This is a genomic window from Rhizobium sp. 01T437 (assembly GCF_056398505.1).
Genome location: NZ_JBFTPM010000025.1, coordinates 1 through 55,437, shown reverse-complemented (window position 1 = coordinate 55,437; position 55,437 = coordinate 1). Strand labels below are relative to the sequence as shown.

Below are 55,437 nucleotides of genomic sequence, written 5' to 3'. Positions count from 1 at the left end.
GTGCGTTAAAACCCGCCTTGAAATTTCGGCTTCTGCTCCTAAATTTTGCGCCGTCAAACGCGCTTAAGAAAGGAGATGGCGATGGCGAACACCCTGTTTGACGCTCCATTGTTCCTGAAAAAACGGCGATACATTCAGGAACTTGCTAGCCTCGAAGACGTCTTCGATATCCTTGACGACTGGCCGGAAAACGAACGAGATACTACATTCGAGGTGCTTGAAAAGGCTTGTCGCATGGCGGCTCAGGGGATCTTCCCTTTGCCCGCGATACGGGAAAACCTTCGTCGGTTCCTGATAAAGCGGCATATGCTGGCGAACATCGAAGAAGTGCCAATTGTCGCTAAGCGCTCGCATGATAGCAACATAGGCTCGTGAACCCGTTAGCGCGACAGAGCGCAGATTTTCAGCCCGCCCGGTTCCCCGAGGCGGGCTAGGTTTTCATTCTGGCCAATCTGAACCACGGTGTTCAAGGACTGCTTCGGCATGTTTTTTTGCATGGCCGTATGTCTTGGAAGCGTCTTCGGGCAAAAGCCGGATCTGAAGTTCCTTTGATACGTCTATGCTGCCAAGTGTGTAAAAGCGCTCGACTGCATCATTGAAATCCTCAGCCCAGACGGTCCATGGCGCGGTCCATGTTCCTTCCTCATCCCGAAAGCGTGCGAGGAAGAAATGGAGCGGGCGAGCTCCCTTGTGGCGCCCCTGCTGACGGATCAGCCACCCGGCGTATTTGGCTGCCGCCTCATGAACAGGTCGAACGGGACTCTTACCCGCCTCGATATCCTGGTAGCTGCGGAAGGGCATGCCCATCGCCTCAGCCATCTCATGCTGAGTTAGGTCAAGGCTTGCGCGGAAGGCTTTCAGGTCGAACATTGAACGGGCTCCGAAGGTTTGTTATAACCTTGGGGAACCGGAGAGGCTGCAACCCCTCCGGCCCCCAGTTACCGGCTAATGGAGATCGTCAGTCTCCATGCCGAACCGGACTTGGAAGGTGAGCTTGACGCTCATGGTAGCCTCCAGTCCTCCCGAAGCGTGATTGCTTCGGTAAGATTGTTATGCACGAAAACCGTGCTAAACGCAATGGGAAAGCACGGAAACCGTGTTTTATTTAAGCCGTCTGGAGCGATCCGGGCGGCTTTCCGATTTCAGATCACTTCATGTCGGAGTAGAGCAGCCCGGTAGCTCGCCAGCCTCATAAGCTGGAGGTCGCAGGGTCGAATCCTCCCTCCGCAACCAAATCCAGCCCGCCCGTTTCGCCGAGCCGGGTGTAAAGATGAATGCCAAGTTCACATAACGTTCATCCCCATAAGAGCATGGTCGCCCACATTGGAAATCGAAAGGCGTAACCATGAATAGTTTTTCTCGCATCGGTACTGCTGTAGTTGCAGTAGTCATCGCAGCATCGAGTTTTGGCATGGCCTCGGCCGCCCCGTTTGTCGGGCAGCATCCACAGGTGACGTCCGACGTGGAATTGGCCCAGTACCGTGAAGATCGCCGTCCTGACTGGCGTCGCGACCGGCACCACCGGGACCGCTACGAACGTCGTCACGACCGCCGCGGCTACTGGAACGGTCATCGCGGTTACCGGGACTACCGCAAGGGCTACCGTCGCCACAGCGACGGCTACTACTACCCGCGGTCTGTGTTCCAGCTCTACATCCGCTAAGCGGTTTTAGCTTCTTTCGACAACCCCGTCAGAAATGGCGGGGTTTTTTCGTTCCCGAGTCCGGCGGTATCCGGACCAACAAGGAGAAGACGCCATGAGCGTACAGGCAATGTTCTACGCGAAGGAAAATCAACCATTGCTGTTGGTTATGGCTTGGCTCCTTCCCTTCAAGAATACGACATCATACTCGATGTCCTCGGAAGGGCGGGCCATCCCATAACCAACAGCAATGGCCTTATCCGGTATCCGAGACGAAAATAACGGGGCCGGCGGTTCCAATCCCTTCAACTGCAAGGCACACGTCTAGCGACAGGTCTGGGGTTGTGCTCGAGCAGAGGTAGATAGGGCGGATCGGCGTCTTCTTCGAAATAGCAGATCCCTCCAAGCGACATCGGATCAGAGGTATCGGCGATGGCCACATACCCACATATGTGTTAATGTGGGTTTTCTCAGTTCAGGAGCACGTTAGATGAGCCGATTGACGATCGACATAACGGACCAACAACATCAAAGCCTAAAGGCGCTGGCCGCTTTGCAGGGCAAGACAATCAAGCAGTATGCACTTGAGCGCCTCTTTCCCGGTGACACAGATGGAGAACGAGCCTGGGAGGAGTTGAAGACGTTGATGAACACCCGCATCAATGACGGGCTCGCCGGAAAACTGTCGACCAAAACCGTAGGTGAGATCCTCGACGAGGAGATTGCCGAGGGTCGTGCTTGACGGCCTACATTCTTACCGCGGAGGCGGAATCGGATCTACGTTCGGTAATCCACTACACGCGCGCGCAATGGGGTGCTGCCCAGGTACGCCGCTACGTCTCGGGTTTGGAGCGAGGTATCGCAAACCTTGCCGAGGGCAAAGGTCCTTTCAAGGATATGAGCGCGCTTTATCCGGCGTTACGAATGGCGCGATGCCAACACCACTACGTCTTTTGTCTGCCTCGAGAGGATGCGCCCGCCCTCATCGTGGCGATTCTTCATGAACGAATGGATCTCATGAAGCGTTTGGTTGATCGTCTGAACGAATGATGTTTGGACGGAGGCGAGATTACCTGAGCGCAAGACCGACAAATCGTTGTTATCGCGTGGTCAAAAAGGGGGGTCGCCAGTTCTGATCCCTTCAAGATAAAGGTAATTGAACGCTCTCAAGGCAAAGTTAGGGTAACTACGGTCGCGCGAAGCTGCCTGTAGGGCTGGCGGCCAATCCCGGCATCTAACGTAACCGTGCTGGTCAAGAGGCGCCGAGCCCGTCCGGACCATCTATAATGCCACCACGAGAGATTCCATCGTCGCTGATCTTCGCATGGATACGTTTTAAAGCCCTCCGACAGGGCGGACCGATTTCTGCATCCGCTCCGAGTTGGTGTGCGGGGGACCGGGTCTTCGTGGAACGGCATGTCGAAGCGCGGGTCAGATACGTCACTGACTTTCTAGCGGCCTTGCTGCGCGAGCGAGTTTAGACCTCCAGTTGGGGTTCAAGACGGTGATGCGAGTTTCGGCAATTCAAGCACGAGCGCATCAATTGCGGCCCTTATACGAGTGGGCAGGTGCGGTCCATCGGGCCATAAAGCCCAAACCCCCGAAACATGGGACGGTAGGTGACGCAATACCTGCACGAGCTCGCCATTTGCGAGGCGATCTCGAACAAGCCAGTAAGGTAGCCACGCCAGCCCAAGACCTTCAGCTGCTGCGTCTGCAATGACATCGATGTCGTCGAAGCGAAAGCGCGAGACCGGATTGAACGCTTGGATTGTTTCTTCCTGCAGGGTCCAGGCCTGCACAAAGCCGCTGCGCCCGTAGGTGATGGTGTCGTGCGAGACAAGGTCGGACACTGTCTTTGGCTCCCCATGAGCTTCTATATAGGCCGGCGATGCATAAAGCATCGTTTCCTCTTGGCCGATGCGGCGCATCCGGGTCCCCGTTGCGTTTCCTGGTGATCCATTTCGGATCGCCAGATCGAAACCATCTTCCAGAAGATCGACCTTGCGGTCGCTGAAGTTTAGCTCAAGCTCGAGTTCGATGTTTTCCCTTGCGATCTTTCTCAGAACCGGCGCCACGCACATGCGGCCGAACAGGACGGGCATCGACACTCTGAGCTTTCCACGGGGTGCTTTCAGGCCTGAGTCAAACGCCGCCTCGACAGAGCGCAGTTCGGAAATCGCTCTCTGACAATGTTCGTAAAAAAGCTGTCCGTCCGCCGTGACGTTCTGGTGGCGGGTTGTCCGGTCGAACAACCTGACTTTCAGGCCTGCTTCCAGGCGCGCAACCGCTCTTCCGACCGACGAGCGCGACAAGTTCATTCGTCGCCCGGCTTCAGAAAAGCCACCGCTGTCGACTGCGGATATGAAGACGGGAATGTCATCCAAGGAAATCGCCATGATGTGATTGTAGCATCTAGCACAACATAGTCGAGCGAAAAAGGCTCCACTGCTGCGTAGATGAGCATGCTACCGTCCTTTCATCAACTTGAAAAGGATGAGAGCAATGCAGGAATTGATGCAGCGATGGGAACTGTCGGGCTTTGGGCGGGAAAACCTCCACCTGAAAGAAGTGCCGGTTCCATCATTCGGAGACGATGAAGTCCTGATCAAAGTCAACGCAGTCGCCCTGAACTATCGTGACCAGGACGTCATCGCGGGAAATATGGGCGCGTTCCAGTGGCCGTTGACATTGGCGTCTGACATGTCGGGGACTGTGGTTGCAGCAGGGAAGTCGGTCACAGAGTTTGCGGTTGGAAACCGAGCTTTGTCCACCTTCTTCCCGGAATGGACGGATGGTCGCGCTCTTGGTTCGGCCCGTCAGCCAAACTATGAGTCCCTCGGCGGCCACCACCAAGGCGTGCTTTCCGAATATGTGGTCATGCCTGCAGCCTGGCTGACAAAGGGACCGTCCTCGCTCACTGACGTCGAGGCCAGCACGTTGCCGTGCGCGGGTCTCACCGCCTGGTATGCACTGGTGGAACTCGGCCAGATCGATCAGGGTCAGATCGTTCTGATCGAGGGCACCGGTGGGGTCTCACTGTTCGGGGCACAGATCGCCAAGGCAAAAGGTGCGACCGTCATTCTTGTTTCCGGCAGTGACGAGAAGCTCGAACGAGCGAAGGCACTCGTCTTGGCGGACTTCGGCATCAACCGCAGCCGCGAGGACTGGGTCGAGAAGGCCTATGCCATTACGTCTGATCGCGGCGTTGATCACGTTCTCGAAGTTGTCGGTGGCCCGCACTTGGACAAAGCGCTGGCGGCCGTGGCCCCCGGCGGGCGAATATCCATGATCGGTGTTCTCGAGGGTGGCCAGATATCGGCGTCCGTCGGGCCGCTTATTCTCAAGGGACCTGTTATCCAAGGCCTCGCGGTCGGACATCATCGGGCCCAGGAAGATTTTGTAAAGGCGGTCGACGACCTTCAGATCAAACCGGTCATCGACGCTCGATACGCTCTGTGCGATCTCATGCCAGCGCTCGACCATCTCAATCGTGGCGCCTTTGGCAAGATCGTCATCGACCTCTCGCTTTAGACAAACATGCCGATGCATTGATGGATTGTCGAAACTTCATATAGGCCCCGGCGTCTATCGTCGAGACAATGGCGGCCGCGACCGCCATTGTTCCGGCTGCGGAAGCCCACCGGCAGCACCGCGCTGAACGAATTGAGCGCCGAGGGCGGAAACTAGCTAAGCGAACAGGGATCTGGGACATGGCCGGAACCATTTCCGCAGCCCTCCGGGTTGAGGATTGAGGTGCGGCAAGCTCTGCCGCTCATACCGACGGCGCGACAAAGGCCTTCTCTGGAAACGCTCTCCCCACCACCTCCAGGAATGCCCGCACCTTGGCGCCGACCAGGCGGCGTGAACTCTGCAGCGCCCAAATCTCCACGGAGGGACCGGCAAGCGTACCCCAATAGGCAAGCCTGCCGGCCTCGATATCGTGGGCAACGAGCAGTTTGGGCAGCATCGCTGCACCGGCACCCGCGAGTACCGCATCGCGAACCATCAGCAGCGACGAAAGGCGCAGAACCGGCTCCGGCCTCAAGACCATGTCAGCCTGCGTTCCAGAGCCGATCCGCCAAAGGGTCCCGGGTGCTGCCGCGGAAAGCAGAACTGCCTTCACGGCAGCTTCCTCGCCGTCAACGCTCGAAACAGGGTGTGGCATGCCGGGCGGCCCCACGATCAGGCGTTCATCGTGAAGGAAGCGGCGGCCGACGAGGCGCTCGTCCGGCGACGGGTCGATCCGGATGACCAGATCGTAACCGTCCTCGACAGGATCGACCTTGCGGTCCTCGGCAACGATTTCGAGCTGGACCTCCGGATAGGCCAGAGCAAAGCGCGCGGCGATCCTGGGAAGCGCGACATGGGCGAAGACGACAGGGGCGCTGACCCGCAACCTGCCTCTCGGCGTCGATGCGCCAAGCACAACGGCCTCACCGGCTTCCGCGATTTCGCTTAGCAGTCCATGCGTGCGCTCATGCAGCGCCCGACCTTCGTCGGTCAATCGCAGGGTCTGCGAGCCACGCTCAATCAGTCGCACACCGAGGCTCTCCTCGAGCTCGGCGACCCGACGCGACAGCGTGGCTTTAGAGCGTCCAGAGACGCGGGCAGCGCGGCCGAACCCGCTATTGGCAGCGACGAGGTCGAAATCGGACAAAGCCTGAAGATCCATCATCATGTTCCATATTCGAGACACGTAGTCCTGATAATGGCATCTCCAAAACGAGAATGAAACGGCTATCTTCTCCCTTGTCAGACGCAACGCAAACACCGACACAAGGAGATTTGATATGAGCATTCTCGTTTCAGGCAGCACAGGAACCATCGGATCGCAGGTCCTGGCCCATCTTCAAACCCGCAACGCCGACATTCGTGCCCTAACGCGCTCGCCTGAGACGGCGCAGCTTCCCGGCGGCGTCAGAGCGGTCCGCGGCGACCTCGCAGATCCGGACTCGGTGCGCGCAGCACTCGAAGGCGTCAGCACACTGTTCGTGCTCGCCCCCAACGTCGCCGATGAACTGACGCAGGCGATGCTGACCCTGACGGTCGCCCATGAGGCCGGCGTCAAGGGCATCGTCTATCTCTCGGTCTTCGGCGGCGACGCCTACGCCGACGTGCCGCACTTCGCCGGCAAGTACACGGTCGAGCGGATGATCGAAGCACTCGATCTGCCGGCGACGGTCCTGCGTCCCGCCTATTTCATCCAGAACGATCTTCGTCAGAAGGACGGATTGTTGAAGGCTGGTGTCTACGCCTCACCGATCGGCAAGAAAGGTGTTTCGATGGTCGATATCCGCGATATCGGCGAGGCCGCGGCGATCGAGCTGGTGCGCCGTGAGCAATCCCCGATACCGCTTGCTCGCGAGACCTATTCCCTGGTTGGTCCCGACAGCCTGACCGGCGAAGGGATTGCCGGCATCTGGAGCGCTGCCCTCGGCCGCGCCGTCCGCTACGGTGGCGACGATCTCGTCGTCATGGAACAGCGCACGAAAACCATCCTGCCCGCCTGGCACGCGCTCGACCTGCGCCTGATGTTTGGCCGGTACCAGACGGAAGGTGCTGTGGCGAGCGCTGACGAAATCGCCCGCCTGACCAAATTACTCGGTCGCGCCCCGCGCTCCTATGCTGCTTTTGCCCGGGATGCCGCTGCCCAGTGGGCGAACGTCTGATCCCGCGTCCCCATCCACGAACAAAGGAGACCAGCCATGATGACGATCCAACCTCTACTGGCCGAAGACGCTCCCGCGGTGGCCGCGATGCGACAGGCCGCCTCAATTCACAAAGGTGAGCAACTCGGCCCGGAAGCGCGGGCGATGTTCGACGCCATGTTTGCCGCAACACCTGCTGCGGCAAATGTCCGCGTCGAGTCCGCAACAGTCGGCGGGATTGCTGGCTTCCGGGTCCGAGCGTCAAACGCGCGACCCAGGGCGGCCATCCTGTATCTTCACGGTGGCGGCTATGTGCTGGGCTCGGCCCAGCCGTTTACCAGTTTCGTCGGCCAAATCGTGGCACGCGTCGGCGCCGATGCCTTCGTCCCGGATTACCGGCTGGCACCCGAGCACCCGTTTCCGGCCGCGATTGACGATGCGGTCGCCGCCTATCGCGGGCTCGTYGCCGAAGGGACCGAGCGGATCGTGGTCGTAGGCGATTCGGCGGGTGGCGGCCTGACGCTGGCGCTCTTGTCGATCATCGTCGCCGAGAAGACCGAGGGCATGGTGCAGCCGGTCGGCGCAGCAGTGATGTCGCCGTGGACTGACCTCGCGCTCACCGGCGGCAGCTTCGAGACGCGGGCCGAGGCAGACCCCATCTTCACGCACGGCGTGCTTAAAGCCTTCGCCGACCTGTATCTTCAGGGTCAGGATGCCACGAACCCAAAGGGATCACCGATCTACGCCCCACTCAACGGTCTGCCGCCGGTCCGCATCGATGTCGGCGATAACGAGGTTCTGCTCTCCGACGCCATTCGCTACGCGGAGAGGGCGCAAGCGGGGGGCATGGAGATCACGCTTTCGGTCTGGGAGGGCATGCAGCATGTCTTCCAAACTTCCCTTGGCCAGTTTCTCGCGGCCAAGCAGTCCCTGAACGCCATCGGTGATTTCCTTTGCCTGCGGCTCGACACCCTGGCCGACGCCGGTAACCCTTCCAACCCAATCAAAGGAGCATGATCATGACGCGCGTATTGTTTGTGGGACAGAAGCCGGAAACGGTCGACTTTTCCGATCCTTCCCTGCCGCCTGGGTTTAATGCTGAAAAAATACAGGCAGGCATCGACACCGCGGAAACGACCATGACCGAGCGCGGTTGGGACGCCGACATCTGCATGATCGCTCCCGACGACAGTGGCATTGCAACATTGGCCGCACGGCTGGCGACGGCGGACTTTGATTGTATCGGGATCGGGGGCGGCCTGCGCATCCCACCTAATAGATTGGTGTTTTTCGAGAAGGTCGTCAACGCGATCCACCGAGGTGCACCGAAGACGGCGATCGCGTTCAACACCCGCCCCGAAGATACGGCCGCGGCCGCAGCGCGGTGGGTCGGCGAATCCCGTCGGTAAAATTCTCTCGCCGGCCGCTCATTGAAGCGTCACGGCACAACCTCGGAGGTTTGACATGAAAATTCTGGTATTGGGCGCGACGGGCGCCACCGGCCGGCTGATTGTCGGCAAGGCAGTTGCAGACGGGTACGAGGTCGTCGCCCTCGTTCGCTCCAAAGAAAAGGCCTCGGGCCTGGAGGGTGCAGAGCTGATCGAGGGCGATGCCCGCGATGCCGCAGCACTCACCCGCGCTATCGCCGGCTGTGATGCTGTCGTCAGCTCGCTGGGGACGGCCATGAGCCCGTTCAAGGAAGTCACCCTGCTCTCGACGGCGACGCGTGCGCTGGTCGGCGTTATGGCGGCACAGAAGGTTCGTCGTCTGGTGTGCATCACCGGCCTTGGCGCCGGCGACAGCCGAGGCCATGGCGGCTTCTTCTTCGACCGGCTGTTCCTGCCGTTGATGCTGCGAAAGGTCTATGAAGACAAGGATCGCCAGGAAGACGCGATTCGGGCGAGCGCGCTCGATTGGACCATCGTCCGCCCGACGGTGCTCAACGACAAGCCGGCGCGCGGTCACATCAAGGCGTTGACCGACCTGTCTGGCATCCATGGCGGAACCATCTCCCGAGCCGATGTCGCCCAATTTGTCGTCCAACAGATCTCCGCCGATACGTGGTCGCGCAAAGCACCGCTGATCACGTGGTAGGATCGATTGCATCAGCATGGTGGTGCAGCATTGCCATCGAGAGACTAGGTGGCAGGCCAACCTTTAGGAGATATAATGACAATAGACGTCGTGAAAGTCAGGCGCGAGACGCCGGGTGTTCTCCATCGTATCCACCTGAACAATGCTGGTTCAGGATTGATGCCACAGCCGGTACTGGACGCCATGCTCGGTTACTTGACCCGCGAGGCCGAGATTGGTGGTTACGAAGCTGCCGGCGAGGCGGCCACAGAACTGGATGGCGTCTACGATAGCGTCGCACGCCTCTTGGGCGCCAATCGTGATGAGATTGCGCTCACGGAAAACGCGACCGTGGCGTGGCAGCTCGCGTTCTACGCCCTGTCTTTCCAATCAGGAGACCGTATTCTAACAGCTCGCGCTGAATATGCCGCGAACTATGTCGCCTTCCTGCAGGTCTCCAGGCGCACCGGCGCCATAATTGAAGTTATCCCTGACGATGTTGACGGGGTATTGAAACCCGAAGCCCTTGAGAAGATGATCGACGAGCGCGTCAAGGTCATCGCAATCACATGGGTGCCGACAAACGGTGGGCTTCGCAATCCAGCCGCAGCGGTCGGCGACATCGCACGGCGCCATGGCGTGATCTTTCTGCTTGACGCGTGCCAAGCCGTTGGTCAGATGCCCACGCGAGTGGATGAACTCGGCTGCGATATTCTGACTGCGACCGGCCGTAAATTCTTACGCGGTCCACGCGGTACCGGCTTTCTGTATGTCCGCCGTGACCTCATGCTCACGATGGATCCGCCAATGATCGACCACTTCGCCGCACCGTGGGTTACGCCTGACCGCTACGAGTTGCGGGCTGATGCGCGGCGCTTCGAGACCTGGGAAAACAACTATGCCGCTCGCCTCGGGCTAGGACGAGCTGTCGACTACGCACTACAGCTAGGTCTGGAGAATATCGAGACGCGCTGCAGCATCCTATCGGCCCGTTTGCGAGAAGGCCTGCGAGCTGCGCCCGGGATAGTCATTCATGACCTTGGTCGCAACCCTGTCTCCATTGTTTCGTTCTCGATTGAGAAACGCGATGCGACGACCGTAAAGGCGGAGCTTATACAATCGGGTTATAACGTCAGTGTATCCGCACCCTCGAGCACACTTCTTGATGCTACGGCGCGCCATTTGCCCGCGGTGGTTCGAGCATCCCCGCACTATTACAATACCAATGACGAAATCGACAGCTTCGTTCGAGCGGTCGCCACGCTCAGGAAATGATCCTCGGTGCATCTACCGCGGGCTATTTCCAGGGCGTGCGCAAACCTGATTGAACGATCGAAGACACTCGACGCTGGCTTTCGAAGCAGAAGCATGGGATGCCGACCCTTGTTGCGATCATAGATTATCGCAGCGGTTGCGATGCCAGCGAAGCGCGTTTCCCGACCTCTTGCTTGGATGAGGGTCAAATTACGAGGCCTTAGAGAGCCAGAAAATGGGAAGCCGCTGGATCCTTGGAGACATAGTTCGCACTGTGCTCAACACTGGCTGCGATCCGTTCTCAAAGACGGCTTTGCGCCCCAAGCCTGACCTTTGCAGGCTCTCGAGCGAGCCCCGAAAGCTGACGTTTGCTGCAGACTGGCGTAGTTGAGCAATCCTGGCATCCTAGAGAGGTCGGCTTGAGGTTAGCGCCGGCCTCTGTCAGGGCTTTACGAACCGATATGCAAAGCGATCGGTTTCCCCCTTGATCGAGGGATCGAAGACCTTGATCGCGTGTGAATCGTTCCCGTTCGCGAGCAGCTTGCTTTCCGCATCCAGTACGAAGCCGACAGCCTCCACCTCCGCGCGCACGTAGACAGGGTCGATGCGATGTAATGACTGGGCATCGTCTGTGCCGGTCCCGGCGGCGGCGGCGTGATCGACGATGACGTAGAAACCACCGGGCTTCAGCCGTTCGAAGACAGCTCGATTGAAGTCGGCCGCCGTCGCGCCTCTGGCCTGCATCAGCGCGGTGTGGAGATCGTGGTAGAACAGGTGCAGCCACAGGACATCCGCTGGCTGCGTGACCTCCGGCATTGCCACGAGGTCCGCTGAGACGGCTTTGACGTTTCCCCGGCCTGGCTCTTGCGCGAGCGTTCGCATGATGTCAACCGGATCGTTCTTGAAGTGCGCGACCTCGGCCGGCACGAAGCTAATGACTCGACCTTCGTGTCCAACGATGTCGGAGAACCGGCGCGTCCATTCGCCGTCGCCTGGATAAACGTCGATGACGGTGTCACCCGCATCTACGCGTGCGAACCGGATCAACTCGGATAGTTTGGATTGGTCGTACATAGGTATCTCCTTCAGGAAAGTCTTCGATGGGCACAGCGAGCGAGGGGCGACTGATTGGGTGATCCACCGGCCACCCTGAGCCGATTGCGGAACGTGGCCAACGCTAAGCTGGACCGGACGTGTCCACCTGCGCGGCCCGGGCCAGCGCTTGCGTGTCGACATATTCCCGGATGCTGGTCAGTTTGTCGTCCTGGACCGTGATGGCGAAGATCCAGTCGTCCTCGAACGGCTTGTTCGTGGCTTTGACCTTCCCGTTGGCGAAGCCGACGACGAGAACCCGGTCTCCTTGTGCGACAAACTCCCGGGGTTCCGTAGAGGTTTCCATCGACCTGGATGCCGTGTCCAGCAGACCCGCCAGCCCCGCGTGTCCGCGGTAGGTGCCGGCCAGCGGCCAGTCAGTGCCCGGAATAATCCACTCGATATCTTCCGCGACCAGCGCCAGCAGAGCCTCCCTGTCGCCGCGACCGATCGCGGCAAAGAAGTTCTTCACGGTTTGGATGTTCTTCTCAATACTCATGGGAATATCTCCGCTTTCTCGGCCGTTGTGTCCATCAGCCGAACTTCACCAGGTGCTGGAAGACAAGTTGACCCCAGCTGCTTCCGAACGACTGGACAAGCAACCCGCCTTCCGAAAGCCCGCCAAGTTTAATCGGGGCGAAACCGATATTTTCCGCCAGCGCCGAAATTTGATCTACGGCGCCGTCATCGTCGCTCGCCAAAAAAACCACCCTCCTGCCGCCGTGTTCGACCGGGTCTTGCTCAAGGATCGCGGCGGGCAAATGGTTAAAGCCCTTGATCAGTCTTGCGCCTGTGTAGATTTGCGCGATGGCCTTGGAAGACGGTTGTCCCGCCAAGTCCTTAGGGTTCACGCCGCGTGCATTGGTCACATCGACGATGATCTTACCCTGCCAACTCGGGAGTGCCTTTGCGACGTCCCGGTGCGATTGGAAGCGAACAGCCAGAAAGATGATGTCTGCCTCGACCGCTTCCGCGAGCGTTCCGGGGAGAATTTTGGGTCCGATCGCGGCCGCATCAGCAGCAAAGCTCTCCGGATCGCGCGTGGTTGCAACGGTCACTTCGATGCTGTTGCGTGCGAAAGCCTTAGCTAGGGCCTGGCCGATATTGCCGAAGCCGATAATTGCATAGCTCATAGTGCTCTCCAATCCTACGTGAACGCGGGGTCAGACCTGCGCCCAACCACCGTCGACGGCGAGATCTATGCCGGTGATGTAGGAGCTTTGATCGGAGGCGAGGAACGTGAGCGCAGCCGCGATTTCCTCTGGCTTGCCCCTGCGACCCATCGGGATCTGTGAAGTAAACTGGGCAACGGCCGCTTCGGCCTGCTCGGCGGTGAGGCCGGTTGTTGTCGCCAAAGCGGGAGTTTCGATTGCGCCTGGGCTCATCGTATTGACGCGGATCTTTCGGTCCAGCAACTCCATGGTCCAGGAGCGCGCGAAGCTGCGAACAGCTGCCTTGCTTGCTGCATAGGCGCTAAACGCCGGCAACCCCTTCACGTTCGAAACCGACGAGTTCAGAATGATCGAACCGCCACTCTTAAAAAGAGGAAGGGCCTTCTGCACCGTGAAGAACATACCTTTCACGTTTACATCGAAGGTCTGATCAAAATGGGCCTCCGTGGCTGCAGCAAGCGTCGCGACTGTCCCTGCGCCCGCGTTCGCGAAGAGAATGTCGATGTGACTATGTTTCTCCTTCACGACGTCATAGAGCCGGTCCAGATCTCCCAGGCGCGAGACGTCGCCCACGACTGTTGTCACATTCTTCCCGATATGGGCCGCGGCCTCTTGTATGGCTTTCTCGCGACGCCCAATGATCACGACCTGTGCACCTTCTTCCACGAAACGCTTAGCTGTGGCCAAGCCGATCCCACTGCTTCCGCCCGTGATGACTGCGATTTTACCTTCGAGTGCTTTCATAATCATTTGTCCTTCGTTGTGGTGGAGTTAGGCACGGAGCCGTGCCGGGGTCAGAGTTGGGCCAGGCCGCCGTCGACGGCGACTTCGCTGGCGGTCATGAAGCTGCTGTCGTCCGACGCGAGGAAGGCGGCCGCGGCCGCGATCTCCGCCGGATCGGCCATGCGCTGAAGCGGGGTCATTGCGCCGTAGGCCTTCTGGCCCTCCTCTCCGAGCGCATCCTTGGCGAGTTCGGTCGCCGTCGCGCCGGGCGACAGCACGTTGACCCGGATGCCGGTGCCCTTCAGATCCTCGGCCCAGGTCCGTGCAAGATTGCGCACGGCTGCCTTGCTGGCGCTGTAGGCGGTGAATGCGGGGGCGCCGGTGGTCCCGGCGCTCGATCCCGTCAGGATGATCGAACCGCCCGGGCCCATCAGTGGTAGCGCCTTCTGAACCGTGAAGATCGTGCCCTTCACGTTGGTGCCAAAGGTTTCGTCGATGTGCTTGGCGGTGATCTGGCCCAGAGGCAGCGGGCTTCCGGCCCCGGCATTTGCGAAGACGATGTCGAGGCTTCCGCGCTCGGCTTTCACCGCCGCGTAGAGCCGATCAAGATCGGCCTCATCCGAGACCGAGCCCTTCACCGCGCGGGAGTTGGGTCCAAGCTCGGCTACAGCTGCATCGAGTGCTTCTTGCCGACGGCCGTAGATGAAGACGACGGCACCCTCCTCGATGAAGCGCTTTGCAGCGGCAAGACCGATGCCGGTGGCGCCGCCCGTGATTACGGCGGTCTTTCCATTCAATCTGGTCATGTCATGTGTTCCTTGTGTCGCGCCTCGGATATCGCTTTGTGGAGATATCCTCCGACAGCGTCGATATGGGTGCCCTGGCGATCGGCGGTGAGTGCGCATTGGCGCGCATCCGTGGTGCGAAAACGATCCACTTACGTGACAGAACGCAGCGGATGTCATGCGCAATCCGGCCCAGTATGGTAGACCGGCCTTCAGAGGCCGGCTTACGCGGCGTGGGAATGGACCATGATCGACTGGGACGACGTTCGCTATTTTCTTGCCGCTGCGCGTGGCGGCTCCGTGCGGGCTGCCGCAAAAAGCCTGGGAGTCAACCATGCGACGGTGCTGCGACGGATTGCCCAGCTCGAGGAGCGCCTCGGGGCGCAGATGTTCGAAAGGCTGCCTTCAGGTTACCGTCTCACCGCCGCCGGCGAGGAGGTTCTCGAGTTTGCGAATCAGATGGAAGCCTCGTCGCACCAACTGGAGACGCGCGTCTTCGGGCGCGATCAGAGCGTACGCGGGCTTCTGCGGGTTACGCTGCCCCCGTTTCTCGGGACACACCTGCTCATGCCGGATATCGCAGAATTTGCGCGCCTCCATCCAGATATCGAGATGGAACTCGTATCGACCGGCGAGGTAGTTAATCTGACCAATCGGGAGGCGGATGTGGCGATCCGAATGGTCGCCGATCGCAAAACCCTCCCTCTCAATCTTCATGCCCTCAAAGGTCCGAATCTACTCGCGGGTATCTATATGTCGCGCGAAAGACTGGCTGCGTGGCGTGCGGCGGGTGCGTCAGATCCGATCCGGCCAATCGTCCTCAGCAATCAAGCTCTTCCGGCCTGGGCCGCCGAAGGGGAGGTTCGCGCTACAGGCATCCCGTTCCGGACGCCGGATGCGGAAGCGCAGATCGCTGCGGCAAGGCAAGGGATCGGCATGACCAGACTGCCTTGTTTCGTCGGAGATGCGGAACAGCTGCTGACGAGAGTTCCGGGCATCGGTCTGAAATCACCTGCGACGATCTGGCTTCTCACGCATGGGGAGACACGCAAGACGAAGCGCGTGCGGCTGTTCACGGAATTCGTATCTCACCGCCTCGCCACGTACGCTCCGCTCCTCGCGGGGCGGTCGATTTCGCACGGCTGACGTCGCATGCCGCACGACACAAATGAGCAAGGGAAATTGCTGGTGGAGATCGGCTTTCGCAAGGGAACAGGCTGCGGAGTGGCTGCACCACTTGAAATCGAAACGCATAGAGGACGGTCCGCTCCTGACCCCATTCCGGTCATTCCCGAGAGCAAGTAGCGGCTCGAATTAGGAAATTTGATCCAAGTACAGCGGCTGAACGACAGGGTCTCGGGTTCATGTCCCTTCAAGGCGAAGGCGTCTGGTGCGGCATGGATCGCATGGTGGGTAGCAGACCTAAATCGTATATCCCATTGACATATCCCATCAAGAGGGCTATTTAGGTTACGTCGTAATCAATGCAATTCGGAGACGTGCAGATGGAGCAGGGTGCAGTATTCCAGAGCAATCGTAGCCAAGCGATCCGTTTGCCAAAGGCGCTTGCTTTGCCTGATGATGTAAAGCGTGTCGACATCGTTGCGGTGGGACGCACTCGTATCATTGCACCAGCTGGTGAGATCTGGGACAGCTGGTTTGAAGGAGCGGAGGCGACATCCGACTTCATGAGCGAGCGTGATCAACCTGCTTTGCAGGAGCGTGAGGCATTTTGATGCTGAAGTACATGCTCGACACCAATATCTGCATTTTTACGATCAAAAATCGACCGCAGCAGGTTCGAGACGCGTTTAATCGTTCCCATGATCAGCTGTGCATCAGCTCGGTTTGCTTAATGGAATTGATTTACGGAGCGGAAAAGTCAGCCAGTCCTGAAAAGAACCTTTCCGTTGTGGAGGGCTTCGTAGCGCGCCTCGAGGTATTGCCGTACGACGAAATAGCAGCAAACCATAGCGGTCAACTGCGAGCCGAATTGGCGCGTAGCGGAACTCCGATTGGTCCATATGATCAATTGATTGCAGGACACGCGCGCTCGCGGGGACTGATTATGGTTACCAATAACCGCCGGGAATTTGATCGCGTGCCCGGCTTACGAGTGGAAGATTGGACAACCTAGTTTAAATAATCAATCCCATAGCCGGATCTCGCGGATGGCAGTAAGCATAACCGCCGGTTGTCGGAGCGAATCCCATCACATCAGGTCTTTTGTCAATTGTTCATCCGAGTGGCATCGAATTTCTCCTGGGTGAGCGGATCCGCGGGTACTGTCACATTGTTTGACGTGCGGGCGCATGGAAGCCGCAAGGTGGATTTCAGGCGAGTTGCAGCGCGGCCATCCTCCATTGGGTAGTCGCGCTTTGGCGGAAGGATCGGATCTGGGTAGCGGGACGATTTGATTTGGCGGGAACGAAATGGTTTCGGATGGCTGAGAAGATCGAGACAAATTGTTGCAGCGAACCGATCGACCGAAATCCTTGCCGGGTTCGTGCACGCTTTCGAAATGGCAGATGCGAATTCTCGGCCCTGTTGTTCAGGCCTTTATGAGAGCGATGCTCGACGGCGGGCATGACCTGACGCCGGGCGGCGCCATAGGATCGCAGCTTGTCGGTGATGATGCGCTTGGGCACCATGCCCTGTTTCTTCAGCAAACGGAGCAGCAATCGCTTGGCTGCCTTGGTGTTGCGGCGAACCTGAACGATTTCATCCAGGACATATCCGTCTTGATCCACGGCGCGCCACAGCCAGCACTTTCTCCCTCCGATGCGAACGACAGCCTCGTCGAGATGCCACACGTCGCTGGAAGAGGGCGATTTGCGGTGCAACCGCGCTGTGATCATKGAACCGTGCGACCTACACTATCGGCGGATCGTTTCATGCGAGACTGCCACACCGCGCTCCAGCATCATTATGCAACAAACCCGGAGAAGGTTCGCACGGACGAGCAGCGCCACCTACGAGGATATCTTTCCCAACATCACGAAGCAAAACCGACGTAAGTAGAAGCGTCGACTGCGCCAGATCATCGAGGAATACCGCCACGATCCAGAGCTCAGAGCGGACGTTCGGACAGAGATTTAGCCACTGGCCGGCTCAGTATAGGGAGTTCTTGCCCGGAAACCGCCCACTTCGGACATTGGATGAACGGGTTTGCCGCAGTCGTTCGCGCTGGACTGCACGAAGCGCATCGAAAAATGCGCGGGCCTCTAGCTTCACTTTAAAATACTGTTCTGCAGCGTCGAAGATTTCGCCAAGATCAATATCGGCGCGGCCGGCGATCCTTTGTCGGATGAAGACGATAAGTAATCGGTCCATTGCACATCCCTCAACGCCCGCGAAAGCAGAACCAAACTCGCGGGACGCGCCATCTAACGTGTTTCTCGTTTTTTTGTTCCGCAGGGCCGCAAGCCGTTAAGACGATCCCGTCCCAACGGCACTAGGACCGCTCACCTATTGTCGATAAACCTCCGCATTGTCTTGCTCGTCCCGTAACCCTTGTAAGAGGCGTGCCGCAAATACCCGTCGTGCGTCAGGCGCGGTATTCAATTTCCGCTATCAGGGTTGGTTGGAGCCATGTCAGATCCTTGCGGCGGCCATCGAAAGCGAGGGGAGGCTTCTTCACCGTCACCTTTTCCATGATGTCGCGAAGCGTCCAGGCCCCCATCATCAAACGCTGCTGATGCCGACCCGACGAGCGGCTCGATACGTGCGAAGATTTTAACGAAGTACGGCGACTGCGGGCACGCCGGCTTCCAAGAGGTGTGCCGCACACTCTTCGGTTTATCCAAATACAGGCATTGCATTGAAAGGACAGGGCACCAACAGAATGGCAGACGACATGAGCACCAACAACGACGCCCACCGCGTCTATACGGATGCCATTACGGCCCAGCTTGGCGAGCGGGTGACCAACCTCGGGCGCCGGCAGACCGACCTCGAAGCGGAGATGCGTGCAGGCTTCAAGGGCACTGACACCGCCGTTACGTCCCTGGCGAATGAAACGCGCGCCTCGATCGCCGCGCTATCGACTAATCTCGCACAGCGGAACAAGCCTCAGTGGCAGGCACTGGGCGTAGCGCTGACGTTTGCCGCCATGCTGGGCGGCCTCCCGGCATATCTCCCGATCCGTGAAGCAACCAGCGACCTGAAGCAGTCTGTCAGCATCCTGGCCGACAAGATGGTCACGCAGAGCGAGCTCGAATGGAGGGCCACCCGATCGGCAGAGGATCGCGCAAGGACTGACACCAATGTGAAGGAGCTGCGTGACGCTCAGGTCCGGCGCGAAGAACTCGACAGGGTGTTCGGAAGTTACGATCAACGTTTCATTGATCAGCAGCGCCAGATAGACGAGGTCAAGACGGCGCAAGGGACATCTTGCTCGATCTGAGAGAGCGGATCGACCGGATGGAGCGCCAGCGGCTTTCTGCGTCCCAGAGTGGAGGCTAGCTCAGAAGCCACTGTTAGACCAGCGACGGTGCCGGCCCCGCATCTTCTGGCCAGCGGCTGGGATGTGCGCCCCGTAAAGGAAACTTAGGCCCGGCAGGAAATATGACGAAACCCATGTTGCTCGGACAAGTAAGCAACAGGACGTATTCACTTAGCATCAGTTCCGACTGTTGGCGAAACGGCGGGAGGGCGGTGCGGGCGTCTGCGCGTCATAGGATTGGGCGCGGTCCTCGCTGCCGCGAAGTTGCGCGATCCCAAGCTGAACGACCTTGATCATGTCGGTCATCCGCTGGCCGTGAGCGTCCTGATACTGTTCCAACGTGGGGGTATTAAGAGCCACGTCAATCAGCGCAGACATGCGATTTTCTGTCACCGTTTTGGCGCCGATAGCCCAAACCCGTTTGAATAATAGTCGATCCGATTCAATAATTGGCATGACGATCCGATACTTAATTGACCACAACGTAGTAGATCTAGAGGGAGGCGTCCTGTAATCAATTGGGACTTAAGTCTGATTCATCGCGAAGATAGCATATTGTTGCAAGAAAACACCGAATAGCGACATTGTTGGATATTTTATCCATGAAGTACCGCATGAGGAGTGGCTATATATACAGTGTAAACGCTTGGGGGATTAAGATTATCGGCGATGAAGGGATTTTATTTTGTCGTGATGCTCTTTCGCCATTTTCTTCCGCGGCATTGGTGGGACCGAGCGCTGGTTCCCACACGCATCTCGTCACAGTAATCATAACTCAACACGTCCCGTGACAACGGCATGACACCCACAGCCGTGATAATGCCGGGGGGATCGCGGGGCGCCCCATGGGTTGCAGGTGATCCGGTGACGACTAAGGCACCGGCGATCCGGAGGCACAAACTCTGGCGGGCAATAAAGTTCCCGGCCTGTCGAAGAAAATTTGCCGAGGTGGACCGTCCAACGAACCGCAGGGCTTTGAAGGGGTCACCACGGAAAGAGATTCGCCGCACGATCCGCGCTCCAAACGGAGAAGTGGCCCGAAAGTTCCGAGCGTTTGCTGCGCTCGTTCCTGACATTTTCTGACGGAGCACGAGGTTAGACTTCACGCAGGCGCATCAAAGGCGCACTCATGAAAGGATGATTGTATGGTTGCGTTTTCACCCGACGTCTTCGCTGACTTCCTCGCCGAAGAGGACGATGCCCCCGTCGTGATGTTGAACCTTCTCCGGTTCGTGCCCGACGGCGGTCGCGAACGACATCTCGAGTACCTGCGAATGGCAGAACCGATCCTTGCGCGCTTCGGCGCGAGGATTCTCTTCCGCGGTGACGGTCTAGATGTGCTGACGACAGGCGATGTGGAGGGCTGGGACGCCGTCTTGCTGGTGCAGTACCCGCGACGCACAGCCTTTAAGGCAATGGTGGAAGACCCGGAGTATCAGGTCGCGTTCCAGGTCGGAAAGTCCGCCCTTGCCGATATAGTCCTGCAGCCTCTCAAAATCGCGAAGGACCTCTGATACCGGGGTACCGGTACAGCGCAGATTCGCGCAGCAGCCCACCTTCGGCCTTCCGTGGCGCATCTCTCGCGACCGCGGGCAAACCGGTCTGGGCGCGGCCGGGTTCAAAAGGCAGGTCGGTCCGCACCAGCAGTCAATGCGGCGCTCACCGACTTGGAGCGTTTCGGTATCATCGAGGAGGTGACCGGTCGCGTGTTAGCCATCGGCGATAAGTCGCGATTTTTGGCCAAGACACTTACTCCCGCAACTGGTTGACGAAATTAGCTTTTGCGGGCCGGTGGTTTCAATCCCTTCAAGGCATGAGACGGAACAGGCAAGGCGAAAAGGCTTTATCACCTGTCCCATCCTGATTTGACTGTTTACGGCGAGGTACTCGCGACAATGGGCCGGTCAGCGCGATCTTTTCGGCGCGAGAAGCTGCCTCGGGGGGTGCAGGCCTTAGCGAGAACCCAGGGCCTGACGGCACGACAGCTAACCGGCGTCATGATCCTGGTGTCCTGATCATCCAGAAAAATTTCAAAGGAGTTGCTTTCCGTCTTTAGGCAAAACACCTTCTCGCCTGTCAAGAAGGTGAAGGGTTTGGAATTGGGGAACTTTGTGAACGGCAATGCGCCTGAGCAGGATCGGACAGATGCTAGGATCGGTTTTCCAGAAAACCGACAAACGTCCGCAGCGCCGCGGATTGATGACGGCGGCTCGGGAAGTAGATGTACAGCGCTTCCATCGGGGAGGACCATGACGGCAGAACGCGCGATAGGACTCCTTGATCAACGAGGCCGGTCACCATTGCGCTTGGGACGCTGACGATCCCAAGTCCGCGTACCGCAAGGTCTATTTGCGAGGCGAGGTCGTGGACTATCGTACCGTCAGAGGGCGAGATTTGGATCCTGTCGTCGGCCGATACCAGGGTCCAGGGAATAATTGATCCGGTGATCTGGCTACGGCCCATAACCGCGCGATGTTGGAGCAAGTCACTCGGGCTCTTGGGCGCTGACCGGCGGATAGGCAGGCGCTGCAACCAAAATCGCCGTCGAGGGAGGTGCGATCTGGACGACACAATCAAGCTTAGAGTTCAGGCGTCAAAGCACACTGCCCTGTTCCACCGGCTCTTCGGATGTCGAGACGATCGTGGATCCGTACGGTTCGCGCGAGGAGATGATGAGCGCGTCAGTTGGCAGACGGCGGGCCAATTCCTTTGCCTCATCCCAGGCCCCCGCATCCAGATGTCGGTCTCTTCCTTCGACAGCAACAGCACCGGCATGGCCTTCTCATGGATCGGCTTCACGAGATCGTTCGGGTCCGTGGTCAGGAAACCATAGAGGACATCGGTCGTCAGTCCGTCCCGGACCTTCCGGACGCTTCTCCATTGCGGCACATGGATGCCGGCAAGCTCTGAATGTACTAAGAGTGGCCGAAGAGCGAAATGGTTCGTAAAAATTGTGACCTGCCGAGGCAATGCTATCGCGGCGGATAATTCAGCAGCTGCGCTCGAACCCGATCCTCCTTGCAATATGCTGTAGGTGAGAGCTTGAAGCGTGATGAATATTCCTGACGAGATTGCCTGTGCGCCAAGCGGGCACGGCGCTGTCGTCGCAGCAGGGATCCAAACGGGTTCCTGAAGCCAACGATCTCGCGCCCGACCCGAACCTCTCGGTCGCCGCGTAGCGCTATGCGACCTCGTCGGCTAAGACGACCGCTGGATTAGCCCAAGCCAAAAAAGCCAGGGGGCGGCATTGTCATCAGCCGCCGCCGCACACATAGTTCTATCACCAGATCATTTTGGCAATGCATAGGAGTTAGCATGGCCCGCCTTTCGAATTCGGTCGCGGTCGTAACTGGCGGTGGCAGGGGGATAGGTCGAGAAATCGCTCTACAGCAGGCGAGGGAGGGAGCAAAGGTTGCCGTGCTGGCGCGAACGGTGACCGAGATTGAGGAAACAGTCTCTCTCATCGAGGGAGAGGGCGGGGAAGCGATCGCTATTTCGACGGACATCATCGACCTTGCCGCTGTTGAAAATGCCCTTACCCGGGTGGCGACCGAATTGGGGCCTGTTGACATTCTGATCAACAATCACGGCTCGTTCCAGGGCTTTGGCCCGATTTGGGACTGTGACCCTCTTGCGTGGTGGCGGGATGTCGAGATCAATCTGCGAGGCACTTTCAATGCTTGCCGCTCGGCCGCCCCTGTGATGTTGGCGCGGGGTAGGGGCCGGATTGTAAACCTCGTTGGTGGCGGAACGGGCAACAGCTTTCCCCATGGTTCTGGCTACGCGTCCAGCAAAGCCGCCATCATGCGGCTCACGGAATGCCTGAACGACACCACCATCGGCCAGGGGGTGCGCGCATTTGCGGTCGATCCCGGCCTCGTTCGGAGTGCGATGACCGAAATGCAGCTTTTTTCAGAAGCAGGAAAAACCTACCTGCCCGGGATCCAGAAGCTTTTCGATGATGGCGTCAACATCGAACCGTCGCGGGCTGCACTCTTGATTGCCGACATCGCCGCCGGACGTTTCGATACTCTAGCCGGCCGCCTCTTGCGTGGTGTCGATGATCGCGACGCGCTTGCAGAGGAGATGGACGCCATAGTCGCGGCAGACGGCAGAGCGTTGCGCCTCAGCGACGTCGAACAAGCCAAGCTCTAAAGTGGTTGGCGATGAGGGCTATCACGACGAGGGCCGATGATATCGATCTTCCAATGCACCCAGCCTGCGATCCGCCTCAGGCTGCGGCCGCGTTTTCTTCGCCGGCCTGAGGCGGTGACCTGTCCCGCGAGCCGAGAAGACGATCTAGCTCGAGGCGATTGCTGCCGAAACTGTTGATCAGCCTTTTGGCTTCGCCGAGGTCCATCTGGTAGCGGTCGTGGAGGGTGGAGGGCGTATATTCTTTATCTGCTGTGGCTGGCATTTGCGTAGTCGCTCCTTTCAAGGGCGAAACGAGCACAAATCGGGGCCGGTTCCCTCAACACTTGTCACCATCTGAAACCAGATTTGAAATTCGCAGTCTTGTCGTCAGGAGCCTGTCTTAATGGCCGCACAGACCGCCACCCGCGACCATCATCAGGTTCTCCGCAAGGCAGATGAAACCCAGCGGAAGCCTGCTGTCGCCGCCGACGCAGGCGCATTTGAGCTGTCGCTTGTCTACCTATATCGCCGGAACCACCGGCGACCCACCAATGGCATCGATAAACAAACCCACCGGCGCGGAAATCCGCGTCAAGGCTCCGGCAATCATCATGGCGCCGGCCATAAATTGGAGCACGGCCTTCACAAGCCGGTAGCCTTCCTGATCGTTCCGATTTTCGGATTTTCCAACGCGGGCGCGCCTCGGTTCCGAGAGACGTTCATTGCTGGCGCAAGCGGCGATGGGCTGATTATACGTCGCCGCCGAATCTGAGCGGGGATATCGACTGACCCACCATCCCCGTCGGTTATCATGTACGTTCCCATTTCCGCGCTTTGCAGCCGCCGGATCGATCAATATTTAATTGATACGGTAACTTGATCGGAAACTGCGGCTGTTAAAGAGGGCTTCCCTTTCGAGACGCCCTTTCATGATCCTAGAATTGCAGAATGCCATTCTTGAAATGATTGCCAAAGGCCAGCCGCTGGCGACCACGCTTTCAGCATTGTGCTCAAAGGTTGAAGCAGCGATTCCGGGCATTGCGGCCACAGTCCTCAAGTCCGATGGCGTCCGTTTGTCGACGCTGGCGGCGCCGTCGCTCCCAACATCATATTCCGCCGCGGTGGACGGCGTCAAAATAGGGCCTTATGCAAGTTCTTGCGGGACCGCCGCCTTCCTTGGGTCGCCGGTTGTCGTCACCGATATAGAAACGAACCCAATATGGACCGACTATGCTGCCCTTGCTCTCGCGCTTGGCTTGAAGGCTTGTTGGTCAAGCCCGATCAAGAGCGGCGACCGCGTCATCGGTACCTTCGCCTTCTATTACCGGGAGAACCGGGGACCAAGCGAGCTTGAGCAAACGATTGTGGATGCATGTGTGCATCTGTGCTCGATCGCAATCGAGCGTGAAGAACGGGTAGCCGAGCGTCAGCGTCTGACATACACGGATGGACTTACAGGGCTCCATAACCGGGCTGCCTTCGATCTCGCTCTTCGGACCCTGACGCCGCCTGCAAATCACGGCTGGGGCATTATAATAGCCGATGTCGATAATCTGAAGCCGGTGAACGATACGTTTGGTCACGCGGCTGGCGATTCTCTGATCCGCGTTCTGGCGGAGCGCATCGCGACAGCCGCGGGCAGGGAAAGGACCTATCGGCTGGGCGGCGACGAATTCGCAATCATCGCTGTCGGCGAAGGCGAACTTGATCTGCAGCGGAAAGCGGTTCAGATCCTGAGGGTACTCGAACCTCCAACAGATTGCGCGGGCCACGTCGTCTTTCCTGCGGCTACACTCGGCGGTGCGTTGGCGACCGACGATATCGATCCTGAGCAAGTCCGACAAAATGCAGACATCGCGCTCTACCACGCCAAAGAGCATGCCCGTGGACAATTCGTCGAGTACCATTCGGGACTCGGGACAGCGTTGACGCGCCGCTTCAGGGCGGTAAGGGACGTCAGCCTTGCACTRTCSGAGAACCGCATCGAGGCTTACTACCAGCCGATCGTGCGCCTTGATACGCGCGAGGCTGTCGGTCTGGAGGCCTTGTGCCGGATGAAGACCAACTCCGGCGACGTTGTTGCAGCCGCTCATTTTCATGAGGCGACCAAAGACGCTCACGTTGCTTCAACGCTGACGGAGCGGATGTTGGCCAAAGTTGCGAAGGACATGCGGACATGGCTCGACGACGGGCTTCCTCTACAGCATGTCGGCGTAAATCTGTCAGCTGCCGACTTTCGCAAGGGAGGATTACGTGACAAAATTTGCCGAGTCTTCGAAGATGCGGATGTCCCCCTTGATCACCTGATCCTCGAGGTGACGGAATCTGTTTACCTCGGACAGCGAGACCACGTGGTGGCGGATGAGATCAAAGCCTTGCGCTTGGAGGGCCTGAAAGTCGCGCTCGACGACTTCGGGACCGGCTATGCCTCCTTGACCCATCTTCTGACGGTGCCCGTCGACATCATCAAAATCGACAAATCCTTCATTGACCGAACGAGCATTGATGACGCCGGGATGGTGATCGTCGAAGGCGTGCTTTCGATCGCAGGTAAGCTTGGCATCCGCGTGGTGGCGGAAGGCATCGAGGACGAGGAACAGGCCCGCCGTCTCGAAGCATTCGGTTGCAGGCTGGGTCAGGGCTATCTCTTCGCCAGAGCGATGGACGCCCTGAAGGCGGGTCAGTTCCTAAGCGCGCGCGGCCAGCGGCTCGTGCGTCGCGGGTCCTTCTCGGAGCCACTCAGGTACTCCAGCTGAGATAGATCTTCTGTTTCTCCGGCTTCGTTTCATCAATCGATAATGCAAGATTTTCAGGAAGATCGTAAATGCTCAAACGCATCCAATTGAATCAGCTCCGGGTCGGCATGTTCATCAACGATATGGAGTTTACGACCCAAGTGGATGCCGCTCGGTTCAAGCCTTTTCTGGTCTCCAAAGGCGATGATGTCAGAAGGCTTGCCAATGGACATGTAAGAAGCGTGGTCATTGACATCACGAAGGGCGTCGATGTCGAAGGAGCGTCGCAACGCAACGCTATGGCAAGCTTTGAGGCGCAATTGCTGGCCATCTTTTCAAAGGCTGAGATCAGCCGCGCGAGACAATCCATTCAGGAGATAGGACCGCATCTTCGTCATGTGCTGGAGGATGCTCGCGCAAACGGTTGTTTTGCAGACGAGGCAGCGAGCAGTGCGGTTGAGCGCATCATGTTGGAAACGCTCGATAACACTGGCGCGCTGATTGCTGTTGCCAAGCTGAAGGAGAAGGATGAAACCACGTTTCTTCATTCGCTTGCGGTCAGCGCCTTGATGATCGCGTTCGGGCGCGTTCTCGGTCATGGGCAAGAAGAAGTGCGTGTTCTTGGCCTAGGCGGTCTCATACACGATCTCGGAAAGATGATAATTCCTGATGAGATCCTGAACAAACCCGGGAAACTAACCGCCGAGGAAATGGATCTTGTCCGCGCTCACCCGCAAAAGGGTTACGAGATGGTGGCGAAAGCGGGCTCGGCGCCGCATGAAGTGCTCGATATCTGCCGTTTCCATCATGAGCGCTATGATGGCAGCGGTTATCCCGATCGCCTGTCGGGCAGGAAGATCCCTTATGTTGCTCGCGTTGCTGCCATTTGCGACGTATACGAGGCGCTGACAACCATCCGCCCCTACAAGCCGGCTTTCTCACAGGCTGAGGCAATCAACATGATGATGAACTCTCCCGGGCATTTCGACCACAAGCTCCTGTCAGCGTTCGTCTCCAAGATGGTCATCAGTGGAACGCTGCACTAGCTTGCCTGCTTGGTCTTCTCCTCCTGATCGGAAGCGCAGCCGCTCATGATGGAACTGCGGTTCATCCTTCAATTGAAACGGATTTGCGAGTTAGGCCGTCCCCGGGCTCCACAGGACGCGGGACCTGCAGTTGAGCCCTGAGCGTGCTGATAAGGCATTCTTCGAAAGCGCCAGGTGTTGCCCGCATTTTGGCAAGATCATCACTTTCCCATGATCGCGAGACTTTGCCTTTGGCGAGGAACACGGCTCGATTGCAAAGGCGGGGTATGGTTTCCACGACGTGCGTGGAGATGAGGACGGCATGTCTTCCGCTGGCGGCGAGCTCGATCAACAGCGACTTCATCTCCCAAGCGGCGAGCGGATCCAGGCCATTCAGGGACTCGTCGAAGATCAGCAGCGGTGGCGAGCCGATCAGGGCTGCTGTGATTGCGATCTTTGCGCGTGTGCCAAGTGAATATTCAGCGATTGGCCGATCAAGCCAGGCCGTTATACCCAGTCGTGCCGGCAAGTCACGGTCTCGCCAGTCGGTGGGGGCGCATGAACGAAGCGAGGCGACGAGGTCGAGATATTGGCGTCCCGAAAGCGATGCCGGCAAGTCTGTGACGTCGATGGCCAGCCCAAACCGCGCCTTGGCCTGCTCCGGCTCAAAGTTTGACACCCCGCGTAGGAGCCGGGCCGTCGGTGCGTATCCTCATCCGCCAGGCTTCGCCGAGAGCTTTATGGACGTATTATTCCGCAGTCTTAAACATCGTCCGGAGACGACACAAGGCACGGGCCTTGCCGATGTCATGGCTTACAAGGATCCTGACTTCAAGCGGCGGGACTTCAGCAAGCTTATGCTTGGTGCTCGTTGGGCAGCGCCTCGTCAAACGAATTGAAATTCAAAACGCTGCTGAAGCTCTTTGGTCAGGTCGGCTGCGGATACCAGTCTTCCAAAAAGTGACTGGATTCGCTATACCGATCCCGGCGCTAAAGAACAAAACACTTGGGTATTGGTCTTCAGGAGCTGTGTCGTCACAGAGAGGCGGTGGTTCCACTTCCAGCTTGTGCGATGGGCGCCAGCGGAAACGATTTCCGCATTGCGCACTCATTTCAGTCATAGAGCCTCACCAAGCGGCGGCTCGAAAGCATCTGATCCGCGAACGACTGAAACGAGTGAAGGAGGCTTTACGATGAGCGACGATTTCGAACTGGTTCGCGGCAGTGGCAACATCTTCCGCGACTTCAATATGCCGAACCCGGAGTTGGAGCATCTTCGGGCGACTCTTGCGGCGCAAATTCTCAAGACACGCGACAAGCGGAAGCTGTCGGTGTGGGAGGCCGGAACGCTGACCGGAATCAACTATACCGAATTCTCCCGCATCCGCCGCGTCAAACTGGACGGCTTCACGGTCGATCGCCTGTGGAAGATGCTCGACCTTCTCGGCCAGACGGTGGACGTGACGATCAAAGTGCATCCAACCGCAAAGCCGCGGCGGGCTGCACACGCCCATGCGTAAGATCTGCAGCCGCTGAAAACGGCCGGGCCGCGATGACAACGCTGCGAGAGATGCTGTTGGTTTTATCGGGCGCTCGGATGGACCGTCATTGATGCCGCATGGGATAATCCGGTGCTAACCAAAGAATTGGGAACAGATGTCTAGCGGGACCATCTCGTGCCTTTCGCGCCATAGTGCCGAGGAGGTTTCATAGCACGAGCCTTGCTGTACCAGAGGCGACGGGCTCACTGAGAACCGGACGCAGACCAATGTGGATCGTCGTCCACTTCTGTCGAAACGCATTTGATAAGGCTCGCAAGGGCTTTCCTGACGTCAGCATTCTTCACCCGGTCAAGGTCGCCGGAGACGTACACGCGACCTGTCGCCTGTAAGGAGATCGTATCCCGCTCGATGGTTTCGGCACCTTTAAAGAAGTCGTCCATGGAAACGCTGAGAGCGTGCGACAGATTGTAGAGAACGCTGGCACTGACGCGATTTGAACCCTTCTCGTACTTTTGCACCTGCTGAAACGAAATCCCCAAAGCCTCGGCGATGGCGGATTGGCTTAATCCCTTCGTCTTCCGGATACGTGCCAGATTTCCGCCAACGACCGCATCGATCGGGTCTCGTGCTTTTCGCGCCATCTTGTTCTCCGTTCAACTGTTCGTCCGCACCCGGTATGGTTTGCCACGCCTTCTAAATGTCGGCAACGGGTTCACTGGAAACTGCCCCTCTAAGCTTCCTCGCGTATAGCCACGATTGGTTTCGGCGCTCGTTGCGCCGAAACGCAACCCCTCCGCGTTGACGCCCGGCGAAGCAAATTGCTAGCGAGACTGGCGGCGGCCTTCGGGACTACGCCAATCCTTCCAAGACCGCAAATCCAGCGCCAAAGTCCGGGACTAAAATGCAAAATGCTGGAGGATATTCCTGGGGTAGGCACGCGCATTTTCGCAGAGTTTTTCTATCTTCTCATCGCTGACGTCAGCAAGAATGCCGGTACGCACCAGCACGGAATCCAACCCAGCCGACTTCGCGCCAAGAATATCGTGATCGATGCTATCGCCGATGCAGACGACGCGACGACGGTCGGTGACACCAACGAGCTTCAATGCGTGTTCGTAGATTTCGGGATACGGTTTTCCGAGCCAGGTGACGTGACCGCCCATCCCCTCGTAGAGCTTGGCGATGGTGCCTGCGCCCGGCGCGATGGAGCCGTTGCTCAATTTATGGATGTCGGGATTGGTACAGTAACAGGGGACTCCGTTCTCGGCCGCCGGACGCAGCATTTCGCGGTAGTCATCCATCGGTATTCGTTCGGCTTCGCTGCCGGAGATGATGACAATTTCGGCGCCGGCGGCGTCTTGTGTGGAGATGAGCCCAAGCCGATCGGCGAGATTGGTGTCTCCACCGCTGGATATCGTCAAGCATCGAGCCTTTTTCCGGATGGCGTTTTCACGTCGAGAGAGGATATCGAATGCCACGTCTCCCGATGTGACAAAGAAATCGAAGCTTCCTGAAGCAAAACCGAGGTTAACGAGCCGCTCGGAATTGTACTCACCGCTTCTGCCTGAATTGGATAGGATAACGACCTTCCGGCGCGCCGATGCGAGCTTGGACAGGGCAGCGATTGCACCCTCATAGGGACCGGCGTCGTCCCTCAGCACCCCGAACTGGTCGACGAAGAAAACGTCATATGCCCGCGCCAGTTGAGGTAGAGTGATCGGCGTTAGTTCAGGCATTTCCGCCATCCAATCGGGAAAGCACCAGCGCAGCTGTACCGACGGCTGCCTCGACCGATTTCGCAGCCAAAGTGTCCACCCCCATAGCCCGTGCCCTCATGGCGGTCCAAACGGGATTTCGCGCTCCGCCCCCAACCGTTCGAAGGCTTGTCACTGCTGGCGCTCCCAACTCGCTTAACCGCTGATAACCCAACCTCTCGATCTCGGTCATGCCTTCAAGGATTGCCTGAAAGTATGCGTGATCCTCGGCGGGACGCGGCGTGAGCCGGGGCGGGTAATGAGGATCGTTGATCGGAAAACGCTCGCCGGGTCGCAGCAGCGGATAGTAATTCAGATCCAGTTTGCGGTCCGGGTCGATTTTTCGGGTGAGTTCGTCCAGACGGTCATCGCCGAGTAGGGCGCGCACGACGTTTCCACCGCTGTTCGAAGCGCCGCCAACAAGCCAAAACCGCCCGACACGGTGCGAGTATATGCCATATTCGGGCGCGCTGATCGGACCGTCCGATGCAAGCTTGAGCACAATCGTGGATCCGAGGGCGGTTACCGCGTCGCCAATGGCCGATGCTCCCGTAGCAAGAAACGAAGCGCAGCCGTCGGTCGTTCCCGCATGGAACCAAGCGGATTTGGCCAGACCCAGTTCCAGCAGGTATCCCTCGACCGGAGCGACCTTTTGGCCCGCACGATAGACCATGGGCAGCTTGGATACGTCCATTCCCGCGGCTTCGATCCAATCCGGCCAGCGTTCCGTTCCCAGATCGAAACCGGTCTTGAGTGCGTTGTTTTCGTCACTGACCCGCCCTGGGCAACCCAATTTCATCAGGATCCAGTCGGCCTGATGTACGATGGCATGAACACGGTCCTGGCGCGACAAATAGATGGCTCGGGCAAGGCCCGAATTCGCGCCGACTGCCGTGCTGGTCGCCGGAGCCTCACTTGCTATGCTTTCGATGATTGCAGCATCAGGGCAGGGATCATTGTACATGAGGACCTGACCTGTCGGCTCGCCGGCACGATCTAGCGATAGAACCGTCCCGGACGTGCCATCAACAGCAACGCCTTCAATCGAGTTGAAGTCGGTTGCTTCGGCGAGACGCTCTATCGCCTCCTTGACCCTGTCCCACCAGCAGGCGGGTTGCCGCATCTCGTCCGGCGACACGAACGGTGCCGTGGCGAAGCCCAACGGGTTGCCCGCGCGGTCGACCGCCGTGGCACGAGCGCCGGACGTGCCGATATCGATTCCGAGTGCAACTGGTTGGCTATTTTTGGCGCTCACGCGTTCCGCCTTTCGGAGCCTCGGTCGAGCGCTTGTCGATATTGCTCCGCTTCCCAGTGCGTCAATTCATATTCGTCGTCGTTCGAAAGATACACGACCGACGCCTCTTCAGGGATGCGGCCCACCACCTCCGAGAGGCAACGGGCCATAACCTCGCCACCTGCAGTGAGGGTGCTGGACAAGAGTACTCCCTTGTCCGGGACGATCAGCATTTTCGGAGCTTCACGACCTTCGCGGTGAGATGCGGCCTCGAGGTCGGCCGCGCTTTGCCCCTCTGAAAGCACGCCTATCTTCGTTCCAAGGAAAATGACGTGGTCCGGATAAAGCGAGCCGCCAAGTGCAATTCCTCGATTGACATTCGAAAGCGCGACGGCGTGGCTTTCACTGTCGCGCGCCGGATGATAGCCGGAATTCTTCGCAATCCGCTCCAGCGCATCGACGTCGGCCGGACCGCTGTTACGGGTTTCGCGTGAAAGGGCCTTCGAGACACGCTGGATACGACCGGCGACTTCCTCAACCGTGTCACCGCAAACGATGATCCCGTGATTGAACAGGATGAGGACGTCCGGCATCGATGCGGCTGCTTTCTCAATCTCCCTGGCGAGTGGAGTTCCTGGACGCCTGTATGGAACCGTGACCCATCTGAGATCGGAGACGGCACTCATGCATTCAGCCAGCATAGCCTCGCGGTCTTCAAGAACGGCCAGAGCAATTGCGTTCACGCAATGATAGTGCGCGACCACCGGACTTTTGAGTGCCGCGTGAAAACTGGTTTCGATCGATGGCCGAAGGCCGCTGGAATTCAGTTCGGAAACAACGAAATCGGTGGACTTCTCGGCCCGTACGTCGCCATTGCGAAGCGCTGCAACCAGCGGATCGACGACAACTGGGACCATGATGTCTTCAATATCCGCCTTGGAAAGCCACGTGCCCGATGCCTTCACCCACATCACGCCGTCGCTCTTGATCGACGTATTGCCGCCCGCGCCCTGCGTCTTGAGGATGTCGCTGCCAATCTGGCTGGAAAGCCCGAGAAAACTCTTGAATAGCGCCGTATTCCTGGGGTCCGGTTGGGTCATATCATCTTCCCTCCTGCTGCGTTGATACTCGCCTTCCGGTTCGGCTGGCTCATGAGCGGACTTTTGCGCGATCCTATAAATGTGATTGCAGATCGTCAACGATGAAGATTTTGCGTCTCTCGTGTTGCGATCCTATACATGATGTGATTATAGTTCGTCATAAGCGCTCAGGGAGAAGCGTCAGTGGAGGACTGTCTTGAACGATTCCGATCGCCATCGCCTGATCGCAGAAATGCTTCGCGAGCGGCCCTTCGCGTCCGTGCGTGACCTGCAGAAGCGGCTTGGCGTTTCCCCTGCGACAATCCGAAGAGATATCGATAAGCTTCACGACATCGGAATTGCTCGAAAGGTCTACGGTGGGATATCCGCTAACGAGTCATCGACCACCGCGCGCCTTTCTGCTCGGCCATATGACGAAAACCGCGACATTGCTGTTGATGCAAAGCGTGCGATCGCTGAGATGGCCGCGGGTCTGGTGCGAGACGGGGACTCGATAATCGTCCATGCGGGATCGACCTGCTATCAACTCGGTCTGCAATTGGCTCGCCGCAACGTCCGCCTCTACACGAACTCCATGCCTTTGGCCGCATATGTCGGCGAGCACGGGACTTGCCATCTGACCTTGGCCGGCGGGGTGCTGTATCGAGAGCCCGGAATTATCCACGATGCGTCCGCCGGCGCGCCCGACTTCTTCGCCTCGCGGTTCTTCCTTGGCACTCAGGGTATCAGCAGCGAGGGACTTCTGGAATCGCACCCGTTGTTGACGAAGGCGATTGGGGAGTTGAGCGGTTGTGCGGACGAAATCGTGCTTCTGGCAGATAGCCGCAAACTCTCGATTCAACCGCGCAATGTCGTTCTCCCGCTTTCCCGTATCGGCACGATCGTCATCGACGACGGACTGTCGGACGTCGGAGCAAAGATGCTCGAGGATGCGGGGGTTACGATAATGATCGCGACGGTCGGAGGTCAGCCATGACGCCACCAAACGCGATCGCGGTCTTCGATCTCGGCAAGACCAACTCGAAACTCTTCGTGTTCGGAGCGGATGGCTCGTTACTTTCGGAGACGCGAACGAAGCCGTCATGGGGCGAGTACGAAGGTTTTCGCGTGCTCGACGACGCCGCTCTGTTCGGCTGGATGAAGACCGCGCTGACGCGTGCGATTGAAGACCACTCGGTCGGACACGTCATCTTTTCCGGTCATGGCTGCACATTTGCGCTCGTTGAGGAGGATCACCTGGTGCATCCGATCCTCGACTATGAACAGGAACCTCCTGCGTCGCTGGGGGATCGCGTCGACATGTCGATCCCGGCTTACTCCGAGACATATTCTCCAAGGCTGCCGCTGGGTTTCAACTACGGGCGGCACATGCTTTGGCTGGAGGCCGTCAAGCCCGAGGCGCTGAGCCGCGCCGATGCTGTTCTTCCCTATCCCCAGTTCTGGTCGTGGAAATTCTCTGGCCGCAAGGTGTCCGAGGTATCTTACATCGGCTGCCACTCTCACCTTTGGGCACCGCTGCGTGGTGATTTCAGCAGTCTGGTCGATAGTCGAGGTTGGCGTGAGAAGATGCCCGCTTTCGAAAAAGCAGGCGCTGTTTTGGGCAATTGGAACCTCACGGACGGAACGGGTGAGGCGCGCTCCGTCAATGTCCACAATGGCGTTCACGACAGCAATTCGGCCCTCTACTACTATCGTTCGGTTGGATTCCAGGACTTCACCCTCGTGTCGACCGGGACGTGGGTCGTGATCTTCAATTCGGCATGCCCGCTCGAAGCGCTGGACGAAGATAGGGATATGCTCGCGAACGTTACGGTCGATGGGAAGCCAGCGCCGACGATCCGTTTCATGGGCGGCAGAGAGTACGATCGCGCCAGTGGCGGCTGGAACAAGCCTGTGAGTCTTGAGGCACTGTCTCGGGTAATCGCAAAAGGCGTGTTCGCATTGCCGTCGTTCGCGCTGGGCGGCCCGATGCAGGGCTTCGAAGGCCGGTTCGTGGGACCGGAGGTGGAAGGCGAGGAGAGGGCGGCCGCCGCGCTTCTATACGTCGTTCTCATGACCAGTCTGTCCCTCGATCTCATACGGTCCGATAACGCGATCGTCATAGACGGTGGCCTAGTCAAGACCGGGTTGTTTGCCGAAATACTCGCCCAACTGCGGCCCGCGCAGCCGATCTTCACCAGCGCGACGGCGGAAGGCAGTGCCTTTGGTGCCGCGGCTCTCGTTTTCGACACGATGGGCCTAGAGCCGTTCGCAAATGAGACCAGTCAGGTAGCGCCGGCGCAAATCTTTGGTCTTGAAGCATACCGCGACACGTGGCGAACACTAGCTGAGATCGACGGGCCGGAGGCGACCCAGCCAAGGAAGGAGTTCCACGCATGAGCGCGGCAAACACCGAAACGCAGGCACCCGTCCTGGAGATGCGCAATATCAGCAAGGCGTTCGCAAGCACCAAGGCTCTTACCAACGTCTCGCTGACCGTCTATCCCGGCGAAGTCCATGCCTTGATGGGTGAGAACGGCGCCGGGAAGTCGACGCTGATGAAGGTTCTGTCCGGCGCCTATGTTGCGGATCCTGGCGGTGCTGTCCTCGTCGACGGAAAGCCGATCGTGTCCGGCGATCCGATCAAGGCGAAGGCAAATGGCATCGCGGTCATTTATCAGGAACTGTCGCTCGCGCCGAACCTGACGGTTGCGCAGAACATGTTCCTGGGCGCCGAGCCGTCGCGCTATGGTGTCGTCGATAAGGCTGCGGCACGCGCCCGTGTCGAGCCAATCCTCAAACAGCTGGGCATTAACTTCGGACCGTCACAGCCCGTGGCGACGCTCTCGTTGGGCGAACGTCAGATGGTGGAGATCGCGCGTGCCCTGACCACCAACGCGAGGATCATCGTCATGGACGAGCCGACGACTTCGCTGACCTCCAGGGAGACGGAACGCCTTTTCGAAGTCATCGCGGGGCTTAAGGCGCGGGGCATAGCGATCATCTACATCAGCCATAGAATGGAAGAGATCTACGCGCTCGCAGACCGCGTCAGCGTGTTGCGCGATAGCGCCTACGTCGGCACGCTCGAGCGGGAAGAACTGTCCGCCGACCGACTGGTCTCGATGATGGTCGGTCGCGATCTCTCCACTTTCTACAAAAAAGAACACCGTGCACCTGTGCAGCCGGCCAAGACGGTCCTTTCAGTGAAAGATGTTGGTGATAGCCGCCGCGTTCTCGGATGCTCGTTCGACGCAAGGGCAGGCGAGGTCCTCGGCGTCGCGGGCCTGGTCGGGTCCGGTCGGACGGAACTCGCGCGTCTTATTTTCGGGGCGGACCCGAAAACGACCGGCACGGTGTCGCTAGAGGGAAAAGAGCTGGCTATTGCCGGACCTCGCGACGCGATGGACGCCGGGATCGCCTATCTTACCGAGGATCGTAAAGGCCTCGGCCTGTTCCTCGACATGACGATCAACGAGAACATCAATATCGGTGTTATCGGCAAGGATGCCGGTCCTGGCGGCATATTGAACTTTGCCGCGGCCAAGGAGCGTGCCGCCCGCGCGATCAAATCGCTTTCCATTCGCACGTCGAGTGCAAGCATCAATGTCGGCGCTCTGTCAGGTGGCAACCAACAGAAGGCACTGATTGCGCGTCTTCTCGAAACGAAGCCCAAGGTCATCATCTTCGACGAGCCGACCCGCGGCGTCGATGTGGGTRCCAAGTCAGAGATTTACCGCATTATCGACGAGCTCGCGCAGGCTGGCATCGCGATAGTCGTGATCTCAAGCGACTTGCCGGAGATCATTGGCATCGCTGATCGCGTCCTCGTCATGCGCGAAGGGCGCATCGCGGGCGAAGTTCCGGCGACGCCCGAGCAGCCAATCAGCCAGGAAGCCATCATGGCCTTTTCCACCGGGTCGGCATCGAAAGTCGCCTGAAGCCGGACAACAAAGACGACGGGATAAAGATATGACCTCGACATCAACCGATCAGCCAAACGCCGGCAAGGCAAGATTCAGATCGACGCTCACCGCGCTCGGTATGTTGCCTGTGCTCGTCATACTGGCTATCGGCTTTCATCTGTTGAGCGGTCGCTTTCTAAGCGTCAACAACCTGTCGATCGTCATGCAGCAGGCATCGATCAATACGGTTTTGGCTGCCGGGATGACCTTCGTGATCCTGACGGGCGGCATCGATCTGTCGGTGGGCTCTATTCTTGCTGCCTCGGCCATGGTTGGCGTGATCGTATCCCTTTGGCCGGACGTCGGCATGCTGGGCATTCCGGCTGCGATCGGCGTGGGCCTTGCATGCGGTGTCGTCAACGGAACGATCATCTCTGCGCTCAAGCTTCCACCCTTTATCGTTACTCTCGGCTCGCTGACCGCGATGCGCGGGATCGCCCGACTTCTCGGCGGCGACACGACGGTTTTCAATCCCGACCTGCCATTCGACTTCATCGGAAACGGCAGTTTCCTCGGCGTGCCGTGGCTGGCTATCATTGCGCTGGCGACGATCCTGATCTCCTGGTTCATCCTGAAGCGCACGGTATTGGGGACTTGGATCTACGCTGTCGGCGGAAACGTGGAGGCAGCACGTCTCACCGGGATCAAGGTCCCGCTGGTGCTGCTCTTTGTCTACTCGATGTCGGGTCTGCTCTCGGGGCTTGGCGGCGTGATGTCCGCAGCCCGCCTGTATGCCGCGAACGGCCTGCAACTTGGTCAATCCTACGAGCTCGACGCGATCGCGGCCGTCATTCTCGGCGGAACCAGCTTCGTCGGCRGTGTCGGTTCGATCTGGGGCACGCTGATCGGCGCACTCATCATCGCGGTGCTGTCCAACGGCCTCATCCTCGTCGGCGTTTCCGACATTTGGCAGTACATCATCAAGGGACTTGTCATCATCGTGGCCGTAGCGCTCGACCGCTACAGGCTCAAAGGACTTAGCCGCACCTGACGTGCGACTGGAGGAACCGGGGTTGCCGGATAACGGGGCGCAGGAAGCGCCATAAGGAGGAAAATATGCGCGTGATTTCGAAACTGCTCGCAGCGACCGCTCTGGCCGCAGCCATCGCAATGCCGGCAGCCGCCAAAGACCTGGAGAAGATCGGCATTTCCGTCGGTCTGCTTGGCAATCCGTTCTTCGTTGCGACCATCAAGGGCATCGAGGATCGCGCCAAGGAAATCAATCCGAACGTACAGGTCACCTCGGTTTCGGCCGACTACGACCTCAACAAGCAAGTTTCGCAGATCGACAGCTTCATCGCCGCAGGCGTTGACATCATCATGCTGAACGCCGTCGACGCCAAGGCGATTGCTCCGGCCGTCAAGAAGGCCCAGGCTGCAGGGGTTATCGTTGCCGCCTTCGACGTTTCGGCTCCGGGCGCTGACGTCACGGTCATGACGAACAACATCAAGGCAGGTGAAGAGGCGTGCCAATACATCGTCGATCAGCTTAAGGGCAAGGGCGACGTCGTGATCATCAACGGCCCTGCTTCGTCCTCGATCCTCGACCGCGTGCAGGGTTGCAAGAACGTGCTCACGAAGAGCCCGGACATCAAGCTCCTGTCGGACGACCAAAACGGTCAGGGCTCGCGTGATGGCGGCCTCGCAGTCATGCAGGGCCTGCTGACGCGCTTCGACAAGATCGACGCCGTCTTCGCCATCAATGACCCGACGGGCATCGGTGCCGAGCTTGCCGCCAAGCAGCTGAACCGCAACGAGTTCTTCATCACTGCCGTCGACGGTGCCCCAGATATCGAAAAGTCGCTCGCAAGCGGCAATTCCATGATCAAGGCCTCGGCTTCCCAGGACCCGTACGTCATGGCCGGCGACGCCCTCAAGATGGCTGTCGATGTTCTGAACGGCAAGAAGCCGGCGGAGAACACCGTCCTGCTCGACCCGAAGCTGATCACTGCTGACAACGTCAAGGATTACAAGGGCTGGACCGCAGCCCGCTAACGTTTCCTCCCAGGAGCTCGCCGGCGCCTTCGGGCCCGGCGAGCCTTCGCTTCAATGAAATTCAGGATATCAGTGTCATGTCCAAAATCGGCGTCCACTCGTTCGTCTGGAGTGCTGGCTCGTCTCGCGATGAGCTTGAGCGTACACTTACCAGATCGCATGAACTTGGCTTTAAGCTGGTGGAGTTTTCCTATCTCGATCCAAAGCTGGTCGACGTGAAATGGCTCGCGTCCCGCATCAGGGAACTGGGCCTCGACGTCGCGGTGAGCATGGGTCTTCCGACCGATGGTGACATCTCCAGTGATGATCCGTCGGTGGTCGCCAACGGTGAGGCCATACTCGACAGAGCCGTTGCGTTGGTTCGCGATCTAGGTGGCACAAAGCTCGCCGGTATCCTGAGTTCCTCGCATGGAAAGCAGGAGCATGCGTTGTCCCGCAAGGGATGGGAAACGAGTGTTACCACGCTGTCGCGGGTTGCCGATCGTGCGAAGGCAGCCGGTGTCACTCTCAATCTCGAAATCGTCAACCGCTTCGAGAGCAACATGCTCAATACGGCAGCCCAAGGCCTAGCGTACATCAAGGACACAGGTGCCCCGAACGTCTTCCTGCATCTAGACAGCTTCCACATGAATATCGAGGAAGCAGACGTCGGACTGGCAATACGCAATGCCGCCCACAAGATCGGCTATGTCCACATCGGCGAAAGCCATCGTGGTTATCTCGGAACGGGCAACATCGATTTTGCCGCCATCTTCGACGCTCTGGTCGCCATCGGGTGGGACGACTACGTCACGTTCGAATCCTTCTCAACGGCCATCGTTGACAAAGATCTGTCGTTGAAGACGGCGATCTGGCGAAACCTTTGGGACGACAATGTTGCTTTGGCCCGACATGCTCGCCAATTCATCGAACTCGGTTTGGAAACCGCACGCCTTAAGGCCGAACTCGTGAAGGATGCTCACGCGCCACCCGCGTAGAGGTCTCGAACAAAAGGTATGGAGCAGGTCAGGGCCCGAGATGGCAAAGCCCTTGCGAGCATTCCTCACAGCACCCAGCTTTTTTTGGGGATTGCCGGAACAAACCGAGAATAAAGGCTGGCGCGGGCAAATTGTAAGGGCTACGAAGATCGACCAACAGATGAGGCTCTGCTTTGGTCTATCGATTCATTCACACCGCCGACATTCATCTCGACTCCCCGCTGCGGACGCTAGCCCTGCGCAACGCGGAGCTTTCCGAGCTGATCGGATTGGCGACCCGACGGTCGTTTGTCCGCATCATCGATCTATGCCTTGAAGAACAGGTAGATGCGTTGGTCATCGCCGGCGATCTCTACGATGGCGATCAGACGTCGATGAAGACCGCCCGATTTCTAGCCGAGCAGCTTGCGCGTTTGCATGAAGCCGGCATCAGGGCGTTCATCATTCGCGGCAACCACGATGCGCTCTCCAAGATCACGACGGAGCTAGTTATGCCGGACTCCGTCAAGGTGTTCGGTTCCGTGGCCGAAACCATTGCGATAGACCGAGCTCCCGGCCGGTTCCCAGTTGCGATACACGGACTGAGCTTTGCCAAGCCGCAAGCGCCCGAAAGCCTCCTTCGACACTACGCAGTTCCTGTTCCGGATACTGTAAACATCGGCATAATGCACACCAGTCTCGGCGGCTCGGCGGGACACGATCTGTACGCTCCATGTAGCGTCGCCGACCTCCGCCAAAGGGGTTTTCGATACTGGGCACTAGGCCATATTCACAAGAGGTCGGCAGTCGAAGACTCATCATCGGCGATTGTTATGCCAGGCATCCCTCAAGGGCGCGACATAAACGAGGACGGTCCAAAGTCCGTCTCCCTCGTTACGATACGGGATGACCGCTCTGTCGTTATCGAAGAACGCCACACCGCTGTCGCACAGTTCGGGAGGCTGGTCGTCGATATCTCCCGAGCGAATGATTGGAAAAATGTCGTCCTCGAGGCTAAAGGCTCATTGGAACGCGTTTCTTCAGCAGTGTCCGCTGACCATCTTGTTGCACGCGTCGAAATAACGGGAGCCACAGAGCTCGCATGGCGCATCCGGCGAGACGCCGACCTTCTCCGAACCGAACTAGAGACACACGGTGCGACGATCGGGAACGTCTGGATCGAGAAAGTCGTGACGTCGCCGGTCGCGCCCAAACGGGATGATGCGCGGCCGAGCGCGCTCGACGAACTTGCAGCGATTATCGACAGCGAGATCCTCGGCTCGACCGAATATCGCGACGAGGTACGCTTGATCGCCCATGAACTGCGGGTGCAGCTCCCGGCCGAGCTTCGTGAGATCTTCGGCAAGGACGAGGCGTCTTTCGAGAACTTGTTGGCGCAATTTGCCAAGGACGGTGCGTCGCAGGTCTTGGCGCGTCTGCGCGGCGGCGAGGGAGAATAGCGTGCGCATCAACCGCCTCGACCTAACGCGTTATGGCAAGTTCACGGACGCCGTCATCGATTTCGGATCGCGTCCCGTCGGATCTCCAGACCTCCACGTCATCTACGGTCCGAACGAGGCTGGGAAATCGACCACGCTCGATGCCATGCTCGATCTGATCTTCGGGATCGGCAATACGACCAAATACGGATTCCAGCACCCCTATAATACCATGCGCTTGGGGGCGAACGTTCATGTGGGAGGTCAGGACAGGGGCTTTGTCCGTATCAAGCGGCCGCAGAACAGTCTGCTCGATCGTGAAGAGCGCAGCCTCGCCGACACGGAGATCCGGGCCGACCTTGGCGGAATAGATCGTGACGCGTTCTCGACAATGTTTTCGCTGGATGACATCACACTCGAAAAAGGTGGTGAGAGCATTCTGGCAAGCAAGGGAGACCTGGGCGAACTGCTCTTCTCCGCCAGCGCCGGGCTTTCCGATCTCAGCCGCCAGCTCCTGACGATCCGCGGGGATGCAGACAGCTTCTACAAGTTTAGGGGACGCAGCAGCCAACTGAGTGAGCTCAAGCTGCGGTTGACGGAGCTGAAGCAAAAACGCGAAGAACTCGACCTCCAGGCCACCGAGTATCGTAAGAGGTTGGCTGAACTGCAGCGCCTCGACGGTCTCTACAATCAGGCTTTGACCGAGCGTGCGAACACCCAGCGCCAGGCTGACGAGATCAACCGTGTCCTACGAGCGCTTCCGACGATGCGCAGGCTTACCGGGCTTCGAGGCCAGCTCGATGCCCTCGAGATGGTGTCCGATCCACCGGAATCGTGGAAGATCGAACTCCCGGAAATCCGCAAGGGTGAAATCGAAATCCGCGTCAAGCTGGACGAGGTTGCCCGTACTATTGCGGAGATCGAGAACGAGATTGACGGGATCGCCGATGACGCTCTCGCTCTTGGCCTCGCGGCCCGCGTCGCCGATCTCACGAAAACATTCGAACCCAGATACCTGACGGCGCAGGTCGATATCCCGAAGCTCACTGGCCGGGTCGCTGAACTCTCTGTCGAAACGCTCCTTCTGCAGCTAGGCAAAGCCGACGAGAAAACGCCTGCGCGGTCTGGATGCGGCGACCGTCGGCAAACTCAGATCCCTCATCAGCGCCAGGTCCGGGGTCGAAGCTCGTCGCGCTTCCGCGGAGGAAGAGCTTATCCGTTCGGAACGCGCCCTTCAGGATGAGGGCAACCGGATTACGCTCTTCGAGGAGTTTCGCGATCCTGCACGGATCAGGGCTTTCGAAGTCCTTGCGGCGACGGTTAAAGCTCTGCCGAAATCCGACGACGAGGTCGCGTTCCGTTCCCTGATGCGGCGGCGCGAGAACGCGGATCGCGTATTGGCGGAAAGCCTTGCGCAGCTGGTTCCCTGGGATGGCAGCCCGGCCGACCTGGCGGCAATGAGCGTACCGTCGGCCGCAAAGCTGAACGATTGGAAGAGCCGATACCAGGACGGCCGGGAGCGGACGAAGACAATCCGCGCCGAACTTGAGCGCCTTGAGCCGGACGCCAGACGGATGGACGCGGAGATCCAAGTCCTCCGCGCTCAGGCAGGGGAGATCGACGAACCTTCGGTCGCGGCTAGCAGAGCCGCCCGTGAAAAAGCATGGGTTGCACATCGTCAGGCAATGGACGCGCAATCGGCTGACGCTTTTGAGCATGCCATGCGAGCGGACGATCACCTCGTTTCGCAACGGCTCCTGCATTTCTCAGAGGCCAGCAAGCTGGCGCAGTTGATGATGAGCCGAGCATCCACGGGTTCCGATATCGAAACAGCGCGCGAGCGCATTGAAGCGGCCGCGCGTTCCCTCGCGGAGCTACGGGCAGAGATGTTCCCAGCGTTGGCATCGATTTCGTCTGGTGCCGATTTTGGCGTCGATCCCTCAGAACTGGAAGAATGGTTGCGCAAAAGGACCGTGGCTCTGAGGGCACGTGACGATCTATCGGCCATCGACCAGGAAGTCGCGGAAATCCACGACAGGACCCAGCAATCGAAGGAACAGTTGCTTGCGGCTATCAAGGCAACGGGCCTGCCCGCCGGCGGCGGCGTCGATCTGGCAACGCTGTTCGCAGCCGCCGAAGAGGGCCTCGATGCCTTCAACCTCGCCATGGATCAGGCAGACCGTTTGGTGCGACTGAAGGAGGATAACGCCGCGCGTGCCCGTGCGATGACCGATGCGTTGAAAGCCGCGCAGGAATGGGACGCCACATGGTTCGAGCTTTGCAACGGTTGCTGGTTAGGGGAGGCGTCGATCCTCCCAGACGTAGATGCGGTCAACGGGATTCTCGACGTTCTCGAAAAACTAGCTTCGGCAATCGAAGCCAAAGATAGCCTCGTCGATCGAATCCAGAAGATGGAAAAGGATAGCGCTCTGTTCGAAGCTTCAGTGTTCGAATTGTGCGACAGCCTGGAAATCCCGAAATCCGCTTCTCTTACGAAGCTTACGCGGACGATCACCGACCGCATCACGGTTGCAGAGCGGGGCAGGGAGCAACGGGAGACGCTGGGACGCGATCTCGACAAGAAGCGAGAAGAAGAGCGCGAATACCTTGTCACCAAGGAGGTACTCGATCTTCAAATAGGAAAGATGGCAGCGTTCTTCGACTGTACCACGCTGGATGAGGTCGAGACCTTTATCGCGCTTTCCTCGAAGCGGCAGGCGCTGCGGACTTCCATTTCTGACGTCGAGCAGGAACTCACCGAGATCAGTGGTGCGAACGATATCGGTGACGTCGAGGAGAGGCTCGCGTCGGCGAATAGAGAAGAATTGGAGGGCCAGCTAGCTTTGCTGATGCCACTCCTCGAAGACCAGGACAGAAAATGTCACGACGTCTTCCACGAGCGCTCCACCATGCAGAAAGCGCTCGACGCCATAGGCGGCGATTCCGTCGTCGCGGAAATCGAGGAGCAGCGGCGCACCATTTTGCTGGAGATCGAAGAACGCGCCGGGCGCTACCTCGAACTTCGCGTGGGGATTACCGCCGCCGAGCAGGCGTTGAAGCTCTTTAGAGATCGGCATCGAAGCGGGATGATGACAAGGGCGTCGGATGCGTTCAGGACCATCAGTCGCGGTGCCTACACGGGTGTCGCCGCCCAGCCCGGCAAGGATGGAGAAGTCCTGATCGCGGTCTCGGCGAACGGCGGTTCGAAGATCGCCGACGAGCTGTCCAAGGGCGCACGGTTCCAGCTCTATCTCGCGCTTCGGGTGGCGGGATATCACGAGTTCGTCGCCAATCGCGCACCCATTCCGTTCATCGCCGACGACATCATGGAAACCTTCGATGACTTCCGCGCCGAGGAGGCCTTCCGGTTGTTCACCGAGATGGCCGGGCGTGGGCAGGTAATTTATCTGACGCATCATCAGCACCTGACCGAGATCGCCAAGAAGGTTTGCCCGAGCGTCCGGCTACATGATTTGGAGACGATTCAATCGGCGAGCCGGCTTGGTATGATTGCGGCCGAGTAGAAGGGACCTGGCAACAGGACGCAGCTACGATGAGCTCCGAACCGGATTACCGTCCCATTGCGCCATCCACTAGAAGCTGATCGAGATCACACGCACCGGCTCGGCTCCGATTGCCGAGGAAGGCGGAAAGCGGATCAGCGAACTCCATCGCATCGAGGCCGAGCTGCGTGGTCTTTCCCCAAAAGCTCGATTGGCCGGAAGACAAGCACGGTCCGCGCCTTCGATCGCAGACATGCGGACTTGGCTCACCCATCATCGTGCGCGCGTCGCTGGCAAGTCGCCGCTCGGCAAATCTCTCGCCTACGTCGCCAAATACTGGGAAAGGCTCTGTGTCTACTTCACCGACGGTCGCATCGAGATCGACAACGCTAAAAAGAACTCGTTCTAATTGACCTCAACCAGCCCTTCGTTTCCCCGAGCGAGAACTTCAACGGCGTCGATCACTCGATTTCGCAATCGTTGTTCAATCACACGATCCGAAACTTCTTCATCCATATCGAACCCTCCGTTGAGCAGTCTCCTGCCAAAACAGTAGTGGTCTTCGTGGAGGGCGCAATGTTAGCTTGCGTCGCTGTGTTGCCGCGCAGCTCATGCGGCGATAAGCAGATTTACCGATGACTTGGGTCAAGGTGCGGCGGCACGCCGCTTACGTAAAGTGTTTAGCCTTTCGCGACAATTTACGTGGGTGTCAGCGGGTTAGCGCATTCCACGGCAGCAGCCCGTCGATGCTGCTCTGTTCTCAAGTTGAGATTAACCAGCATGCCGTTCTAAGTCGATGGCGGCAAAATTCCCGCCGACTCAGTGGGCAGGCCCGTTCTTGAGAAGTATCTGTCGGGCCGCGATCAGGTCAGATGTATCGAACCCCTCCTCGAATTTGGCGTAGACGCGACCGAGCAATTCTTTGGCCTTGCTTTCTCTTCCCATGGATCGCCATAGCCTGGCAAGCGATATGGCCGACCTCAACTCCCAACTGTTGGCAGACTGTCGAACGGCCTCCTCCATCGACAGCACCAAAAAGCCTTCGGCCTGCGCCAGGTCAGGGTCCGGCTGGGCGAGCAAGATTTCTGCTCGTGTCCGATAGATGTCGGGAAGCCAAACGATTTCGCCGATCGCGTCGGCAAGCCGGTGGGCTTCCTCAGCAATGGTCCGGGCTTCCGCGAAACGACCGAGATCAGCCAGACCCTTCGCGAGGAAGCAGGATACCGACGAGGAAACGATGTTGTAGTTCTCTGCTTTCAACGCCTCAAGAGAGGCTCGCAGCAACACTATTCCTTGCTCGCTCCGCCCGGTCTCCACCATGATCTGGCCGTTTAGGGCAGCCCCGAGTGTCTTGAAGGCCTGAAGCGAATATTTATCCGCCTGCGCCAGAAGTATCTCAACGGCGGCAGATGCTTCGCCGAAGTTACCGCACCAACAGAAAACCGGGATGGAATAGGTCAGGGCTACGCAATAGGACACATGATGGCTGTATCTGGAAATTTCCCTGATCGTCTGTCGAGCGACCTGCAGGGACTGGTCTGGGTACCCGACGAGCCACAGCGACCGGGCCAGCATGAAGCGCCCGCGCGCTTCCGTGAGCAGGTCGAGTTGAATTGGTGCGGCCTGTGCAGCCAGTTTAAAACCATGCCGGCAGTGCCTGAGAGCGCCCGCCTGGTCGCCCGCCTGATGACACGCCACTCCGAGCATGAGCTCGGCGGCGATCTCGTCCTCCACAACTCCGATTTTCTGGGCGATGCCGGCCGCTCGGTTGGCCGCATCGACCGCCGCGCCCGCGTCTCCCCGTCTTGTAAAGAAGATGTTCAGGTCGGTCAAAAGGTTCAACTGCCGCCGGTTGTCGCCCAACCGCTCCGCGAGGTTCAGAGCCGCCTCGATCAGGAACTTCGTTTCGTCGCGGTTACCCAGTGTGTACATCGCCGATCGGGCAAGTGCTTCGGACAGGCGCAAGTCCAGTGGCGTGCCCTTTGCATTCGGTTCGATGATAGCGAGTGCCCGCGAACACCACCTTTGACACTCGCCGTACTGCGAGAGGTCCATCAACAGAACCGCGGCGCTGGCGGAAAGATCAACGGCGACAAGCGCGTCCCCACTATCGGAAAAGCACCATGCAAGCGCTTTCCTGATGTTTCCCAAATGTGGGATGAAGGACGACATGGTCCGGGCATCGTGGATCGCAGTTTCGACGGAAAGCGACTTCAGGAAATGCCTGAAATAGTTTGCGTGTCTGTGTGAAATGACGTTGACGTCCTCCCGCGACGCAAGTTTGCTTCCGGCGTAGGAGCGAGTTGTGTCGAGCAACCTGTAAAACAGGTAGCCACCGATGGGCGACACGAAAATCAGCGACTTGTCGACCAGCGAGGTGATTACGAGGCTGGTCTGACCAACGGTCCATCCATGCTCGGCTGCTACTCCGTGCGCTGCCTCGACGCTGAACGGACCCGCGAAGACAGACAACCTGAACAGCATCGTCCTCTCGACGTCGGAAAGGAGGTTGATGCTCCAGTCAAGCATCGCCTGCAAGGTCTGATGCCTGGGCAATGCGCTACGCCGACCCCGCAGATGAAGTTCGGCACCGTTTGCTAGAAGCTCGGCCGTCCCGCCGATACCAAAGGTGCCAACACGGCTTGCGGCAAGCTCAACTGCAAGCGCGATACCGTCCAAACGGCGGCACATGTCGGAGACTTTAAACATCTCGTCATCCGTTAGCTCGCTGTTGTGGCCACTCGCACTGGCACGTTCCAGGAACAATTGAACCGCAGGAAAACGAACGACTTCTTGTCTGGAGAGGTTTCCTTCCGGCGGAACCTCGAGCGGCCCCAGCAAAAAGATCGTCTCGCCGTCGGCCCGCAGGGCTTCCCGGGAGGTGGCGAGTACGTAGACCGTCGGCGCATAGGCGTGTATGCGGTCGGCGATCTGCGCGACCGCGACAATCAAGTGCTCGCAACTGTCGAGTACGACCAGGCAATTCTTGGAGGACACAAACGCGAGGATTGCCGGTTCGGCGTTCGGTCCCTGAACGGCGCACCCGAGAGACGACGCTATCGCGCTCGGCACGTCCGCCTCGTCGGCAACCGAACTGAGATCGACAAAGAAGACGTGATCCTCCCCATATTCTTGCCTCATTTGGTCGGCGACGGCGACCGCAACGCTGGACTTCCCGATCCCACCGGCACCTACAATGCTGACGAAGCGCCGCTCCTTGAGACGCTGCCTGACGCTGGTGACGGTCTCTTCTCGTCCGATGAGGGTTTCAAGAGGCGCGGGAAGTTCATGGCGCATGCCAGACCGCGATGATGCAACCGGCAACGGGATCGCAGCCCTGGCCATTCGGATGAGAGGGGCTACGAAACAGTAGCCTTGTCCTGCGACGTTGACGATATACCTGTTGCCGCCCTGTCCGTCCGCTAGAGCCCTTCGCAAGATCGAAAGCTGCGTGCGCAAATTGGCCTCTTCGACGACTACGTCCCTCCAGACGAGCTTCATGAGTTCGTGGCGGCTGACAACCTCCCCGGCCCGCTCGATCAGACTAATCAAGATGTCCAAGGCGCGAGAACCGAGCCGAATGTCTTCAGCGTTTCTTGTCAGGATTCTCTCATGGATGTTCAGCTCGAACGGCCCGAAATGTACGATGCCGCCCTGGTCGTAGTTCATCACTTCGCACAAACCCTATGCATCGATTTACAACTATTAACATAGCACGACTCCCACAAATGGCGGAGTCGCGCGATGGTGTTCAAAAATCAAAGCGTTTCCGCCAAGAGACGCCAAAACGAGGTAGGACATGCCGAGAACAGTTGTTGACGGAGCATCCGTTGAACGGAGTGAGAAGAGTGTTTTCGGCTTTGGTTGAGGAAGACAGCTATGATTGAGGAGGTCTCTCCAGCAACGGGTTACCCGCATCTGTCAGCAACCGCCATCAAACGGTCGCACAGTTAGCCCGATGTTCAAACCATCCGAAATCGCGGAGGAACTGCCTGCGCTGGCCATAATTTTGGACCACGAAGGGCATGCAATCTACTTGAACAGGCACTGGGCACGCGTTACGGGCGAGCACGGCTCCTCCCTGCTCGGCGACCGCTGGAAGTCGTTCCTGCACCCGGCTGAGGTTTCCGTTCTCGCGGGCTTGCCCTCCGGTGATGATGACCAAGCGGTCGTGCGCGTGCGTGCTGGGAACGGCGAATTTCGTTCGCATCTCTTCAGAGCGTCAAATGTCCACCAGGGTCGCCTCCTTGTCGGAATGGATGCTCATAGCGTTATCGTCTCGAAAATCGCCGGCGAGGAAACGGCCGCCGATTTTGAGCAGACGCTCGACCAGGTACCCGCGATGATTTGGCGCGCGAGGCCTGACGGCTTCCTCGACTACGCCAACAAACGATGGCTTGATTTCTGCGGCCTGACCCTCGCTGAGGCCATAGGTTGGGGTTGGCGCAACGGGGTGCATCCCGACGACCGGGAGGGCATAGAGACCTACTGGCGCGCTATGCTCGTCAGCGGCACCGAGGGAAGCTACGAAGCCCGCGTCGGCAATGACAAGATCGGATACCGCTGGTGCCTCAGCATCGGAACGCCTCGACACGACGAGAACGGCGCTATCTCCGCCTGGTACGGAGCGATTTTCGACATCGAGGAGAGAAAGGCGGCAGAGACGTCGCTGCAACTGAGCGAGGCCTATCTCGCGAACGGGCAGGTACTCAGCAAGATCGGCACCTTCGGCTTCGAGATTTCCACTGAAAGGTTGTTCTGGTCGGACGAAACCTACCGGATACTCGAGTATCATCCGGGAACCCGACCGTCGCTGTCCCTCCTGGTATCGCGTGTTCACGAAGACGACCTTTCGGAGTTCGAGCGGTTCCGCGCGGAACTGCGCGAGCGCAGGGCGAAGATCGAGGCGACTTTCCGTCTTTCGTTCGATGACGGCAGGATCAAGCATATTCGGGTGCTCGGACAGCTCACCTCCGCCGGGGGAGCCGCCTACACCGCCGTGATCATGGACGTCACCGCCGAGATCCAGAGCGCCGAACGCCTCAAGCAGAGCGAGGCTGAGATCGCCCATGTCGCCCGTGTCGCGATGGCCGGGGAACTCACGGCCTCGATCGCGCATGAGGTTAACCAACCTCTCGGCGCTCTGGTCGCCAGCGGCGGAGCGCTGCTACGCTGGATCGAACGCGATGAGCCGGATGTCGAAAAGGCTAAGGCAAACGCCAGACGGATGGTCGGCTATGCCCGACGGGCAAGTGACATCATCGCGCGTGTCCGAACACTTTTCGAAAAGGGCGGATCGACGTTCGGTAAGGTAGACTGCGTCAAACTCCTATCAGGGGCGCTGTCCTATGTCGAAGCTCCGGCCCGTCGAAGCAAGGTCGAGGTTGATATCGACATCGCGCATGATCTGCCCAACATCAACGGCGATCCCGTTCAGCTTCAGCAGGTCATCATCAATCTGATAATGAATGCAATACAGGCGCTTTCCCACGACGATTTCAGCAGCCGGATCGTCCGCGTGTCGGCGCGCCTTGACCACGATGAGGTCGTCATTTCGTGCAGCGACAACGGACCCGGCTTTTCCGGCGATGGCGAAGCATTCTTCAAGCCCTTTTACACGACGAAGGAACACGGAATGGGAATGGGTCTCGCCATCTGCAGATCAATCGTCGAGGCGCACAACGGGAAGATAACCGCCAGCCAGAACCCGCCGGGCGGCGCGACATTCGTCGTCCGCCTGCCGAGCATTTCACCCAGCTAGTACGGGAGACTTCTGATACCCGACGTAACGAGCGATGCAAGTCTTGCCTCCCGGAAGGTCGGCCTGAGGAGGTTTCAACACTCAACAGGCGGCTGACGGCAGCATCAGATTGACTTTAAACCGAGCAAGGCCAAGGCGCTAGCACGCGCCCTGGCAATTCGTAGAAATCAACAACCATAAGGAACCACGATGCCAACCTACCTCGTAAATCATCTGAGGATTCCGGGCGATGTCCCGAACATTGATGCCTTGAACTACCTCGACCAAGTTGAGGCAACAGTTGCTCCCTATGGCGGAAAATGGCTAGCGCAGGGTCCAGGCGACGTAATCGAGGGCGCTTGGCCTGGCGCTGTCGTGCTGATGGAGTTCCCGACCCGGGAGGCGGCTGACCAGTGGTACAACTCGGCGGCTTACACCGCCCTTCGCGCTCTCCGGATCAAGAGCGCGATCTCCGACATAGTCTTGATCGATTCTTTGCCGGCAGGATTCACCATTAAGGCGTTCGCGAACAATATCCGTGCGGCTATGAAAGGCGAGTGAGGTCGCGCGACAAGGGGTTAACAAAACGACATTCGGGTACAACCAACGTGTCGTCTGCAGGCTCTTTTCGATCCGAAGCGGTCAGATCAGTAGAGCTAGGGACGCGAGACAAGAAACTCCATGAGCGCGTTCTGAGCGTGCAGCAAGAACGCCTTCGCTGGGCGGCTTTGGCAAGCCTTATGCAACATCGCATCCGCTGTTACTTCCCGGCCTCTTGCAGTGCTATCTGATGCGCCGGATGATCGAACCACTGCTCTTGCAGCCAGCGCAGATACCGCATCGTCCAGCCTTTCTTGCGCGGATAGACGTGCCCGTGCTTGAGCATGAAGGCACTTACCTGTTGCCGATGAACCCGCAACGTCTCGACAGCGGCAGAGCGGGCGCGAACGAGATCTCGCATAGCTTCGTGACCCTCGTCGGGAACCCAGACCGCCGTGAGCTCGCCGGCCCTCAATAGCCGGGCGAGCGCAAGCGCATCTCGGCGGTTCGTCTTCACGCGGTCGCCAGGTCTCCTTGGGATCCACGACGGAGCTACAACCATGCAGTCATGGCCCAGCGAGCGGATAAGACGGTAAAGCCCATAGCCAGTCGTTGACGATGTACGAACTTCCCCAGAGCCTGCTGGTTGCCAATCCGATCAACCGCTATCTGCTAAACTCGCCGATGCTCCCGCAGTGCGTGAAGGACGCCGACGGTGGCCTGACGTTCTATGTCCAGAACAAATCCCCTGGCAAGGAGAAGGAACCGAACTGGTTGCGCGCGCCCAAAGGGCCGTTCATTACTTTGATGGCCCGTGACCAGCGGGAACCCTGCGGCCCACCTTTCATGTTGGCGCCCTAAAACCGCCTTGAAATCTCGACGTCTGCTCCTAAATTTTGCGCCGTCAAACGCGCTTGAGAAAGGAGATGGCGATGGCGAACACCCTGTTTGGCGCTCCATTGTTCCTGAAAAAACGACACTACATTCAGGAACTCGCTAGCCTCGAAGATGCCTTCGACATGCTTGACGACTGGCCGGAAAACGAACGAGATGCTACCTTCGAGATGCTTGAAAAGGCCTGCCGTATGGCGGCTCAAGGGATCTTCCCTTTGTCAGCGATCCGGGAAAACCTTCGTCGGTTTCTGATAAAACGGCACATGCTGGCGAACATCGACGAGGTGCCAATTGTCGCTAAGCGCTCAATTGATCGCAACATCGGTTCGTGATCTCAGCACGCCCCGTCGCCGAGGCGGGTTTTGTCGTAGCCCGCATTGGTGGTGGCCGCATGAAGGCGTTACCGCCCTTGGCTAGTGCGCCGCTGGTCGACGATGCGCCCATCTCTTTGACGGATTGCGATCTCGTAGCGCACGCCGCGGCGGACTCCGCGATAGGTAAAGTATCTGCCGCGGCAATCAATTTGACGGACGCCGCGAAAGCCTCGAGTACGAAGCAGCCGCGCACCCTGAGGGCAAGATATCCCTCGTCCGTGGTTTAGGCTGCTGCCCGAGCCGACGATAACCTGAGCGCTCGTCGCCCGGGGAACCGCGACCGGTGAGACGAAAACCGCCAGAGCAAGCGCATATCCAAGTAGAGCCTTGACACTCATAATCATCCTCCTGGTTACATCGCGAGAAAAGTCAGGACATGATATAATCGCTTAAGTTGCACTTTCGCGCAAGAGGCGGCCGACCTCATGTCGGAGTAGAACAGCCCGGTAGCTCGCCAGCCTCATAAGCTGGAGGCCGGAGGTTCGAATCCTCCCTCCGCAACCAAAACCAGCCCGCCCGGTTCGCCGAGGCGGGTGTAAACATGAACGGCAAGTTCACATAACGTTCATCCCCGTAAGAGCATGGTCGCCCACATTAGAAATGGAAAGGCGTAACCATGAATAGTTTTTCTCGCATCGGTACTGCTGTAGTTGCTGCTGTTATCGCAGCATCTAGCTTTGGCATGGCCTCAGCCGCCCCCATGGCGGCTCAGCATCCGCAGGTCGCTTCGAGCGTCGAACTTGCGCAGTACCACCGCGACGACCGCCGCCGCGAATATCGTCACGACCGCCGGGACCGTTATGAACAAGGGCGCGACCGCCGCGGCTACTGGAACGGTCATCGTGGTTACAGGGACTACCGCAAGGGTTATCGTCGCCACAGCGACGGCTACTACTACCCGCGGTCTGTGTTCCAGCTCTACATCCGCTAAGCGGTTTCAGCTCCTTCGACAACCCCGTCAGAAATGGCGGGGTTTTTTCGTTCCCGAGTCAGGCGGTATCCGGACCAACAAGGAGAAGACGCCATGAGCGTACAGGCAATGTTCTACGCGAAGGAAATCAACCATCGCGCCACTACCAATCCCGGCGACGTCAATGTCGAAGTGAAGATGTCCGCTGCCTTCGGCGCCTACCTTCGCGGCCTTCCGGAAGGCAATGAAGACTGGTCGAAGTATACGCCCTCGGGTGAGCTTTCCATGACCGTCACCAACCCGGCCGGCATCGAGCAGTTCGAACCAGGCGCTGTCTATCGCCTGACATTCGAAAAAGTCAGCCAGTAATCGAGGAGGGGAGCGTCATGTCGAACTGGAAGCGGGCGCTCCTCATCCTGGCGGTCGTTGTAGCTGTTTCTTGCGTGGCTGCCGCTTTCCTCACGGCATGCCAGTCGTATCAGCCACCCGGTGAGGGGATCTGGCGGGCGCTGTAACTATCCCGCCTTGGTAATGTTGTTGGAAAACCATGTGCTTGCATGTTCGTTTGGCGCTTTTGTCGCCCAGTCTGATCCGGGCTTGATTTCAACGATGACAAGACCGTCGTCAGAATCCATCTCGTTGGCCAAGATTTGTCGGATAGCGCTGGCAGGTCCGACAAGGCTGCCAACCCAGAGCGACTTCAGCGGCGAGATGCACTTCATGGTTCGAAGTGTCTTTATCAGACCCTCATAGTTCCGGACTTTCCGGAGGTCGTAGCTAATCATGTAGTGTGGCATTGCCTGCTCCTGTGTTGGTTGCAAGCTGAGCAGGACAGATCCGATTGAGTCGCGGAAGAGAAACGGCAACTTGACGGTGTGAAAGCCTGAGATCCAGCTTTCCACGTTGTTCGACTTCTCCACAGGCAGGCCAAGGAAGGAAAGGATCTTTCTCACGTGTGCCAATAGAGGCCACGAGCGCGCCAAACGGCGACGAGCTGCTCTTCAATCTCCTCTGGTGACCGATGCCCGAAGCGTTGGGCTAGAACTACGGAGAGAGCTTTCAGGTCCATTTCCCGAGGCGCTTTCTCCATTGCCCGGTCAGCTCGGGCCGCGATCTCGGCTATCAGTTCGTCATCATCGTTCATTGAATCCTCCCAGGGTATCCCAATGCCACTTCTGAAAAATGCACGGCATGAGAAGTTCGCGCAGGAGTTGGCGAAAGGCAAGTTCTGGTAGTGGCGGGCATGTCTAAGCGACCAACACCCCGGAAGACATGCTCGAAGACACGAGCATCCGCTTTGAGCCCGCCTTTGATCTCACTGAATGGGCTCGGTCATGACCTTCATCGATCAGACCGCCGAATAGCCGCGCTCAACCTGCACTAAGATGGTCTCACCTTAGGAACCGCGCAAGGCAACTCCTTCCCGACTTAGCCTAGATATTGTCTTTCTCCACCTCAGAAGAAGGGAAAACAGCTCGAGCGAGTAACCGTCCGTTGCCGCCGGCTGATACATCGGATGCGCTTGGAGCAGCTTTCACACGCGTCTATCTACATCAGGTCGCGGGGGATACGCTTCTTCTCGAAAATCTTTTCGAAGATCCGCGTCTCGCCTTCATAGGCGATGACCGAGGCACTGATCACCCAATCCTTTGCCGTGCAGGATATGGCCGAAACCGCGACTGTGCGAACGAACCAGCCGGGGCGTTGCATGTCGCATGTCCATGTCGAGATGCCCGTCATCAACAATGGATCGTCGGGCGCGATCGACCAGATCTCTTCGCGCAGCTGGCGCGTGCTGAGCCCGGTGTCGGGATGCTCGAAAAGGCCGGTATCCTCGTGAATGCGGTATTCTGTTCGATTGGCGGAAAGCTCCCTGATGACCTGCCTTTTGGTTTCCGCCGGCGCATGTTCGATATATTTCGGCAGTGGATCGGGATTATCCGGCTCGTTCACGGCGATGAGGCGATGATCGGTAAGTATCGGCAGGGCAAGTTCGATTGAGGCCGTATCGATGACAAGGCCGGGATTAGTCGGCGGCGGCAGGATCATTGGCCAATAGGCCGTCGAAAGCGAAACGCGAATGCGATGACCGGCGCGAAAGCGATAGCCGCAAGCATCGAGCAGCAGGCGCACCGTCGTCCGCTCTCCGCTCTTCACGGGTTTGGGCTCGGCATTGCTATCACGATGAGCAAGATTGAGGACGCCGAAGGAAACGCGTGTCGCAGTACCGTCCTCATGCACGTCGACGAGCCGCACGCAGAGATTTGCGGTCTTCTCCTCACAGCGTAGCGCCACAGTAACAATAGGCTCGCCGAGATAGTCGTGATCTTCGACAAGTGGCGGGGTCTCGAATATGAGCGAACCGGCATCGTCCCCGCGCTGGTCGATGGCCATTTCGGCATCCGGTTTCAGCGTGAAATATTCCCCCGATGCCGTTCCGGTATCGAGCGGCGAGCGCAGATGGACCTCGTGCACCAATGCCTGCGGCTCGGCCTTACCTTCCTCGATCCGGCCCGACGAGCCGACGCGGAAGAATTGCATTGCCGGTGCGCGCCATGCGTCCATGGCGACCCAGAAACCGGGATCGGCATCGCGGCGCGTGGCAGGGCGCACGGCATCGAGAATATAGGCGCGAAGCTGCGGCGTGTTTTCCGCACCGTTCTCTTTGCCGCGCAGCCAGCGGTTCCACCAGGCGATCGCTTCGCCATGGAAATCGGCGCGCGGCTTTGGAAAGGCGAAATGCGGATATTTGTGAACCCAGGGACCAATCAGCGCCTTAGCTCCTGTCCCAAGCCCCGCGATCGCCTTCAGCGGCGTATTGG

The 55,437-nt window shown here is 58.6% G+C and carries 55 protein-coding genes, 2 tRNA genes and 7 pseudogenes; 38 read left to right on the top strand and 26 right to left on the bottom strand.

Annotation, left to right across the window (positions count from 1 at the left end):
• The first annotated feature begins 81 nt into the window (after positions 1 to 81).
• Positions 82 to 375 (top strand): DUF982 domain-containing protein, encoded by a 294-nt coding sequence (locus AC1DM5_RS31840; protein ID WP_477822749.1) that lies wholly within the window; start codon positions 82 to 84, stop codon positions 373 to 375.
• 63 nt (positions 376 to 438) lie between these two features.
• On the opposite strand, the gene AC1DM5_RS31835 is transcribed toward AC1DM5_RS31840, so the two are convergent.
• On the bottom strand, positions 439 to 870 hold the full coding sequence (locus AC1DM5_RS31835) for a helix-turn-helix domain-containing protein (protein WP_477822748.1): 432 nt from the start codon (positions 868 to 870) through the stop codon (positions 439 to 441).
• 285 nt (positions 871 to 1,155) lie between these two features.
• On the opposite strand from AC1DM5_RS31835, the gene AC1DM5_RS31830 reads away from it, so the two are divergent.
• The 4 genes from AC1DM5_RS31830 to AC1DM5_RS31815 all read left to right on the top strand — a co-directional run bounded on the left by AC1DM5_RS31830 (position 1,156) and on the right by AC1DM5_RS31815 (position 2,692).
• A tRNA-Met gene (locus tag AC1DM5_RS31830) sits at positions 1,156 to 1,233 on the top strand.
• A gap of 112 nt (positions 1,234 to 1,345) precedes the next feature.
• Positions 1,346 to 1,663 carry a hypothetical protein gene (locus tag AC1DM5_RS31825; RefSeq protein WP_477822747.1) on the top strand — a complete coding sequence of 106 codons (318 nt, stop codon included), beginning with the start codon at positions 1,346 to 1,348 and terminating at the stop codon, positions 1,661 to 1,663.
• Positions 1,664 to 2,132: 469 nt separating this feature from the next.
• Positions 2,133 to 2,384 carry an antitoxin gene (locus AC1DM5_RS31820; protein WP_104825847.1) on the top strand — a complete coding sequence of 84 codons (252 nt, stop codon included), beginning with the start codon at positions 2,133 to 2,135 and terminating at the stop codon, positions 2,382 to 2,384.
• The gene (locus AC1DM5_RS31815; protein ID WP_477822746.1) at positions 2,381 to 2,692 is read left to right on the top strand and encodes a type II toxin-antitoxin system RelE/ParE family toxin; all 312 of its coding nucleotides are present in this window, start codon (positions 2,381 to 2,383) and stop codon (positions 2,690 to 2,692) included. Before AC1DM5_RS31820 ends, AC1DM5_RS31815 begins: the two co-directional genes overlap by 4 nt.
• Positions 2,693 to 3,138: 446 nt before the next feature.
• Here the strand turns inward: AC1DM5_RS31815 and AC1DM5_RS31810 are convergent, their stop codons facing one another.
• A complete protein-coding gene (locus AC1DM5_RS31810) occupies positions 3,139 to 4,041 on the bottom strand; it encodes a LysR family transcriptional regulator (protein WP_477822745.1) in 903 nt (300 codons plus the stop codon).
• 106 nt (positions 4,042 to 4,147) lie between these two features.
• On the opposite strand from AC1DM5_RS31810, the gene AC1DM5_RS31805 reads away from it, so the two are divergent.
• Entirely contained in the window at positions 4,148 to 5,176 is a 1,029-nt protein-coding gene (locus AC1DM5_RS31805) for a zinc-dependent alcohol dehydrogenase family protein (protein WP_477822744.1), read from the top strand.
• Between the two features lie 241 nt (positions 5,177 to 5,417).
• On the opposite strand, the gene AC1DM5_RS31800 is transcribed toward AC1DM5_RS31805, so the two are convergent.
• Positions 5,418 to 6,317, bottom strand: a complete 900-nt coding sequence (locus AC1DM5_RS31800) for a LysR family transcriptional regulator (protein WP_477822761.1) — start codon at positions 6,315 to 6,317, stop codon at positions 5,418 to 5,420.
• 118 nt (positions 6,318 to 6,435) lie between these two features.
• Between AC1DM5_RS31800 and AC1DM5_RS31795 the strand changes: the two genes are divergently transcribed.
• From AC1DM5_RS31795 to AC1DM5_RS31775, 5 genes are all read left to right on the top strand, one after another.
• Complete coding sequence (locus AC1DM5_RS31795) at positions 6,436 to 7,314, top strand: NmrA/HSCARG family protein (protein ID WP_477822743.1); 879 nt, start codon at positions 6,436 to 6,438, stop codon at positions 7,312 to 7,314.
• 36 nt (positions 7,315 to 7,350) lie between these two features.
• Positions 7,351 to 8,310 carry an alpha/beta hydrolase gene (locus AC1DM5_RS31790; protein ID WP_477822742.1) on the top strand — a complete coding sequence of 320 codons (960 nt, stop codon included), beginning with the start codon at positions 7,351 to 7,353 and terminating at the stop codon, positions 8,308 to 8,310.
• Positions 8,311 to 8,312: 2 nt separating this feature from the next.
• On the top strand, positions 8,313 to 8,702 hold the full coding sequence (locus tag AC1DM5_RS31785) for a hypothetical protein (RefSeq protein ID WP_477822741.1): 390 nt from the start codon (positions 8,313 to 8,315) through the stop codon (positions 8,700 to 8,702).
• A gap of 55 nt (positions 8,703 to 8,757) precedes the next feature.
• Entirely contained in the window at positions 8,758 to 9,387 is a 630-nt protein-coding gene (locus AC1DM5_RS31780; protein WP_477822740.1) for an NAD(P)-dependent oxidoreductase, read from the top strand.
• A gap of 75 nt (positions 9,388 to 9,462) precedes the next feature.
• On the top strand, positions 9,463 to 10,641 hold the full coding sequence (locus AC1DM5_RS31775) for an aminotransferase class V-fold PLP-dependent enzyme (RefSeq protein ID WP_477822739.1): 1,179 nt from the start codon (positions 9,463 to 9,465) through the stop codon (positions 10,639 to 10,641).
• 420 nt (positions 10,642 to 11,061) lie between these two features.
• Here the strand turns inward: AC1DM5_RS31775 and AC1DM5_RS31770 are convergent, their stop codons facing one another.
• From AC1DM5_RS31770 to AC1DM5_RS31750, 5 genes are all read right to left on the bottom strand, one after another.
• Positions 11,062 to 11,694: a class I SAM-dependent methyltransferase gene (locus AC1DM5_RS31770; protein ID WP_477822738.1), complete on the bottom strand. Its 633-nt coding sequence runs from the start codon at positions 11,692 to 11,694 to the stop codon at positions 11,062 to 11,064.
• Between the two features lie 103 nt (positions 11,695 to 11,797).
• Entirely contained in the window at positions 11,798 to 12,211 is a 414-nt protein-coding gene (locus tag AC1DM5_RS31765; protein ID WP_477822737.1) for a nuclear transport factor 2 family protein, read from the bottom strand.
• A gap of 34 nt (positions 12,212 to 12,245) precedes the next feature.
• On the bottom strand, positions 12,246 to 12,845 hold the full coding sequence (locus AC1DM5_RS31760) for an NADPH-dependent F420 reductase (protein WP_477822736.1): 600 nt from the start codon (positions 12,843 to 12,845) through the stop codon (positions 12,246 to 12,248).
• 30 nt (positions 12,846 to 12,875) lie between these two features.
• The gene (locus tag AC1DM5_RS31755; protein ID WP_477822735.1) at positions 12,876 to 13,628 is read right to left on the bottom strand and encodes an SDR family NAD(P)-dependent oxidoreductase; all 753 of its coding nucleotides are present in this window, start codon (positions 13,626 to 13,628) and stop codon (positions 12,876 to 12,878) included.
• Positions 13,629 to 13,678: 50 nt separating this feature from the next.
• Positions 13,679 to 14,413 carry an SDR family NAD(P)-dependent oxidoreductase gene (locus tag AC1DM5_RS31750; protein ID WP_477822734.1) on the bottom strand — a complete coding sequence of 245 codons (735 nt, stop codon included), beginning with the start codon at positions 14,411 to 14,413 and terminating at the stop codon, positions 13,679 to 13,681.
• 225 nt (positions 14,414 to 14,638) lie between these two features.
• On the opposite strand from AC1DM5_RS31750, the gene AC1DM5_RS31745 reads away from it, so the two are divergent.
• From AC1DM5_RS31745 to vapC, 3 genes are all read left to right on the top strand, one after another.
• Positions 14,639 to 15,538, top strand: a complete 900-nt coding sequence (locus AC1DM5_RS31745) for a LysR family transcriptional regulator (RefSeq protein WP_477822733.1) — start codon at positions 14,639 to 14,641, stop codon at positions 15,536 to 15,538.
• A 359-nt stretch (positions 15,539 to 15,897) separates the two neighbouring features.
• Entirely contained in the window at positions 15,898 to 16,128 is a 231-nt protein-coding gene (gene vapB / locus AC1DM5_RS31740) for a type II toxin-antitoxin system VapB family antitoxin (RefSeq protein WP_113185894.1), read from the top strand.
• Positions 16,128 to 16,529, top strand: coding sequence for a type II toxin-antitoxin system tRNA(fMet)-specific endonuclease VapC (vapC, locus tag AC1DM5_RS31735; RefSeq protein WP_477822732.1), 402 nt, complete (start codon positions 16,128 to 16,130; stop codon positions 16,527 to 16,529). Before vapB ends, vapC begins: the two co-directional genes overlap by 1 nt.
• A 196-nt stretch (positions 16,530 to 16,725) precedes the next feature.
• On the opposite strand, the pseudogene AC1DM5_RS31730 reads toward vapC, so the two are convergent.
• The 3 genes and pseudogenes from AC1DM5_RS31730 to AC1DM5_RS31720 all read right to left on the bottom strand — a co-directional run.
• Positions 16,726 to 17,337, bottom strand: a pseudogene (locus tag AC1DM5_RS31730) (IS6 family transposase); the annotation flags it as partial.
• 166 nt (positions 17,338 to 17,503) lie between these two features.
• The gene (locus AC1DM5_RS31725; protein WP_477822731.1) at positions 17,504 to 17,725 is read right to left on the bottom strand and encodes a hypothetical protein; all 222 of its coding nucleotides are present in this window, start codon (positions 17,723 to 17,725) and stop codon (positions 17,504 to 17,506) included.
• 214 nt (positions 17,726 to 17,939) lie between these two features.
• On the bottom strand, positions 17,940 to 18,077 hold the full coding sequence (locus AC1DM5_RS31720; RefSeq protein WP_477822730.1) for a hypothetical protein: 138 nt from the start codon (positions 18,075 to 18,077) through the stop codon (positions 17,940 to 17,942).
• A 159-nt stretch (positions 18,078 to 18,236) separates the two neighbouring features.
• Here AC1DM5_RS31720 and AC1DM5_RS31715 point away from each other — a divergent pair, with 159 nt between their 5' ends.
• Complete coding sequence (locus AC1DM5_RS31715) at positions 18,237 to 18,797, top strand: hypothetical protein (RefSeq protein ID WP_477976572.1); 561 nt, start codon at positions 18,237 to 18,239, stop codon at positions 18,795 to 18,797.
• 216 nt (positions 18,798 to 19,013) lie between these two features.
• On the opposite strand, the gene AC1DM5_RS31710 is transcribed toward AC1DM5_RS31715, so the two are convergent.
• Positions 19,014 to 19,214: a hypothetical protein gene (locus tag AC1DM5_RS31710; protein ID WP_113185898.1), complete on the bottom strand. Its 201-nt coding sequence runs from the start codon at positions 19,212 to 19,214 to the stop codon at positions 19,014 to 19,016.
• 767 nt (positions 19,215 to 19,981) lie between these two features.
• On the opposite strand from AC1DM5_RS31710, the gene AC1DM5_RS31705 reads away from it, so the two are divergent.
• A complete protein-coding gene (locus AC1DM5_RS31705) occupies positions 19,982 to 20,350 on the top strand; it encodes a DUF1330 domain-containing protein (protein WP_113185899.1) in 369 nt (122 codons plus the stop codon).
• A 634-nt stretch (positions 20,351 to 20,984) separates the two neighbouring features.
• On the opposite strand, the gene AC1DM5_RS31700 is transcribed toward AC1DM5_RS31705, so the two are convergent.
• Both AC1DM5_RS31700 and AC1DM5_RS31695 read right to left on the bottom strand, forming a co-directional pair.
• Complete coding sequence (locus tag AC1DM5_RS31700) at positions 20,985 to 21,407, bottom strand: LysR substrate-binding domain-containing protein (RefSeq protein WP_477822760.1); 423 nt, start codon at positions 21,405 to 21,407, stop codon at positions 20,985 to 20,987.
• 22 nt (positions 21,408 to 21,429) lie between these two features.
• Positions 21,430 to 21,737, bottom strand: a pseudogene (locus tag AC1DM5_RS31695) (SOS response-associated peptidase); the annotation flags it as partial.
• 414 nt (positions 21,738 to 22,151) lie between these two features.
• Here AC1DM5_RS31695 and AC1DM5_RS31690 point away from each other — a divergent pair.
• Positions 22,152 to 22,991, top strand: coding sequence for an SDR family NAD(P)-dependent oxidoreductase (locus AC1DM5_RS31690; protein ID WP_477976570.1), 840 nt, complete (start codon positions 22,152 to 22,154; stop codon positions 22,989 to 22,991).
• Between the two features lie 76 nt (positions 22,992 to 23,067).
• Here the strand turns inward: AC1DM5_RS31690 and AC1DM5_RS31685 are convergent, their stop codons facing one another.
• Positions 23,068 to 23,253, bottom strand: coding sequence for a hypothetical protein (locus AC1DM5_RS31685; RefSeq protein ID WP_113184081.1), 186 nt, complete (start codon positions 23,251 to 23,253; stop codon positions 23,068 to 23,070).
• A gap of 120 nt (positions 23,254 to 23,373) precedes the next feature.
• On the opposite strand from AC1DM5_RS31685, the pseudogene AC1DM5_RS31680 reads away from it, so the two are divergent.
• From AC1DM5_RS31680 to AC1DM5_RS31670, 3 genes and pseudogenes are all read left to right on the top strand, one after another.
• Positions 23,374 to 23,667 (top strand): annotated as a pseudogene (locus AC1DM5_RS31680) (hypothetical protein); the annotation flags it as partial.
• Positions 23,668 to 23,899: 232 nt separating this feature from the next.
• Positions 23,900 to 25,726 (top strand): bifunctional diguanylate cyclase/phosphodiesterase, encoded by a 1,827-nt coding sequence (locus AC1DM5_RS31675; RefSeq protein ID WP_477822727.1) that lies wholly within the window; start codon positions 23,900 to 23,902, stop codon positions 25,724 to 25,726.
• A 68-nt stretch (positions 25,727 to 25,794) separates the two neighbouring features.
• Entirely contained in the window at positions 25,795 to 26,751 is a 957-nt protein-coding gene (locus tag AC1DM5_RS31670) for an HD-GYP domain-containing protein (RefSeq protein WP_477822726.1), read from the top strand.
• Positions 26,752 to 26,812: 61 nt separating this feature from the next.
• Here AC1DM5_RS31670 and AC1DM5_RS31665 read toward each other — a convergent pair whose 3' ends face one another.
• Positions 26,813 to 27,409, bottom strand: a complete 597-nt coding sequence (locus AC1DM5_RS31665) for an ATP-binding cassette domain-containing protein (RefSeq protein WP_477976568.1) — start codon at positions 27,407 to 27,409, stop codon at positions 26,813 to 26,815.
• Positions 27,410 to 27,923: 514 nt separating this feature from the next.
• Here AC1DM5_RS31665 and AC1DM5_RS31660 point away from each other — a divergent pair.
• Positions 27,924 to 28,250, top strand: coding sequence for a helix-turn-helix domain-containing protein (locus AC1DM5_RS31660; protein WP_477822724.1), 327 nt, complete (start codon positions 27,924 to 27,926; stop codon positions 28,248 to 28,250).
• 224 nt (positions 28,251 to 28,474) lie between these two features.
• On the opposite strand, the gene AC1DM5_RS31655 is transcribed toward AC1DM5_RS31660, so the two are convergent.
• The 4 genes from AC1DM5_RS31655 to AC1DM5_RS31640 all read right to left on the bottom strand — a co-directional run bounded on the left by AC1DM5_RS31655 (position 28,475) and on the right by AC1DM5_RS31640 (position 32,419).
• On the bottom strand, positions 28,475 to 28,873 hold the full coding sequence (locus AC1DM5_RS31655; RefSeq protein WP_477822723.1) for a helix-turn-helix domain-containing protein: 399 nt from the start codon (positions 28,871 to 28,873) through the stop codon (positions 28,475 to 28,477).
• A gap of 255 nt (positions 28,874 to 29,128) precedes the next feature.
• Entirely contained in the window at positions 29,129 to 29,977 is an 849-nt protein-coding gene (locus AC1DM5_RS31650; RefSeq protein ID WP_477822722.1) for a TIGR01459 family HAD-type hydrolase, read from the bottom strand.
• Positions 29,961 to 31,241: an FGGY-family carbohydrate kinase gene (locus AC1DM5_RS31645; RefSeq protein WP_477976566.1), complete on the bottom strand. Its 1,281-nt coding sequence runs from the start codon at positions 31,239 to 31,241 to the stop codon at positions 29,961 to 29,963. Before AC1DM5_RS31645 ends, AC1DM5_RS31650 begins: the two co-directional genes overlap by 17 nt.
• Positions 31,238 to 32,419 carry a class II aldolase/adducin family protein gene (locus AC1DM5_RS31640; protein WP_477822720.1) on the bottom strand — a complete coding sequence of 394 codons (1,182 nt, stop codon included), beginning with the start codon at positions 32,417 to 32,419 and terminating at the stop codon, positions 31,238 to 31,240. Before AC1DM5_RS31640 ends, AC1DM5_RS31645 begins: the two co-directional genes overlap by 4 nt.
• A 97-nt stretch (positions 32,420 to 32,516) precedes the next feature.
• Between AC1DM5_RS31640 and AC1DM5_RS31635 the strand changes: the two genes are divergently transcribed.
• From AC1DM5_RS31635 to AC1DM5_RS31590, 10 genes and pseudogenes are all read left to right on the top strand, one after another.
• Entirely contained in the window at positions 32,517 to 33,296 is a 780-nt protein-coding gene (locus tag AC1DM5_RS31635; RefSeq protein WP_113322346.1) for a DeoR/GlpR family DNA-binding transcription regulator, read from the top strand.
• Complete coding sequence (locus AC1DM5_RS31630) at positions 33,293 to 34,699, top strand: FGGY-family carbohydrate kinase (protein WP_477822719.1); 1,407 nt, start codon at positions 33,293 to 33,295, stop codon at positions 34,697 to 34,699. The genes AC1DM5_RS31635 and AC1DM5_RS31630 overlap by 4 nt, the downstream gene beginning before the upstream one ends.
• Positions 34,696 to 36,240, top strand: a complete 1,545-nt coding sequence (locus AC1DM5_RS31625) for a sugar ABC transporter ATP-binding protein (RefSeq protein WP_477976564.1) — start codon at positions 34,696 to 34,698, stop codon at positions 36,238 to 36,240. The genes AC1DM5_RS31630 and AC1DM5_RS31625 overlap by 4 nt, the downstream gene beginning before the upstream one ends.
• A 31-nt stretch (positions 36,241 to 36,271) precedes the next feature.
• Positions 36,272 to 37,255 (top strand): ABC transporter permease subunit, encoded by a 984-nt coding sequence (locus AC1DM5_RS31620; RefSeq protein WP_477976562.1) that lies wholly within the window; start codon positions 36,272 to 36,274, stop codon positions 37,253 to 37,255.
• 65 nt (positions 37,256 to 37,320) lie between these two features.
• Positions 37,321 to 38,259, top strand: a complete 939-nt coding sequence (locus AC1DM5_RS31615) for an ABC transporter substrate-binding protein (protein ID WP_477822717.1) — start codon at positions 37,321 to 37,323, stop codon at positions 38,257 to 38,259.
• 77 nt (positions 38,260 to 38,336) lie between these two features.
• Complete coding sequence (locus AC1DM5_RS31610; protein WP_477822716.1) at positions 38,337 to 39,236, top strand: sugar phosphate isomerase/epimerase family protein; 900 nt, start codon at positions 38,337 to 38,339, stop codon at positions 39,234 to 39,236.
• Between the two features lie 173 nt (positions 39,237 to 39,409).
• Positions 39,410 to 40,675 carry a metallophosphoesterase family protein gene (locus AC1DM5_RS31605; RefSeq protein ID WP_477822715.1) on the top strand — a complete coding sequence of 422 codons (1,266 nt, stop codon included), beginning with the start codon at positions 39,410 to 39,412 and terminating at the stop codon, positions 40,673 to 40,675.
• 1 nt (position 40,676) lies between these two features.
• Entirely contained in the window at positions 40,677 to 41,897 is a 1,221-nt protein-coding gene (locus tag AC1DM5_RS31600) for an ATP-binding protein (RefSeq protein ID WP_477822714.1), read from the top strand.
• A 154-nt stretch (positions 41,898 to 42,051) separates the two neighbouring features.
• On the top strand, positions 42,052 to 44,178 hold the full coding sequence (locus AC1DM5_RS31595; RefSeq protein ID WP_477976560.1) for an ATP-binding protein: 2,127 nt from the start codon (positions 42,052 to 42,054) through the stop codon (positions 44,176 to 44,178).
• Positions 44,179 to 44,251: 73 nt separating this feature from the next.
• Positions 44,252 to 44,545: pseudogene (locus AC1DM5_RS31590) on the top strand (IS66 family transposase); the annotation flags it as partial.
• A 431-nt stretch (positions 44,546 to 44,976) separates the two neighbouring features.
• On the opposite strand, the gene AC1DM5_RS31585 reads toward AC1DM5_RS31590, so the two are convergent.
• Positions 44,977 to 47,826 carry an ATP-binding protein gene (locus AC1DM5_RS31585; RefSeq protein ID WP_477822712.1) on the bottom strand — a complete coding sequence of 950 codons (2,850 nt, stop codon included), beginning with the start codon at positions 47,824 to 47,826 and terminating at the stop codon, positions 44,977 to 44,979.
• A 367-nt stretch (positions 47,827 to 48,193) separates the two neighbouring features.
• Here AC1DM5_RS31585 and AC1DM5_RS31580 point away from each other — a divergent pair, with 367 nt between their 5' ends.
• Positions 48,194 to 49,918, top strand: coding sequence for a PAS domain-containing sensor histidine kinase (locus tag AC1DM5_RS31580; RefSeq protein ID WP_477822711.1), 1,725 nt, complete (start codon positions 48,194 to 48,196; stop codon positions 49,916 to 49,918).
• A gap of 189 nt (positions 49,919 to 50,107) precedes the next feature.
• Entirely contained in the window at positions 50,108 to 50,458 is a 351-nt protein-coding gene (locus AC1DM5_RS31575; protein ID WP_477822710.1) for a DUF1330 domain-containing protein, read from the top strand.
• 95 nt (positions 50,459 to 50,553) lie between these two features.
• On the opposite strand, the pseudogene AC1DM5_RS31570 reads toward AC1DM5_RS31575, so the two are convergent.
• Positions 50,554 to 50,676, bottom strand: a pseudogene (locus AC1DM5_RS31570) (ornithine carbamoyltransferase); the annotation flags it as partial.
• Positions 50,670 to 51,047: pseudogene (locus tag AC1DM5_RS31565) on the bottom strand (IS110 family transposase); the annotation flags it as partial. The pseudogenes AC1DM5_RS31565 and AC1DM5_RS31570, both read right to left, overlap by 7 nt.
• Here AC1DM5_RS31565 and AC1DM5_RS31560 point away from each other — a divergent pair.
• The 5 genes and pseudogenes from AC1DM5_RS31560 to AC1DM5_RS31540 form a co-directional block, all read left to right on the top strand.
• Positions 51,047 to 51,247, top strand: a pseudogene (locus AC1DM5_RS31560) (DUF1214 domain-containing protein); the annotation flags it as partial. The pseudogenes AC1DM5_RS31565 and AC1DM5_RS31560 sit on opposite strands and share 1 nt — an antisense overlap.
• A 122-nt stretch (positions 51,248 to 51,369) precedes the next feature.
• Positions 51,370 to 51,663, top strand: coding sequence for a DUF982 domain-containing protein (locus AC1DM5_RS31555; protein WP_477822709.1), 294 nt, complete (start codon positions 51,370 to 51,372; stop codon positions 51,661 to 51,663).
• Positions 51,664 to 52,131: 468 nt separating this feature from the next.
• A tRNA-Met gene (locus tag AC1DM5_RS31550) sits at positions 52,132 to 52,209 on the top strand.
• Positions 52,210 to 52,321: 112 nt separating this feature from the next.
• Complete coding sequence (locus tag AC1DM5_RS31545) at positions 52,322 to 52,636, top strand: hypothetical protein (RefSeq protein WP_477976558.1); 315 nt, start codon at positions 52,322 to 52,324, stop codon at positions 52,634 to 52,636.
• Positions 52,637 to 52,729: 93 nt separating this feature from the next.
• Positions 52,730 to 52,984, top strand: a complete 255-nt coding sequence (locus tag AC1DM5_RS31540; RefSeq protein WP_477822707.1) for a hypothetical protein — start codon at positions 52,730 to 52,732, stop codon at positions 52,982 to 52,984.
• Between the two features lie 146 nt (positions 52,985 to 53,130).
• Here the strand turns inward: AC1DM5_RS31540 and AC1DM5_RS31535 are convergent, their stop codons facing one another.
• The 3 genes from AC1DM5_RS31535 to AC1DM5_RS31525 all read right to left on the bottom strand — a co-directional run.
• Entirely contained in the window at positions 53,131 to 53,517 is a 387-nt protein-coding gene (locus tag AC1DM5_RS31535) for a hypothetical protein (RefSeq protein ID WP_477822706.1), read from the bottom strand.
• Positions 53,518 to 53,564: 47 nt separating this feature from the next.
• Positions 53,565 to 53,759 carry a hypothetical protein gene (locus AC1DM5_RS31530; RefSeq protein WP_477822705.1) on the bottom strand — a complete coding sequence of 65 codons (195 nt, stop codon included), beginning with the start codon at positions 53,757 to 53,759 and terminating at the stop codon, positions 53,565 to 53,567.
• A gap of 404 nt (positions 53,760 to 54,163) precedes the next feature.
• The coding region (locus AC1DM5_RS31525) for a CocE/NonD family hydrolase (RefSeq protein WP_477976556.1) at positions 54,164 to 55,437 on the bottom strand (1,274 nt) is incomplete at its 5' end.

Bases quoted from the DNA above. Each gene is read 5' to 3' on its own strand.
- AC1DM5_RS31840 (WP_477822749.1), top strand. From the start codon at position 82: ATGGCGAACACCCTGTTTGACGCTCCATTGTTCCTGAAAAAACGGCGA.
- AC1DM5_RS31835 (WP_477822748.1), bottom strand. From the start codon at position 870: ATGTTCGACCTGAAAGCCTTCCGCGCAAGCCTTGACCTAACTCAGCAT.
- AC1DM5_RS31825 (WP_477822747.1), top strand. From the start codon at position 1,346: ATGAATAGTTTTTCTCGCATCGGTACTGCTGTAGTTGCAGTAGTCATC.
- AC1DM5_RS31820 (WP_104825847.1), top strand. From the start codon at position 2,133: ATGAGCCGATTGACGATCGACATAACGGACCAACAACATCAAAGCCTA.
- AC1DM5_RS31810 (WP_477822745.1), bottom strand. From the start codon at position 4,041: ATGGCGATTTCCTTGGATGACATTCCCGTCTTCATATCCGCAGTCGAC.
- AC1DM5_RS31805 (WP_477822744.1), top strand. From the start codon at position 4,148: ATGCAGGAATTGATGCAGCGATGGGAACTGTCGGGCTTTGGGCGGGAA.
- AC1DM5_RS31800 (WP_477822761.1), bottom strand. From the start codon at position 6,317: ATGGATCTTCAGGCTTTGTCCGATTTCGACCTCGTCGCTGCCAATAGC.
- AC1DM5_RS31795 (WP_477822743.1), top strand. From the start codon at position 6,436: ATGAGCATTCTCGTTTCAGGCAGCACAGGAACCATCGGATCGCAGGTC.
- AC1DM5_RS31785 (WP_477822741.1), top strand. From the start codon at position 8,313: ATGACGCGCGTATTGTTTGTGGGACAGAAGCCGGAAACGGTCGACTTT.
- AC1DM5_RS31780 (WP_477822740.1), top strand. From the start codon at position 8,758: ATGAAAATTCTGGTATTGGGCGCGACGGGCGCCACCGGCCGGCTGATT.
- AC1DM5_RS31775 (WP_477822739.1), top strand. From the start codon at position 9,463: ATGACAATAGACGTCGTGAAAGTCAGGCGCGAGACGCCGGGTGTTCTC.
- AC1DM5_RS31770 (WP_477822738.1), bottom strand. From the start codon at position 11,694: ATGTACGACCAATCCAAACTATCCGAGTTGATCCGGTTCGCACGCGTA.
- AC1DM5_RS31765 (WP_477822737.1), bottom strand. From the start codon at position 12,211: ATGAGTATTGAGAAGAACATCCAAACCGTGAAGAACTTCTTTGCCGCG.
- AC1DM5_RS31760 (WP_477822736.1), bottom strand. From the start codon at position 12,845: ATGAGCTATGCAATTATCGGCTTCGGCAATATCGGCCAGGCCCTAGCT.
- AC1DM5_RS31755 (WP_477822735.1), bottom strand. From the start codon at position 13,628: ATGAAAGCACTCGAAGGTAAAATCGCAGTCATCACGGGCGGAAGCAGT.
- AC1DM5_RS31750 (WP_477822734.1), bottom strand. From the start codon at position 14,413: ATGACCAGATTGAATGGAAAGACCGCCGTAATCACGGGCGGCGCCACC.
- AC1DM5_RS31745 (WP_477822733.1), top strand. From the start codon at position 14,639: ATGATCGACTGGGACGACGTTCGCTATTTTCTTGCCGCTGCGCGTGGC.
- vapB (WP_113185894.1), top strand. From the start codon at position 15,898: ATGGAGCAGGGTGCAGTATTCCAGAGCAATCGTAGCCAAGCGATCCGT.
- vapC (WP_477822732.1), top strand. From the start codon at position 16,128: ATGCTGAAGTACATGCTCGACACCAATATCTGCATTTTTACGATCAAA.
- AC1DM5_RS31725 (WP_477822731.1), bottom strand. From the start codon at position 17,725: ATGGACCGATTACTTATCGTCTTCATCCGACAAAGGATCGCCGGCCGC.
- AC1DM5_RS31720 (WP_477822730.1), bottom strand. From the start codon at position 18,077: ATGATGGGGGCCTGGACGCTTCGCGACATCATGGAAAAGGTGACGGTG.
- AC1DM5_RS31715 (WP_477976572.1), top strand. From the start codon at position 18,237: ATGGCAGACGACATGAGCACCAACAACGACGCCCACCGCGTCTATACG.
- AC1DM5_RS31710 (WP_113185898.1), bottom strand. From the start codon at position 19,214: ATGTCTGCGCTGATTGACGTGGCTCTTAATACCCCCACGTTGGAACAG.
- AC1DM5_RS31705 (WP_113185899.1), top strand. From the start codon at position 19,982: ATGGTTGCGTTTTCACCCGACGTCTTCGCTGACTTCCTCGCCGAAGAG.
- AC1DM5_RS31690 (WP_477976570.1), top strand. From the start codon at position 22,152: ATGGCCCGCCTTTCGAATTCGGTCGCGGTCGTAACTGGCGGTGGCAGG.
- AC1DM5_RS31685 (WP_113184081.1), bottom strand. From the start codon at position 23,253: ATGCCAGCCACAGCAGATAAAGAATATACGCCCTCCACCCTCCACGAC.
- AC1DM5_RS31670 (WP_477822726.1), top strand. From the start codon at position 25,795: ATGCTCAAACGCATCCAATTGAATCAGCTCCGGGTCGGCATGTTCATC.
- AC1DM5_RS31660 (WP_477822724.1), top strand. From the start codon at position 27,924: ATGAGCGACGATTTCGAACTGGTTCGCGGCAGTGGCAACATCTTCCGC.
- AC1DM5_RS31655 (WP_477822723.1), bottom strand. From the start codon at position 28,873: ATGGCGCGAAAAGCACGAGACCCGATCGATGCGGTCGTTGGCGGAAAT.
- AC1DM5_RS31650 (WP_477822722.1), bottom strand. From the start codon at position 29,977: ATGGCGGAAATGCCTGAACTAACGCCGATCACTCTACCTCAACTGGCG.
- AC1DM5_RS31630 (WP_477822719.1), top strand. From the start codon at position 33,293: ATGACGCCACCAAACGCGATCGCGGTCTTCGATCTCGGCAAGACCAAC.
- AC1DM5_RS31615 (WP_477822717.1), top strand. From the start codon at position 37,321: ATGCGCGTGATTTCGAAACTGCTCGCAGCGACCGCTCTGGCCGCAGCC.
- AC1DM5_RS31610 (WP_477822716.1), top strand. From the start codon at position 38,337: ATGTCCAAAATCGGCGTCCACTCGTTCGTCTGGAGTGCTGGCTCGTCT.
- AC1DM5_RS31585 (WP_477822712.1), bottom strand. From the start codon at position 47,826: ATGAACTACGACCAGGGCGGCATCGTACATTTCGGGCCGTTCGAGCTG.
- AC1DM5_RS31575 (WP_477822710.1), top strand. From the start codon at position 50,108: ATGCCAACCTACCTCGTAAATCATCTGAGGATTCCGGGCGATGTCCCG.
- AC1DM5_RS31555 (WP_477822709.1), top strand. From the start codon at position 51,370: ATGGCGAACACCCTGTTTGGCGCTCCATTGTTCCTGAAAAAACGACAC.
- AC1DM5_RS31545 (WP_477976558.1), top strand. From the start codon at position 52,322: ATGAATAGTTTTTCTCGCATCGGTACTGCTGTAGTTGCTGCTGTTATC.
- AC1DM5_RS31540 (WP_477822707.1), top strand. From the start codon at position 52,730: ATGAGCGTACAGGCAATGTTCTACGCGAAGGAAATCAACCATCGCGCC.
- AC1DM5_RS31530 (WP_477822705.1), bottom strand. From the start codon at position 53,759: ATGAACGATGATGACGAACTGATAGCCGAGATCGCGGCCCGAGCTGAC.